Below are 56173 nucleotides of genomic sequence, written 5' to 3'. Positions count from 1 at the left end.
GCCATCAGCTTCCGCGTGGTGTTGTCGATCGCCGCGATGTGGTCAGCGTCGAACGCGTGCCGCATCCCCAGCGTGTACGCCGTGACGCCCAGCCCGACCCCGAACACCCCGGCCGACCCCAACAGGTAATGCCGCGGCGCCACCACCAGCGCCAGCACTCCCCACCCCACCAGATGCAGCAACAGCACAAACCCAGCCATCGCCCCCACCGAGCCCCACTCCCGCCCGGTAATCCCCATCCGCCTCACAACCCGCCAGTAAACGCCCACCCCACCCCACATGCAACCCAGTCGCAAAACCGCCACACTGTGGACGTGCCCACCTACCCCGACGTCACGCCCACCGAGCGCCGCGCCCTGGAACAGTTCCTCGACTTTCACCGCACCGGCGTTCTCCACACCCTCGACGACCTCTCCGACGACGAAGCCGCGAGTCGGTTCCTGCCTGCCACAGACCTGACCGTCGGCGGGATCGTGAAGCACCTCGCCGCGATGGAGGATCTGTGGTTCAGCCACAAGTTCCTCGACGTCCCGTCGGCCGAGCCGTGGCGCTCGGCGCCGTTCGACCAGGACATCGACTGGGACTTTCACTCGGCGGCCGGTAACACCGTCGGCGAGCTGCGTGAGCTGTACGCGAGCGCGTGTGATGCCAGCCGGCGAATCACCGCGCGGGTCGAGTCCCTCGACACTCTCGCCGTACGGGGGTCGTTCGGCGGGAAGTTGGTCAGCCTGCGGTGGATCTACCTGCACATGATCGAGGAGACCGCGCAGCATCGCGGGCATCTCGATCTGTTGCTGGACGGGGTGCTTCAGGCACAGAGAGATCAGGCGAGGCCGAGGCGGTAGGCGTAGGCGACGGCTTGGGCTCGGTCGCGGAGGTTGGCTTTGGCGAAGAGGTGGTTGATGTGGGTCTTGACGGTGGCTTCGCTGACGACCAGTTGGCGGGCGATCTCGGTGTTGGACAGGCCCTCGGCGATCAGGCGGAGTACTTCCAGTTCGCGCGGAGTGAGACCCGAGTCGGAGGCGTCGACCGGCCGTGAGGTGGAGGTGGTGCCTTCGATCAGGCGGCGTTGGACGTCGGCGTCGAGGATCGACTGACCCGCGGCGGCCGCCTCGAGCGCGCGGCCGATCGACTCGGCGTCGGCGTCCTTGGTGAGGAACCCGCGCGCCCCGGCTCGCAGCGCGGACAACACCGAGTCGTCGTCGCTGTACGTCGTGAGTACGACGACCTCCGTCCGCGGATGCTCGGTCCGTACCAGGCCCGTCGCCTCCACTCCGTCCATCGTCGGCATCCGCAGATCCACCAGCAGTACGTCGGGATCGTGCTCGGCCACCAGCTGAACGGCTTCCCGCCCGTCCGACGCCGCCGCGACCACGTCGATCCCGGGCAGCAACTTGAGCAGCGTCACCAGCCCGTCCCGCACCACGGTCTGATCGTCCGCGACCACCACTCGCACACTCATGCCGGCACCTTCAGCTCGACGCGCCAGCCCGTCGACGTCGGGCCGGCTTCCAATGATCCACCGGCCAGGTCGGCCCGTTCCCGCATCCCGAGCAGACCGTAACCACCTGGCGCCGCCCGTTCCGGCCGCTTCCCCTGCTGATCCTCCACGGTCAGCCGCAGCGGATCGCCGTACGCCAGCTCCACTCGCACCGCCGCGCCCGGCGCGTGCTTCCGGGTGTTCGCCAGCGCCTCCTGCAGGGTCCGGTACAGCGTGCCCATCACATCACCCGACAACTCCCGCTCGTCCCCCTCGACCACGAACTCCCCCGCCGCCTGGGTCTCCAGCCGGTACGCCGCCACAAGATCCGCCAGCGCCCGTACGTCGGGAACCGCGTCCTCCCGCAGCGCCGCCACCGCCCGCCGCGCCTCGGCCAACCCGTCGGCGGCGAGCCCCTGCGCCCGCGTCACCTGCTCGATCGCCTCGGGCGACGCCCCGTCCCGCACCAGCATCAACCGCGCCCCCTGCAGACTCAGCGAAAGCCCGGCCAGGGAGTGCGCGAGTACGTCGTGCACGTCGCGCGCGATGCGGGCCCGCTCGGCCAGGGCCGCGGCCCGCTCGTGCTCCTCGATCGCGGCCTGCTTGCGCGCCAGCGACACCTCGAGGTCTTCCAACTGCTGCTCGCGGGTCCGCCGGTTGATCGACGCGAACGTCAGTGCGATCACTCCGAACGCCGACCCGAACGCGGCGGTCCACGACCGGCTCGTGGCGTACAGCGGCAGGCTCGCCCCGAGGATGCCGACTCCGACGATCGCCCAGGCGAGCCGGTCGGGTTTGTAGTACCTGACCGCGGACCGGGTGGCCCAGAACGGGGCCACGATCATCACGCTCTCCGGCAGCGCGTACCAGAGCAGCGAACCGGAGATCACGAACACCAGTAGGCCGTAGCCGGCGCGCCCGAGCGGCTCGCCGTACCGGAGCCAGAGGGTCGAGATGTTGCTGACCACAACGATCAGGCCGAGGACGAGGATCACGGCGTACGGGAACCGGTGCTGGTCGTGGTTCCGGGCGGCGAGCGCGACCGAGATGATCGTCAGCACACTCGGGACCGCACGCAGCAGGAGACCAGCCACGGGCTCGTCCCGGAACTGGTCTCCCAGCGTCCACCTCATGAAGTCATCATGCCCGGTCGGCGGCGAACGGGATGTGCAGCGCCTGCGAGCGGCGGTAGATCATCGCGTTCTGGGCGGCGATCGTGACGCCGACGGTCAGCGCCAGCGACGCCTGGCCGAAGCTGTTGTGCGGCCACAGTGCGGCCGCCGCGAACGACGTACCGACACGCAGCGCGATGGTCACCAGCCAGAGCACCAGCGTCGTGGCGGTGCCCTTCTGGAACAGGCCCTCGTCGGTCTGGGTCAAGCGGATGCTCGCGCCGCGGGCGACCCCGAAACCGATCAGCAGGACACAGTCGAGAGCGAGGAAGGCGAGCTGACCGGTTGTCGCGGTGTGCAACGCGGACGACATCGACAGCAGCCCGTAGGTCAGCAGGATCCCAGGCATCAGGAACAGCGACCGCTGGGTGACGAGCGAGCCGGTCACCTGGCGGCCGACGACCCGGAACAGCACCAGCAGGCCCAGCAGGATTCCGATCACGGTCGACATTTCGGGGTCCTTTCGGAGGAGTTGTTGTTGGTGACAACACTCCTCGGAGCGGCCGTCCGGAACGTCAGCCCCGAGGTGAGACCCGGGTGGAACCGGGTCTCAACCCATGGGTTGACTCACGCGAGGGACACCAGGTCCAGGTAGTCGTCCGACCAGAGGTCCTCGGTGCCGTCGGGGAGGATCAGCACCCGGTCCGGGCGGAGCGCCTCGATGGCCCCCTCGTCGTGGGTGACCATCACGATCGCTCCCGGGTAGCTGCCGACCGCGCCCAGGACCTCGTCCCGCGAGGCCAGGTCGAGGTTGTTGGTCGGCTCGTCCAGCAGCAGCACGTTCGCGCTGGAGTGCACCAGACCCGCGAGCGCCAGCCGGGTCTTCTCGCCACCGGACAGGACGCCGGCCGGCTTGTCCACGTCGTCACCGCTGAACAGGAACGAGCCGAGCACGTTCCGGACCTCGCCGTCGGTCAGGCCGGGCGCGACCGCCGCCAGATTCTGCCGCACGGTCCCGGCCAGGTCCAGCGTGTCGTGCTCCTGGGCGAAGTACCCGAGCCGCAGACCGTGACCGGGTACGACGTGACCCTCGTCAGGCTGTTCGCGGGCCGCGAGCAGCCGGAGCAGCGTGGTCTTGCCCGCGCCGTTCAGCCCGAGGATGACGACTCGGCTGCCCCGGTCGACGGCCAGGTCGACACCGTTCAGTACCTGCAGACCGCCGTACGCTTTCTTCAGGCCGACCGCGGACAGCGGGGTCCGGCCGGACGGAGCGGGGGCCGGGAGCCGGATCTTGGCGACCCGGTTGGCCCGGCGGACCGGTTCGAGGCCGGCGAGCAGCTTGTCCGCCCGCCGGGCCATGTTCTTGGCCGCGACCGCCGTCCCCGCGCTCGCCTGCATCTTCGCCGCCTGCGTGTGCAGGACCGAGGCCTTGCGCTCGGCGACCGCGCGCTCGCGCTGCCGCCGCCGCTCGTCCAGGTCGAGCTGCTCGAGGTACTTCGTCCAGCCGGTGTTGTGCAGGTCGACCGTACGCCGCTGCGGATCCAGGTGGAACACCCGATTGACCGTTGCCTTGAGCAACTCGCGGTCGTGGCTGATCACGATCAGGCCACCGGCGTACGACTGCAGGAACTGCCGCAGCCAGAGCACCGAATCTGCGTCCAGGTGGTTGGTCGGCTCGTCGAGCAGCAGCGTCTCGTGCTGCGCGAACAGGATCCGGGCCAGCTCGACGCGGCGACGCTGACCGCCGGACAGCTGACCGATCGGCTGCATCAGGGCACGGTTGGGCAGGCCGACACCGGCTGCGAGCCGCGCCGCTTCCGCCTCGGCCGCGTAACCACCGCCGGCCTGGAATTCCGCTTCGGCCCGCGCGTACGCCGCCATCGCCTTCTCCTGCGCCTCGCCGGTGGCGGTGCTCATCGCCGCCTCGGTCTCGCGCAACCGGCGTACGGCGGTGTCGAGGTGCCGCGCCGACAGGATCCGGTCGGTGACGGTGAGCGCGGGATCGGCCGCGCGGGGGTCCTGCGGCAGGTAGCCGATCGACCCGGTGACGGCGATGTCCCCCGCCGCCGGACGCTCTTCGCCGGCCAGGGTCTTCAGCAGCGTGGTCTTGCCGGCGCCGTTGCGGCCGACGAGTCCGACGCGGTCCCCGACGCCGACGGTGAACGAGATGTCGGTCAGCAGCAACTGCGCGCCGACGCGAAGTTCTACACCGCGAACGGTGATCATGATGGTTACTCTCCGTGATAGCTAGTCGACACACCTCACCTGTAGAAGCGGGTGCGCCAGCTAGACACAGAGGCAAGTAGCCATACGTCCAAGGTAACCGGGCGGGCCAACAGCCGTCAGCTGATTTTCGCGGGCAGCTCGACGACGAAGCGTGCGCCGCCGCCCGGACGGTCGGTCACCTGGATGCTGCCGTGATGCCACTGCACGTGCCGGGCGACGATCGCCAGGCCGAGGCCGACGCCGCGGCCCCGACCGGAGGTCCCGCCGCGGCCGAAGCGTTCGAAGATGCTCGCCCGGTCCTCGACCGGGACGCCCGGCCCCGCGTCGTCGACCGTGATCACGACCCCCAGGCCACCGGCCCGGACACCGACGCCCTTGCAACCACCGGCATGGTCCTCGGCGTTCTCGACCAGGTTGGCGATCACCCGCTCGAGCCGGCGCTTGTCGGCCTGCAGCGTCAGCCCTTCGGCGTCCGGCTCGACCGTGGTCACGTCGCGTCCGGCGGTCGCGTCCGCCGCGGCCCGCACCAGGTCGGCGATCCGGACGATCTCCCGGCTCCCCCGGTCGCCACCGTCGTCGCGGGAGATCTCCAGCAGGTCGATCACCAGCCGGCGGAACCGGTCCAGGTCGTCACCGAGCAGTTCGACCGGCTCCCGCACCGCCTCGGGGAGTTCGGCGCGGTGGTTCTGGATCAGCTGCATCGAGTTCAGCATCGTCATCAACGGCGTCCGCAGCTCGTGGCTCACGTCGCCGGCGAACCGTGCGTCCGCCGCCACCCGCCGCTCCATGTCCGCCGCGGTCTGGTTGAACAACCGTGCCAGGCCGCCGAGGTCCTTGTCACTCTCCGCCTGCAGCCGCGCGTCCAGCTTCCCGCGGGCGACCGAGTCCGCGGCCTGGGTCAGCTCGGCCAACGGCCGCAACGCCACGGTGCTCGCCAGCCGCCCGACCGCGAGCCCGATCAACGCGGTCGCGATCGCCGCCGCGACCAGCGTGATCTTCAGCGTGCGCAGGGTGTTGTCCAGGCTCGTCAGCGGGTGCCACTCGAAGAACGCCTCACCCTGGCGCCCCATCGGCACCCCGACCGCGAGCACCGGCCGCCCGCCCACCTCGATCCGCCGCTGTACGACGGTGCCGGCGAGCGCGGTCTGGATCAGGTCCGACGGCAGGTCGGACGGTTTGCCGGTCAAGGCGTACCAATGGTCCTCGATGTACACCATCGACGCCGCCGCGTCTGTCGACGGCAAGCCGTTCATGACGTCGATCACCGACACCCCGGGCTGCAGCGTCGGGCCGCTGCACTCGGCCCGTTCGTGCCCCGGGCTGCACGGCACCGGCGCACCGAACAACCCGTACCGCAGCGCCGCGGCGTTGTCCGCCGTCACTGTCACCGCCGACGACTCGCGCTGGTCGGTGAGGTAGGTCGAGACCACTTTCCAGGTCACGATCGCCAGCACCGTCGAGAGGCCGAGCGCGAGCAGGCCGTACGCCAGCATCACGCGGCTCCGCAGGCTGAACCGGCCCAGCAAGGTCAGCTCACCAGTCGGTAGCCCAGACCGCGGGCAGTCACGAGATGCTTCGGGCTGGCCGGGTCGCGTTCGATCTTCAGCCGGAGCCGCCGGACGTGCACGTCGACGATCCGGCTGTCCCCGAAGTACCCGTACCCCCAGACCTTCGACAGCAACTGCTCCCGGCTCAGCACCTTGCCCTCGGCACCAGCCAGCTCGGCCAGCAGCTTGAACTCGGTCCGCGTCAGCGACAACGGTTCGCCGTCCCGCGTCACCTCGGCCCCTGGTACGTCGATCCGCAGGTCACCGATCTCGAGCAGGTTCGCCTGCCGCGCGTTGGCCGGCTCGACCCGCCGCAGCAGCGCCCGGATCCGGGCCGACAACTCCTTGGCAACAAGCGGTTTCGTCACGTAGTCGTCCGCGCCGGCCTCCAGCCCGGCGACCACGTCGTGACTGTCCGTCCGCGCCGTCACCATGATCACCGGTACGTCGCTCGCGCGCCGGATCTCCCGGCAGACGGCGAACCCGTCCCGATCCGGCAGCATCAGGTCCAGCAGCACCACGTCCGGAGTCTCCCGGCGCAGTGCCGCCAACGCGTCGTACCCGTTGGCCGCCTCGGTGACCTGATAGCCCTCGTCCTCCAGGGCAAGCCGCAGCACCCGCCGGATCCGCGGCTCGTCGTCGACCAGCAACAGGCTGTGTGCCACGGGAACAGTGTCGCTCATGCGGAGGGCCCCGGCGGGGTTACGGCTGTCATGAATCCGTCATGTTCTCGCCTGGCGTGGTTGACATCCTCTTGACGGTTGCGTGCTCGCTGGTTCCGGCTGCGCCCGGAAGTCCTAACTTCAGCGCTATCGAGTCCCGGAGGAGGACCAATGGCCAGAAGACGGCTGGCGGCATTATCTCTTGCCGCCGCGGCGAGCATTGCGCTCGCCGCCTGTAGCGGTGGTGGCACCACACCGTCCGGATCCGGCACCAGCACAGCCGGTACTCCGGTCACCGGTGGCACCCTGAACTTGCTCGGCTCGGGTGACGTCGACTATATGGACCCGAACATCAGCTATTACTCGGTCGGGTACATGAACCTGCGGATGTGGAGCCGCCAACTGTTCACCTACCCGGCCGATCCGGGCAAGGACAACACGACGCCGGTGGCCGACCTCGCCACTGAGATCCCGACCACCTCGAACGGCGGGATCAGCGCCGACGGCAAGACGTACACGATCAAGATCCGGCCCGGCGCCAAGTGGAACACCAGCCCTGCCCGGGCGGTGACCGCGGAGGACATGGTGCGCGGCGTGAAGCGGACCGCGAACCCGATCCAGCCCTTCGGCGGTATTCCGGACTACGCCAGCCTGCTGGTCGGGTACCAGTCGTTCCTCGACGGGTTCTCCAAGGCTCCGAAGACCATCGCGGGCCTCAAGGAGTACATCGACAAGACGCCGCTGCCGGGCGTGGTCGCCAAGGACGCGAGCACGGTCGAGTTCCATCTCGTCCACCCGGCGACGTACTTCGTCGGCATGCTGACACTGACGGCGTTCTCGCCGGCGCCCGTGGAATCGCTCAACTACCTGCCGATCAGCACCGAGCTCGGGAACCATTACCCGTCCGACGGCCCGTACAAGGTCGACAGCTGGGTGCCGACCAAGTCGATCTCGTACTCGCGCAACCCAGCCTGGGACCCGGCGTCCGACCCGGTTCGTAAGGCGTACGTCGACAAGATCCTGGTCAACGAGACGGTCGCCCAGGACTCGATCCAGCAGCAGCTGCAGACCGGGACCCCGTCCGCGGACCTCGAGTTCGACATCGCCCCACCACCGTCGCAGCTGCCGGCCCTGATCGCGAAGAAAGACCCGGGCCTGAACCTCGGGCTGACCGCGTCCAGCAATCCGTACGTCGTCTACAACACCGCGTCACCGAACAACAACAAGGCGCTGGCGAACGTGAAGGTGCGGCAGGCGATCAGCTACGCGATCAACCGCGCCAACATCCTCCAGGTCATCGGCGGTCCGACGATCAACCCGCCGCTGACGCACGTGCTGCCGGACAACATCCTCGGTTCCAAGCAGAACGACCCGTATCCGTACAACGTGGACAAGGCCAAGCAGTTGCTGCAGGAGGCGGGCTTCCCGCACCTGACGCTGAAGTTCCTGTACCGCAACGCGTCCGAGGGCAGCAGCAAGGCATTCCAGACCATCCAGCAGGACCTGTCCAAGGCGGGTATCACGGTGACCGGCGTACCGTCGCCGAACGCGGACTTCTACGTGAAGTACCTGCAGGTGCCAACCGTCGCGCAACGCGGCGTCTGGGACCTCTCGCTGGCCGGTTGGGGCGCTGACTGGTACGGCAACGCGGCCCTGTCGTTCTTCAACCCGCTGTTCTCCGGGCAGCCGTCGTTCCCGCCGATCGGCAGCAACTTCGGGCTGTACAACAACCCGCAGACCAACACGATGATCCAGCAGGCCGCGATGGCGACCAGCGACGACCAGACGGCGGCTCTGTGGGCGAAGGCCGACGCGCAGGTGATGGCCGACGCGCCGTTCTACCCGCTGACCAACCCGAAGAACGCGAACTACCACGCCCCGCAGGTGCAGAACGCCGTCTACGTACCGGCTCTGCAGGGCTTCGATCCGACGAACGTCTGGCTCACCAAGGACAAGCAGGGCGGCTGACAACCTCATGGCTGTATTGAATGCCGCGCCTCCGGCGCGGGGGCCACGGGGCTGTGACTCCCGTCCTTCCCTCGTCGCTCTGGTCGCTTCGCTCCCTCCGCTCCTCAGTCCAGGACGGGAGGCCCCATGGCCCTGCTTGAAGTAAGGGACCTCAGGGTCTCCTTCGACACCCCGGACGGCACCGTCCGTGCCGTCCGGGGGGTGTCGTTCGACGCGGAAGCCGGTCAGACGCTCGCGATCGTGGGAGAGTCCGGGTCCGGCAAGAGCGTCGCCACCCAGACGATCACCGGCCTGACCCGCGGCGCGGAGGTGTCCGGTACCGCGTTCTTCGACGGGACGGACCTGATCACCGCGGACGAGGCCACGTTCCGGCGGCTGCGGGGCGCCCAGATCGGAATGATCTTCCAGGATCCGCTGTCCAGCCTGCACCCGTTGTACCGGATCGGCTGGCAGATCGTCGAGATGATCCGCGCGCACGACCTGGAGATCAGCAAGCAGGCGGCCCGGAAGCGGGCCGCCGAGCTGCTGACGATGGTCGGCATCCCGCGCGCGGAGGAACGCATCGACGACTATCCGCACCAGTTCTCCGGCGGGATGCGCCAACGCGTGATGATCGCGATGGCGATGGCCCTTGACCCGGCGCTGCTGATCGCGGACGAGCCGACCACCGCGCTCGACGTGACCGTGCAGGCCCAGGTGCTGAACGTGATGCGCCGGCTCCAGGAGGAGTTCGGTACGGCGATCATCCTGATCACCCACGACCTCGGAGTGGTGGCCGAGATGGCCGACGAGGTGGTGGTGATGTACGCCGGCTCGGTGATGGAGCGGGCGCCGCGCCGGGAGATCTTCTACCACAACCATCACCCGTACACGCAGGGCCTGCTGGCCTCGTTGCCGGCCCGCAGCGGTGACCGGCTGACACCGATCCCGGGGACGCCACCGAGCCTGATCGGCGAGCGCAAGGGCTGCCCGTTCGCGCCCCGCTGCGACCACGCGTTCGACAAATGCCGCACCGAGGTGCCGCCGCTCACCGACGTCGCCCGCGATCCCCGGCACCAGTCGGCCTGCTGGCTCCCGCACGACAAGACCGAGGCGGCCGCATCGTGAACGACGACGTACTGCTCAAGGTGGACAACGTCCGCAAGGAGTTCCCGACCCATTCCCGCGAAGTGGTCCAGGCGGTCGCCGACGTGACCCTGGACGTGCACAAGGGCGATACCCTCGGCCTGGTCGGCGAGACCGGCTGCGGCAAGTCCACGCTGGCCCGCTGCATGGCCAGGTTGTACGACGTGACGTCGGGAACAGTGTGGTTCGAGGGACAGGACATCACCAAGCTGTCCCGGAAGGCGATGCGGCCGCTGCGCCGCGACATCCAGATGATCTTCCAGGACCCTTACGGCTCGCTCAACCCGCGGCGCCGGGTCGGCTCGATCATCGGCGACCCGTTCGCGATCCACAAGATTGCCTCGAGCAACGATCGGAAGAAGAAGGTCCAGGAACTGATGGAGCTGGTCGGGCTGAATCCCGAGCACTACAACCGGTTCCCGGCCGAGTTCTCCGGTGGCCAACGGCAACGGATCGGGGTCGCCCGGGCGCTCGCACTGCGTCCGAAACTGATGATCTGCGACGAGCCGGTATCCGCACTGGACGTGTCGATCCAGGCCCAGGTCATCAACCTGCTCAGGGACCTGCAGAAGGAGTTCGACCTGACGTACGTGTTCATCACGCACGACCTGTCCGTGGTTCGGCACGTGAGCGACCGGATCGCGGTGATGTACCTGGGCAAGATCGTCGAGCTCGCACCGACCGACGAACTGTTCGGGCAGACCCGGCACCCGTACACCCGGGCGTTGCTGTCGGCACTGCCGGTGGCGGACCCGGACACCGCCGACAGCCGCGAGCAGATCATCCTCGGGGGCGACATTCCCGCCGCGACGAACCCGCCGGAGGGGTGCAGGTTTCACACGCGGTGCCCGAAAGCCCGGGCCGACTGCGTCCAGAGCGAGCCGCCGCTGATCGCCGTACTCGACGACACCGACGAGCACCGCACCGCCTGCTTCCATCCACTCACGGTGGGCGAAGACTTGTCCACCGCCGTCCCGGACTTGAAGGCATCATGACTCTGCTTTTGGCCGGGTCTCCGGCACCGGCGTGGTCCTGGGGCCTCGGCTCCCGGTCTTCCCTCGTCGCTGCAGTCGCTTCGCTCCCTCCGCTCCTCAGTCCAGACCGGGAAACCCCATGACCTCAACCATTGAACTCGTCGATGTGCTCGACGAGCCGCGGGTGATCGAGGGCCGTAGTCCGTTCTCGCTGGCCATGCGGCGCTTGCGCAAGGACAAGGTCGCGATGATCTCGCTGGTCGTGATCGTGCTGATCGTGCTGATGGCGATCTTCGCGCCGGTCTTCGCGGCCGTCACGGGCCATCCGCCGAACGAGCAGTACCGCGACATCGGGCTGACTCCGGACGGGTTGCCGCGCGGGCCGAACGGCACGTTCTGGCTTGGCACCGACGACCTGGGCCGGGACATCCTGGTCCGGATCGCGTACGGCGCCCGGATCTCGCTGCTCGTCGGTGTGCTCGCCACCGCCATCACCGTCGCCGTCGGCGTCGTGCTGGGTCTCGCGGCGGGGTTCCTCGGGGGGATCACCGACACGCTTCTGGCGCGGCTGATCGACGTCATCCTGTGTGTGCCGTTCCTGCTGGTCGCGGTCGCGCTGGTGGCGATCACCGGCCCGAGCCTGACCGTCACGGTCCTGGTGATCGGCTTCTTCAGCTGGGCGGCGGTGGCCCGGATCGTCCGCGGCCAGGTCCTGACGTTGCGGGAGCGTGAGTTCGTCGAGGCGGCCCGCTCCCTCGGGGCGAGCGACCGGCGGATCATGTTCGTCGACATCCTGCCGAACGTGCTCGCGCCGGTGATCGTCTACACCACGCTGCTGATCCCGGTGGTGATCGTCGTCCAGGCCACCCTGTCGTTCCTCGGACTCGGACTGCCACCACCCACCGCCGACTGGGGCGGCATGATCAGTACGTCGCAGAACTACTACACGACCGCCTGGTGGTTCATCTTGTTCCCGGGGCTGGCCCTGCTGATCACCACGCTCGCCTTCAACCTCTTCGGTGACGGGGTCCGGGACGCCTTCGACCCCCGCGCGGATCGGACCTGACATGGGTTGGTTCCTGCTGCGCCGGATCGGTCACGGGATCCTGGTCCTGTGGCTGGTCACGGTGGCCGTCTTCGGACTGTTCTTCATCGCGCCGAACAACGTCGCCCAGACCCTCGCCGGCCGGCAGGCGACGCCGGACACGATCGCGCTGATCAGGCACCGTCTGGGTCTCGACCTGCCGCTGTGGAGGCAGTACCTGGACTTCCTCGGCAACTCGTTGAAGGGGAACCTCGGGTACGACTACTACCACCAGGTGTCGGTCACCCACATCATCGCGCAGGCGCTGCCGATCACGCTGTCACTGGCTCTCGGCGCCGCCGTGCTGTGGATGGTGCTGGGGATCTTCAACGGCGTGGTCTCGGCGACGCACCCGCGAACGTTCGCCGACCGCGGGCTGACGCTGTTCTCGCTGGTCTTCTACTCGTTCCCGTCGTTCCTGCTCGCCCTGTTGCTGCTGTACTTCCTGTACTTCCGGCTCACCGTCGCGGGGTTCGCCTGGTTCCCGGCCGGTGGCTATGTGCCGCTGACCAGCGGGATCGGTCCGTGGTTCCAGCACCTGATCCTGCCCTGGGTGGCGCTGGCCTTGTTGCTGGCCGCAACGTATACCCGGCTGACCCGCGGCTCGATGCTGGACGTGCTCGGCGAGGACTACATCCGGACCGCTCGCTCGAAGGGGATCCGCGAGCGCCGCGTGATCTACCGGCACGGTCTGCGCAGCGCGCTGACGCCGGTGCTCACGCAGTTCGGGATCGACCTGGGTCAGCTGGTCGGCGGTGTGGTCGTCATCGAGACCGTGTTCAGCATGCCCGGGCTGGGGCAGACGGCCATCGTGGCGATCAACCAGCAGGACCTGCCGGTGATCATCGGCATCGTGCTGTTCGCGTCGGCGGCGGTCGTGGTGGCGAACATCCTGGTCGACATCGGCTACGCCGTCCTGGACCCGAGGGTCCGGCTGCACTAGCTCCCTGGGGTTCCTTGGTCGGGTTTGCCCCGGGGCCGGTACCGAAGAACGGGTAGTGGGTGGTCTGTAGGGCCTGCCGGAACGGGTCACTACGTATTACTCCCGAACACCACCCGTTCTTCGGTACGTTGTCGTGGTGCGGATCGCGGTTTATGGTGCGGGCGGCATCGGTTGCTACGTGGGTGGCCGGCTCGCCGCGACGGGGACGCCGGTGACGTTCGTCGGCCGGCAACGGATGGCTGCCGCGGTGGCGTCGTCCGGGCTGCGGCTGACCGACTATCTCGGCGCCGACCTTCGGGTCGAGGACGTGCGGTTCGAGACGACACCAGCCGGAGCCGCCGAGGCCGATCTGGTGCTCGTGACGGTGAAGTCCGCGGCGACGGCAGGTGCCGCGGAGGAGCTGGCACGCGTTCTGAAGCCGGGCGCGGTCTTGGTGAGTTTCCAGAACGGGATCCGGAACGGCGAGGTACTGCGATCGCGGTTGGATGCGCAGGTCGTCGTACCGGGGATGGTTCCGTTCAACGTGCTGAACCGGGGCGCTGGGGTGTTCCATCAGGGCACGGAGGGCGCCCTCGACGTACAGCGGGATGCTGCGCTGGCGCCGTACGTCGAGGCGTTCGCGCGGGCGGGACTGCCGCTGACACAGCACGACGACATCGTTCCGGTGCAGTGGTCGAAGCTCTTGCTGAACCTGAACAACCCGATCAACGCGCTGTCGAACCTGCCGTTGCGCGACGAGCTCTCGCAGCGCGCCTACCGCCGCTGCCTCGCGGCCGCGCAGAGCGAGACCCTCGGGCTGCTCGAGGCGGCGAAGATCGAGCCGGCGCAGCTACTGCCGTTGCCGATGCGCTGGTTCCCGGCGATCCTCCGGCTGCCGGACTTCGTTTTCCGGCGGGTGGCCGGGAAGATGCTCGCGATCGACCCGCTGGCGCGGACGTCGATGTGGGAGGACCTCGAGGCCGGCCGGCCCACCGAGATCGATTACCTGAACGGCGAGGTCGTGCGGCTCGCGGAGTCACTCGACCGGCCGGCTCCGGTCAACCGGACCCTCGTCACGCTGATTCGCGAGGCCGAGCGCACCCGCCGGGTCTGGCCGGGACCCGAACTGCTCAGCGCTTTGATGACCACCAAATGAGATACCGGTCTCGAATTCTGAACCGCTTGCCCTAAGGTGACCGCATGGACGTAGCGGTGATCGGTGGGAGTGTGGCCGGGCTCCAGGCCGCCCTGACGCTCGGGCGGGCTCGCCGGCAGGTGGTGGTCTTCGACGACCAGCAGCCACGGAACCGGGCCGCGGAGCATGTGCACAACTATCTGGGCGTCGCGGACGCTTCCCCGGCCGAGCTTCTCGCCGCCGGACGGCGTCAGCTGGCGACGTACGGCGTTGAGGTCCGGAACACCCGCATCGAGGATGTGATCGCGGGCGATGACGGATTCGTCGTCGACGGGGTGCCGGTGCGGGCCGTCGTACTCGCGACTGGGCTGTGGGACGAGTTGCCGACCGTACCGGGCCTGGCCGCGGGCTGGGGGCGGTCCGTCGTGGCTTGCCCGCATTGCCACGGGTGGGAGGTACGCGGCGAGGCGCTGGTGCAGATCGGGATGCGTGGTGCTCCGGAGAAGTCGGTGTCGCGGGCGTTGCTGCTCAGCCGGTGGAGCGACAACGTGGTGCTCTGCACGGACGGCGACAAGCTCGCGGACGAGCATGTGGAGCGCTTGAGCCGAGCCGGGGTGGTGGTTCGCACCGAGGCAGTCGAGGAGGTACAGGCGACGGCCTCGACGTCACGAATCCTGCTCGCTGGTGGCACCGAGCTGACTGCGCGGCGAGTGTTCGCGGTGGTGCGGCAGCATCAGCAGAGCGACCTCGCGGAGCGCCTGGGGTGCCAGGTGACCGACGGCGCGGTGGTTGCCGATGACGGCGGACGGACGACTGTCCCTGGCGTCTACGCGGTCGGTACGGCGGCCAATCCCGCGCTCCTCGCGATCGGTGCCGCGGGTCACGCGAGTACGGCGGCGGTCGCCGTACACGGGGATCTTCTCGAGCTAGATCTGGGCAGCCGGTGGTAGTCGGCTGGGGTCCGCGATCGGCCAGTCGATAGGCGGCGTGGTGAGCTGGTCCAGTTGTAGCAGGCACCACGGTGAGAGGTCCGGAATGTCGCGCAGCTCGTCCCACTGCGCCCAGCGGTAGTCGGCGACCTCAGACGGATTCGGCGTGGGGTCACCGGTCCACCACACTCGGTACACCGGGCAGATCTCGTTCTCGACCGGGCCGTTCGGCATCTCCGCGCGGTACCGGAACTCGGGCAGCACCAGGTCGACGGCGGCCGACGGGTCGACCGCGATCCCGAGCTCGTCCGCGAGCCGGCGCCGTACGGCGTGCTCGAGCGGCTCGCCCGGAAGTGGGTGCCCGCAGCAACTATTGGTCCAGACGCCCGGCCAGGTCGGCTTGCCGAACGCACGCTGGGTGAGCAGCACCCGCCCGGCCGTGTCCACGACGTAGCTGGAGAACGCGAGGTGCAGCGGCGTCGCCGCGTGGTGGACCGCCGCCTTCGCCTCGGTCCCGAGCGCCCGCCCGCCGTCGTCCACCAGCACAACCCGTTCCTCGATCACACCCCCGAGCCTAGTGCTCCGACGCGGGCACTAGGGCACGCCTCTGCTAGCCTGAGGACGTGATCAAGCACCGCGTGACCTATCGACCGGCTCTGGGAGGAGCCGGCCTTCGGTAGTCCGCGCAGTCGCTCCACCCAGAGCCTCCGAGGCAGGAACCGTCCGGTTCCTGCCTCTTTCCGTTGCCGGAGGCACTGGCGATCGCGGTCGGGTGCCTCGCGCTGTCCTGCCGAGAGGAATCCCATGAATGCCGTGATCGAGCGATTACGCCGTACCACCGACACTGTCGTCGGCGCTGACGACCTGCGTGAGCGGCTGGAGTCCGGCCGCCCGCTGCGGATCAAGTACGGCGTCGACTGCACCGCGCCCGACCTGCATCTCGGGCATGCGGTCAACCTGTGGATGATGCGCCAACTGCAGGACGCCGGGCACCGCGTGGTGTTCCTGCTCGGCGATCTCACCACCCGCGTCGGCGACCCGACCGGCCGTTCCGAGACCCGGCCGGTGCTCACCCCCGAGCAGATCGAGGCGAACGCGGCGTCGTTCCTCGAACAGGTCTCGCTGGTCCTGCGTACCGACCCCGAGGTCTTCGAGGTACGACGCAACTCCGAGTGGTACGACGCGATGCCGGTCGAGGAGCTGTTGAGTCTGTTCGCCCAGGTCACGCAGGCACAGTTGATGAGCCGGGACATGTTCCGCGAACGGGTCGCGGCCGGGCGTGAGATCGCCGTCCACGAACTCGTGTACCCGGTGCTGCAGGGCTACGACAGCTTCGCGATGCGCAGCGACCTGACGATCGTGGGGTCGGACCAACTGTTCAACGAGCAGCTCGGGCGACACTTCCAGCAGCGACTCGGTGCGCCGCCGCAGGTGGTGATGACGACCACGATCACGCCCGGGATCGATGGCCGGGCGAAGCAGTCGAAGTCGCTGAACAACTACATCGGGCTGACGGACAGTCCGCGGGACAAGTTCGGGAAGCTGATGAGCATTCCGGACTCACTGGTCGAGCCGTACGCGCGGGTCTACACCGAACTCCCGCTGGACGACGTGGCCGCGCTCGGCGACTCCGCGTCGACCGGTGGTCCGGCGGCGCGCGACGCGAAGCTCCGGCTGGCCGCCGCGGTCGTGACCCGGTACCACGGCGCGGGCGTCGCGAAGACCGAGCTCGACGCGTTCCGGCACACGTTCTCGCAGCGTGCCGAACCGGCCGACATGCCCGCGATCGTCCTCACCACCGAGGTCGCGACCGCCTTCGACCTGCTCCGCGCGGCCCGCCCGAACGACAGCAACTCGGACCTCCGCCGACTACTCCGCCAGGGCGCCGTCACCATCAACGGCGTACGCACCAACGACCCGACCACACCCATCGACCTAACAACCCCCGCCGTCCTCAAATCAGGCCCCCGAACCTGGCACCGCGTCACGCGACACTAAGCAGGTGAACACCAAGACGGTCGAGGCCCTGATCAGCGTCGGCGCCCGGTACGTCGGCCGGGCGCCGACGTTCGAGGTCGAGCCCGGCTGGTGGTCGGAGGTAGAGGCAGTCACCCACCACCTCGACGACCTGCTCGGAGTTCCGACCGTGGTACTTCGGCTTGTGCACGCCGACGATGCCGTCCGGGGGCGCGGTGGACACGTCGTCTATCACGTGCAGGCGCTGGCCGAACCGCGGTCCGGCGTACTGGACGCGACGGCGTCACCCGAATGGGACTCGGTCGTCGCGCCCGATCCGCTGCGGGCAGCCTGGGCCGAGGTCGACGGACCGAGCCGGCTGATCGATTGGGCCCGGAGCGTGATCGGCCCACTCGACGCCACCCAGGTGAAGACGTGGAACCTGTCCTGCCTGATCCGCTTCCCAGGCGCGTGGGCGAAGGCGACCAGCACGTTCTGCAGCCTCGACGCCGACATCATCGAGAACGTCCAGCGGTACGACGAGACGCTGGCGCCAACCGTCCTCGCGACCTCCCGGGAGAACGGCTGGTCGCTGCTCGCCCACGCGACCGGGACCGACTGCTGGGATCCAGATCTACCGACCATCGAGCGCGTGGTGAGCCGCTGGGTCGCGGTTCAGGCGGCACTCGCTGCGGAGCCTGACCGCCCCACCGCACCCCGAGACCTGGTCGAAGAGCTCACCGCGCTGATCCCGCAGGCCGCCTTGTCTGACGACGAGGTCAACGGCCTCCGGCGACTGACCGCCCGGCTTCCGGCGATCGTCGGCGAGCTCGACTCCGCGGGGCTACCGACCACGCTGGTGCACGGCGACTTCCATCCCGGGAACTGGCGGTCGGACGGGACCCAGGAAGTGATCGTCGACTGGGCGGACACAGTCATCGGTCATCCGGGGCTCGACATCAAGCGACTGAGAGACTTCCTGCCACCGGAGAAGCGCGACCATGCTGCCCAGGTCTGGTCAGCGGCTTGGCGGGGTGAGGTCCCGGGGTGTGATCCGCTGCGGGTGCTGCCGGCGATGAGCCTGCTCGGGCCCCTGACGTACGCGCTGACCTACCAGCGGTTCCTCGACAACATCGAGCCCAGCGAACGGATCTACCACCAGGACGATCCGGGCCTCTGCCTTCGCGAGGCCCTCCGCGCGGACTCCCGATATGACAAGGTGACCGGGTGACGATCCTGATTACGGGCGCCAGCGGCAACGCCGGCGGCGCGGTGGCCCAATCCCTCGCAGCACAAGGCATTTCGGCCCGCGCACTGATCCGTTCGACGATCGACCTGCCCGCCGGGGTTGAGGCGGTGTACGGCGATCTGAATCGGCCGGACAGCTTTGTCGATGGGTTGGCCGGTGTCAGCGGGATCTTTCTGCTGAGTGGTTACGACCGGCTTGATGAGCTGCTTGCGAACGCGGTTCGTGCGGGTGTCCGGAAGGTTGTGGTGTTGTCGAGCAGTTCGCTCGACAGCGACGTGACGAACGCGATCGCGGCGTACCACCACGCGACCGAGGAGGCCGTCCGGGCGGCCGGTCTTGAGTGGACCTTCCTGCGGCCGAACTCGTTCATGTCGAACACGCTGCGGTGGCTCGACCAGCTCGAGGCCGGCGACGAGGTGCGGGTGCAGTTCCCCGACGTACCGATCTCGACGATCCATCCGCTCGACATCGGCGACGTCGCGGCCCGCGCACTGCAGGGCGAGCACGACGGTGAGGTACTGCGGCTCACCGGCCCGGTCGCGCTGACGCCGGTCGAGCAGGTGGCAATCGTCGGCGCGGGGATCGGGCGCGCGCTGACGGCGTACCCGATGAGCCGGCAGGAGACGCACGACGAGCTGTTCGCAGCGATGCCTGAGCCGTACGCCCAGGCGATCGATGGCTTCTTCGGCGACGGAACCGTCGACGAGACGACCGTCAACAACACCGTCGAGCAGGTCACCGGCCACCCGGCCCGGACCCTCGAGCAGTGGGTCCGGGAGAACGCGGCCCGCTTCGCCTAACCGAGCGCGGCTTGATACTCGGCGCCGGTGCAGACCGCGCCGAGGCGGGGGAAGACGTAGGAGACGGCGAAGTCGTGGGCGTGTTCGTCCAGGCCGGTCATCGCGTCGGTGACGAAGAACGTCTCGTAGCCGAGGTCGGAGGCTTCGCGGCCGGTCGACTCGACGCCGAAGTTGGTGGCGATGCCGGTCAGGACGACGTTCGCGATGCCGCGGGCCTGGAGCTCGGCGTCGAGCGGTGAGCGCCCGAAGGCACCCACCGCCCGCTTCACGATCTCCAGGTCCCTCGGCTGCGGAGCGGCCTCGGGTGCGAAGCTGCTCCCCTCCGGCTGTACTTCGACGCCGGGCCGCTCGACCCGGACGGTCACGACGAGTCCGCCGGCCGACCTTGTCGCCGCGGCCAGCGCGACGGACTGTTCGAGCACCTCCGGCCCCTTCAACGGAGCGGTGTCCAACGCGACGATCCGCGGCATCAGGTCGATCAGCACGAGAGCGGTACGACGGGGATCCAAAGGGTTCACGTCGCGAGCTTAAGATCCAGCACGTCGACGCCGACCAGGTAGCCGGTTGCGGCCGGGTTCTTGCCGGTAACGGTCACGCTGTACTGGTGCGTACCCGCGGCCAGCTGGGCGGACCCGAGGTCGACCGCCTGCGTGCCGACCCCCGAGGCCTGGTACCCGTCGAAGCTCACCGGCGGGTTCCCGTCGATCTGCACCTGGACCGTCCCGTAGTCGGCCGCCTTCGTCAGGATCGTTGACAGGTCGTAAGCCCCGGCCGTCGGGACCGTGAAGCTGAGCACCGTCTTGTCGCCCGCCTTCGTGCCGTGGATCCACGCCTGTGCACCACCCGACCAACTGACACCGCAGCAGTTACCCTGCGGATCGACCGCGACGGTCGACGACACCGGGGGCAGCATCGCCTCGCCTTCGACTCGCAGCGTGCTGCCGCTGGTGCCCTGCGCCGCCGCCGACTTCGGTCCCACATGACCGGCGAGGTCCACGGCCGCGACCCGATACGTCCAGGTCTCGTGCAGTCCCAGACCGCGATGCAGGAAGCCGGGCAGCGGCGTGGTGCCGAGCAGCTTCTCCGCTCCCCCTGCCTTGGTCCCGTACACCTGGTACGCCGCGATTCCGCTGTCGTCGCTGGTGTCGTTCCAGGTCACGTTGATCGCGTTGTCGATCCGCGCCGTAGCGGTCAGGCCATCGACCGCGCCCGGCGCCCGCTTGTCGTCGTACGGGGTCACGAGCGTCTGGACGACGTACGCCGACGCGGTCCAGGCGGGTCCGGTCGGGCGGAGCTCGATGTCGACGCGGTTCCGACCGAAGGTGGTTGCGGCGGGCAACTGATAGTTGTCGTCGAGCCAGCGTTGGTGGGTGTTGCCGAGCGGCTGCAGCCAGGTGCCGGCGTCCTTGCCGTTGACTATCACCTGAGCGGACTGACCCGCCGTGTTCTGATCACTGGTCCGGCGCAACGTCACGCCGCGGTTCGCCGGGTCGATCTTCACGCTGAACCGGATCGGCTGCGTGCTGGAACGGACCTGGTCGGTGAGCGTGATGTCGTCGTGATCGCCCTCGTACACCGCGCTCAGATCGGCCTGGCTCCCGTTGTCGGCGTACCCGTGCTGCTCGCGGCTGGTGGCCGAGCCGGTGTCGATGCGGTCGGTCTCGCGGGCGCCGAACTTCGCCGCGGTGTAGAGGAAGGCTGTCGAGCCGTAGATCGCCGGGTGGTCGTCCTGCTGGCCGTGCTCGATCCCGAAGTCGAGCTGGTTCTCGAACGCGACCGAGTCGGTGATGTGCAGTCTCCAGGCCCCGTCGCACTCGTTGGTGCAGAACCCGGCGCGTACCTCGTGCGCGGAGTTCCCGTGGAACGGGGTGGAGTAGGTGCCGGCGTTGAAGTACCAGCCGGACTCGTAGTAGTCCTCGGTGCCGGTGCCGTGGATCGCCGGGGTCCGTTCGCCGTCGACCGAGACCCGCTCGTCACCCTCGAGGTACCCGCGAGTGTTGCCGTCGGCAAGCAGTCCCTCCATGGTCTGCGAGACGCCGACGAACTTGCCGCGGCCGGCGACGTCCGCGAACGTCCAGTCGCTGCCCTGCGTGGTCTCCCCGCGCTTCGAGATCGCGGTGAAGTAGCCGATCTTGCCGGTCGCCAGCTCGGCCGCCTTGCTCGCGTCCCGCGCCGACGTCACCTCCGCCTGACCCTTCAGCGGGTACGTCGTGGTGTTGACCAGCGTGACCGTGGCGCGGGCGACGTACGGCATCGGCCACCAGGACGAGTACCAGCCGTCGGGGTCCATCGCGAAGAAGAGCGAGTGGACCGGGTTCTCGCCGAGGCCGGAGCCGAAGAACTCGCCGAGTGGGGCGTCGACGCGCTTCTGACCGTCGATCGTCACCTGGACGCGGACTCCGGCCAGCAACGAGTCGGAGGGCTTGACGCGCGCGGCGTCCGCGGCGGTGGCGGCGTACGCCATCGCGTGTTCGCCGCTCCAGTTCTGCTTGGTGATCGCATAGCCGTGAGCCTGCTCGTCGGCGACGTGGTTCGGGCCGACGTCGAGGGTGTCGGTGCGCTTCACCTGGCCGCCGACCGTCGAGTCGGCCGTGTACAGGAACTCGTTGAAGTCCAGGTCGGACGAGACGAACTGGTTGGTGATCGTGATCTGCGACTTGCCCGCGGTCAGCGCGGCCGGGAGGTCGACCGACTGGTCGGACCACTGCGCGCCCTCCGCCTTCAATGGCGCCCACTCACCAGCCGGAGCGCCGTCGACGAGGATCTTCGCGCGTTGGTTGCCGATCCGCAGATCCATCCGTCGGGTCAGCCTCACGCCGGTGTTCGCCGGATCGATCTTCAGGGTGAAGGTACTGCCGCCGAGGAACGCGCGGCCGTCGTCGGCGAAGTTCTTCAGGTCCAGACCGACGATGTCCGGGAGCTTCAGCCGGAGCGCACTCAGCTCACCGGGGCCGTTGGCGTTCGCGAGCGTGACCTGCTTGCCGGGGGCAAGGTTCAGCGGGGTCTTCGTCGTGGTGCTGTTCGGCTGCGCGGGCTTCGGGTCCTTGGTGCCCGCGGCGTTCAGCATCGCCAGGACGTCCTCGGCCTTGTCGGTCGGGTCGAACGTCCGGACACCGTTCGCATCCGGGAACTGGCGGTAGTCGACGTGGTAGAAGAGCGGGTTCGCCTGCGTGGTGATCCGCATCGAGGAGTGGTACGGCATCGGGACGCGGATGTAGACGCCACCGCTGGTCTGTACGCCGTTCGCGACCAGCGGGTAACTGAACGGCGCACCGAGTTTGCCGTTGACGATGTCCTGCAACGATCCCTTCAGCACCTGTTTGCCGTCGAGTTCGACGGTGATCGTGCCGGTCTTCGTCACGTTGCCCTCGTCCCGGGTGAACCAGATCGAGGCGACCTCCCCCGGTCCCGAGTCCTCGGCGATCACGCAGCCCGCGTCCGTCGTACGGAGGCAGGAGTAGGTGCCGTCGAAGCCGTCGTTGTTGGTCCCGTCGCGGCCGAAGCTGGAGAACTGCTTCGTCCGTACGCCGGTCTGCAGTTCGGGGAGGCGATCGAGGTGGCGGTAGACGTCCCAGCCGACCGGGCCGTTGTCGCTACCGGGTGGGGCCGCTGCGGCGTTGTTGACGGGGAGAGCGAGGAGCGCGCAGGCAGCAAGAGCGATGACACGACGGAGCATTGGGCGGCCTTTCCTCCGTGGCGGGAAATCGATTTCTGAGATGTCTACCATCGATGCACCGGGCTTGAGAAGAGGTCGCGGCCGGTCAGTTACTGTCCAGGACTTGGCACCCGCTGGACCACGCCCGTGCTTTTGGCAGCAGACTGGACCCTGCACACAACTTGAGACCGCGGGAGAGATTCGATGAGTTCTGCCAAAGCCCAGATCGGCGTCACCGGACTGGCGGTGATGGGCCGCAACCTCGCCCGGAACCTCGCGCGCAACGGGTTCAGCGTCGCCCTGCACAACCGCTCCCAGGCGCGCACCGACGCGCTGGTCGCGGAGTTCGGCTCCGAGGGTGAGTTCGTCCCGTCGACGGACCTGGCCGGCTTCGTCGAGTCGCTGGAGCTGCCGCGCCGGGTCATCATCATGGTCAAGGCCGGCGCCCCGACCGACGCCGTCATCGACGAACTGGTACCGCTGCTCGACAAGGGCGACATCGTCGTCGACGCCGGCAACGCGCACTTCCTGGACACCCGTCGCCGCGAGGCCGCGCTGAAGGAGCAGGGCCTGCACTTCGTCGGCTCGGGCGTGTCCGGTGGCGAGGAGGGCGCGCTGAACGGCCCGAGCATCATGCCGGGCGGCTCGCCGGAGTCGTACGCCGCGCTGGAGCCGATGCTGACCAAGATCTCCGCGCACGTGAACGGCGAGCCCTGCTGCGTGCACGTCGGTCCGGACGGCGCGGGGCACTTCGTGAAGATGCTCCACAACGGCATCGAGTACGCCGACATGCAGCTGATCGCCGAGGCCTACGACCTGCTCCGGCACGTGCTCGGCCTGTCCCCGGCCGAACTCGCCGACGTGTTCCGCGACTGGAACACCGGCGACCTCGAGTCGTTCCTGATCGAGATCACCGCCGAGGTGCTCAGCCAGACCGACCCGACCACGGGCGGCCCGTTCGTGGACATCGTCCTGGACCAGGCAGAGCAGAAGGGCACCGGCCGCTGGACCGTGCAGTCCGCGCTCGACCTTGGCATTCCGGTCAGCGGCATGGCGGAAGCCGTGTTCGCACGGTCCCTGTCGGGTGACGTCGTACGGCGGGAGGCGGCGGCCGGCGTACTGCCCGGACCGGGTGACGTGAAGGCCGATGTCGACCGAGCGGCGTTCATCGACGACGTACGGCACGCGCTGTACTCGTCGAAGCTGGTCGCGTACGCGCAGGGCTTCGACGCGATCCGGGCCGCGAGCGAGGAGTACGACTGGGACATCGACCTCGGCGCGATGGCGACGATCTGGCGTGGCGGCTGCATCATCCGGGCCCGCTTCCTGGACCGCATCAAGGAGGCGTACGACCGGAACCCGGACCTGCCGTCACTGCTCGTGGACGACTACTTCCGGGACGCTGTCGCCAGCGGCCAGGAGGCGTGGCGCCGCGTCGTGGCGACCGCGGCGACCGTCGGCGTACCCGCTCCTGGGTTCTCAGCCGCGCTGTCGTACTACGACGGGCTGCGGGCGGAGCGGCTGCCGGCCGCGCTGATCCAGGGGCTGCGCGACCTGTTCGGTGCGCACACCTACAAGCGGGTCGACCGTGAGGGCAGCTTCCACCTCGAGTGGTCCGGCGACCGCTCGGAGAGCACCCAGTAGACCGCGACCGCCGCGACACAGAGGAAACCTGCCGCTCCGAGGCTGGCCACGTTGAACCCGTGGACGGCATCGGAGTGGGCGGCTACCGTCCCGGCGACCGTGCTGAGGAGCGCGGTACCGAGCGATGCTCCGATCTGCTGCGATGTCATCACCATGGCGCCGGCCACCGCACTGTCGGGGCCGGCGCCGAGGGTGGCAGTGCTGTTGGCGGTCACCAGAACCCATCCGGTGCCCAGGCCAACCAGCAGGAACACGGGCATGACGTGCAGCCAGTAACTGCTGTCTTCCTTGAGCAACCCGAGCAGTGCGAGCCCTGCGGCGATGGTGAGCAGTCCGGGACAGATGAGCGAGCGCACTGCCGCTTTGGCGAGTAGCCGGCTCACCGCTCGCACTCCGACCATCAGACCCACCGTCAGTGGCAAGAAGGCCAGACCGGCCTTCACTGGTGAGTAGTGCTGGATGGTCTGCAGGTAGAACGTCAGGAAGAACAGCGCGGCGAACATTCCGACCGCCAGGCTGAAGACAGCCAGATAGGAACCACCTCGCCGGCGATCGGCGACAACCCGCAGTGGCAAGAGTGGGGACTTCACCCGCGCCTGCACGGCCAGGAAGGCCGCAATCAACACCACTCCGGCCGCGAGAGTCGCGTACGTCGCCGGTGCGCTCCAACCGTCGGACTCCGCGCGAGCGAACCCGAACACCACGGCCATGAGGCCTACGGTCGCCAGCAGTGCACCTACTAGGTCGACCTTGACTCCGCTGACCGGTGGGACTGGCCGTACGGCGTACAGGACTCCTCCCGCCGCGAGTGCGGCAATCGGCAGGTTGACGTACATGCACCACCGCCAGTCCAGGTACTCCGTGAGCACGCCGCCCGCCAGCACGCCCAGGCCGGATGCACTGCCCATCACAGCGCCATAGATCCCGAACGCCTTGCCACGCTCCGCCGATAGCGGGAACGAGGAGGCGAGGGTCGCCAGTACCGCTGGAGTCAGCAGCGCGCCGAAGACGCCCTGCAGTCCGCGTCCGGTGAGGAACATCGCCGGACCGTTCGCAGCCCCGCCGAGCGCTGAGGCCAGTGCGAAACCTGTCAGGCCGATCAGGAGCGCACGACGGCGCCCGATCAGGTCGCTGATCCGTCCACCGAGCAGCAGAAGTCCGCCGTACCCGAGCGCGAACAGCGTGATCACCCACTGCCGGGTCGGGTCCGACATGCCGAGATCCTGCTGCACCGAGGGCAGCGCGATATTCACGATGGTCAGGTCGATCCCCACCATCAACTGCGCCGTGGCCACCGCCCCCAACGCCCACCACCGCCGCGAGTCCACCGCGGTCGGCGCTTCAACGGCCATCAGAACATCCCGTTCGAGTTGGCGGCTGCTGCCGGCACCGGCTGCATGACATCCCAGTGCTCGACGATCCTGCCGTCCATATCGAGGCGGAAGATGTCGACGATCGCCGTCCCCGGCTGGCCGGGCACGCGGACGCCGTACACATGGGCGATCACGTGGTCGCCGTCGGCGAACAGCCGCTTGACCTCGGCTTTCAGGTCCGGGAAGTCGCGGCGGAGGGTCGCGAGGAAGTCTTCGATCCCGTCCGCGATCCGCGGGTTGTGCTGGACATAGGAGTCGCCGATCAGCTTGACCGCGGCCTGGAAGTCCTTCTGGTTGAGGGCGCTCTCGTAGAAGTCCAGGACGGTTCGTTTGTTGCGTTCGCTCATGATCATCCTTAAGTGAACAGCTGTAGTGCTACGACTGTAGGGCAACGGCCGTTGCAATACAATCGGCCCCATGGATGCTGGAACGACGCGGAGCCGGAACCGTCGCGGCCAAGGTGAGCTGCTGCGACGCGAGATCATCGACGCAGCGTTGCGGATGCTGAACGAACTCGGTGACGACGAGGCCCTCTCCCTGCGCGCCGTCGCCCGCGAGGTCGGCATCGCCGCGACCTCGGTCTACATCCACTTCACCGACCGCGACGAACTCGTCTTCACCGCACTCGAACAGAGCACGACCGACCTGCTACACGACCTCGAGCAGGCCGAGGCGAACGCCGGCGACAACCCGGTACGGCGACTACGCGCGCGGCTACTGTTCCTCGGCAGGTGGGTTCGCGACTACGCCGGCCTCTACAAGGTGCTGCACGAGAGCACGCTGAACCGGCGCATGCACCTGGTCTTCAAGGAGGAACTGTCGGTCCGCGCGACGGCCGCCGTACAGGCGTGCATGGACGCCGGCCTCGCACCGGCCGACGACGCGGCCGCGGTGGCACTCGATCTCCGCTCCGCGGTCCACGGCGCTGTCTCGATCCGGATCAACGAGCCGGAGGCTGACCTACCGCCGCTGGAGGACCAGATCGATCGCTTCCTGGGCAAGCTGGTTGGCGTGCGAATCGAACATGTGTTCTAATGGTCGCACTGCGCCAGTTCCGAAGGAGATCGCCGCAACGATGACTGTAGACACTCTGGCAGTAGAGACGCCGTCCGACCTCACCGACACTCCCGACGCGGTGAACCTGTCGACGGCCGCCCCCGACGCCACCACCGACACCCCGGCTGCCGACGAGGCAGCCACGCCGGCTCCGGCCGAGCCCGCCAAGCCGAAGAAGGCGCCGGCGAAGAAGGCCGCCGGCAAGAAGACGAAGACGATCGAGCTCACGCTGACGGTGACCGGTACGGCCGACGGCGAGTGGAAGGCCGAGCTCAAGCAGGGCACCACCTACCTCGCCCGCGACCTGGCCGTCGCCGCGGCCGCCGTGTCCCGCGCCGCCAAGGAGCTGCACGAGGACCTGTCGACCCCGATCGACGAGGTCATCGAAGAGGCCCGCTCCCAGCAGGCCGCCAAGGTCGCCGCCCTCGAGGCCGAACTCGAAGCCGCCCGCAAGGCCCTCGCCGACCTCGACTGAGCCTCCCCCGGCCCGCCCCTGCCCACTTCTCCCGACACCCTCAGGCTCCCGTGGTCGGTCACCTTCCCTGATCAACCACGGGGACAACACAGAACCCGTCCGCACCCGTGAGGTGGCTGCGGACGGGTTCTGCATCTCCCGCCCCACCAAGCCGCGAGCGCCAGCGCCACCTCGGCCGCCGCCGGCACCGCGAGCGCGGTGCTGAGCCACACCTCTCGCGCCGCCCCGACACCAGTGCGCGCCACGTCTACCCGCACCTCCCGCACCATCCCAGCGCCACCGCGGAACATCAGCGCCCAGCCCCACCTCCCACGCCTCCCGCACCTCACGCGCCTACCGCGCCGTCCCAGCCGACCGGGAGCGTCAGCGCCCAGCGCCACCTCCCGCGCCACGGCGTCTAGCCACCTCCCGCGCCACGGCGTCTAGCCACCTCCCGCGCCACCGCGTCTCGCCACACCTCCCGCGCGACGCTCGGCAGGTCGGTGAGCTAGTGGGCGGTGGCATGGTCTTGGGGTTGAGACAGGCACTGGGGACTGGGGACCTGTTATTACCTGTCCGCAGTCCCCGCTTCCCCTCCCCACACTCCACGCCTGCACCACCCGCGCCGTCCCAGCCCACCGCGGAGCGTCAGCGCCCAGCGCCACCTCCCGCGCCACCGCGTCTAGCCACCTCCCGCGCGACGCTCGGCAGGTCGGTGAGCTACTGGACGGTGGCATGACTCGTGGGTTGAGACAGGTACTGGGGACTGGGGACCTGTTATTACCTGTCCGCAGTCCCCGCTTCCCCTCCCCACACTCCGCGTCTGCACCACCCCGGCACCACGCCTGCACCACCCCGGCACCACCGCCAGCGCCACAACCCGCCAAACCTCCGGCGCGAAGTTCGGCGGGTCGTGAGCCCGTCGGGCGCGAGCGTCGGGACGACTCGTGGGTTCAGACAGGCACTGGGGACCGGAGACCTGGTATTACCTGTCCGCACTCCCCGTTTCCTGTCCGCGGTCCCCGTTTCCTGTCCGCAGTCTCCGTTTCCTGTCCGCGGTCTCCGTTTCCTGTCCGCGGTCCCCGTTTGCTGTCCCCAGACCCGCTGCTGGACGAGGCCCGCCGTACCCTGCTGGTGAACCCATTGCCGCTAGCAACGAACTAGTGGCCGGCCACCTGGCTGGTTGGTGCGGGTGGGTGGTCCTCGGCCGAGGAGCTCAGGGCGCTCGTGACCGTGATGACGAGGACCGTTGTGGTGGCGAGGACGCCGATCAGGGTCCAGCGGGCTGCGGTGTTGCTCATGTCCTCATCGTGGCGTGAGCGCCGGCGGCGTGGAACAGCTACGCGCCGGTTTCAGGGCCCGCTCCGGGGCCGGCTCAGGTGGAGTCCTGACCACTGTCCTGAGTACTGGCCGAGCGCTGTCACCCGGCCGAACGGGGAATGAACCGGATGTGACTGAAACGGCACGCCGAAAGTCTGGGCGGGTGTGCGGGGTTGGCCTTACCGTGGGTGACCTGGGCCGGTCCGAGGGCCCTGGCCGCTCCGGGGTGAGAAGGGGTCAGATGAGCACTTTCCAGGACTTGGGTTCGCTGCTGCTGGTGCGCGGCGCCGACGAGATCGACCACGCGGGCGGGAGTCTGTACGTCCATCTGCACCGGGTCGCGAAGCGGCTCGGTTCGCTCGGCGCCGGCGACACGCTGGTGTTGGCCGGGCTCGCGCACGCGGCGTACGGGACCGACGGGTTCCCGACCCACCTGTTCGACTGGCAGACCGAACGCCCGGTTCTGGAGTCGGTGATCGGCACCGACGCCGAGGCGATCGTGTACCGGTACGGCGCCTGCGACCGGGAGACCACCTGGCGCGACCTCGCCGAGCACCACACGGTCACCGACCGCTTCACCGGCACGTCGGAAGAACTCGGGACCGAGACGCTGCGGGACTTCGTCGACCTGACGATCGTCAACGAGCTCGACGTCCTCGATCATGACCCGAAGCGCGCGCTCAAGCTCCGCCCGTATCTGCAGGAACAGATCCCGCGCTGGCAGTCCCTCACCTCCCCGGGTGTGCTGTCCGAGGCCCAACGCATCCTCGGGTTGTAGCAGCCGGGCACACTAGGTGCCGTGAAACGGTTCCTGTGGCGGGGGTTCCTGGGACTCCTCGGGCTCTGGCTCGTCGTCACCGCTGCGTCGTTCGGCTACAACCTCGCCACCAACGGGACCGCCGCGCCGCCACCCGGACTGAAGTTCGTCGGGGCCGGCGACATCAACACCCGCTACGACTCCTGGGGTACGTCGGGAACGCCCGTCGTACTTGTCCACGGCGCAGCGGAGTCCGTCGACACGTGGTCGCGTTTGGTCCCGCTGCTCGCGAAGAACCATCGCGTCTATGCCTACGACATCACCGGATACGGATACTCCGAGCGCAAGGCGCCGTACACGATCGAGCATCTCGCGGGGCAGTTGCTCGGGTTCCTGGACGCGATGCATCTGGGTGGCCCGGGGCAGCCGAAACCGATCCTGGTGGGGCACTCACTGGGCGCGGGCGTGGCGGCCGAGGCGACGTTGGAGGCTCCGGACCGCGTCGGCGGGATCATGTTCCTCGACGGTGACGGGCTGCCGCTGCCGGGCGGTCGGCCGGGGCCGCCGCGCTGGCTGATCGTCCCGCCGTACCGGACGTCGCTGTTCCGGCTGGTGCTGGATCAGGGCTGGCTGCTGAAGAAGATCTACAACAGCGTGTGCGCCCCGAACTGCCCGGCGATGGACGTCGACGAGTGGACGCGCCCGTTCCGGCAGCCCGGTGCCGAGAAGGCGATCTGGCAGATGACCGCCAACGGCATCCCGGCGGTCGCTCCCGATCGGCTCGCCAAGCTGCGCGAGCTGCCGGTCCCGAAGTCGGTGGTGTTCGGCGCGCTCGACACCGACGGTGGCAACGCGACCGAGACCGCGCACCGCATCGGTGCGCCCGCGCCGACGCTGATCCCGAACGCGAACCACCTGACGCCGATCTCCAGCCCGGCCGAGGTTGCGGCCGCCATCGACGCACTTCGCTGAGCGCAGATTCCTGGAAATCGTCGCACCCGCGAGTGATGATCGATGCATGGTCCGTTACGAAGTGGTTGCGCGCGCGAAGACCGAACGACGGCTGTCCAACTCCGACTACATCGACCTCGCCCTGCAGTCCTGGTCGCTCGACAAGGGCATGCGGCTGCAGCGGATCGAGGATCTGCCGGACGGGTCGATCGCGGTCGTCCTGCAGCAGAAGCTGTCGCCGCGTAAGCACGACGCGGCCTGCGCGATGGCGAACCGCAGCCTCGCCCAGCTCGGGATCCCGGCCGCCCAGGTGCAGCAGATCGACCTGCTCCGGATGACCCGCAAGGGCGGCCGCGCACTGGTCCGCTCCTGGGTCGGCCCCGGCGACGGCCCGGGTGGCATGGCCGGGGATCGCGAGCCGCGCCGGCCGAAGCCGACGCCGCCGCACTTGCAGGCCTACCTCAAGGAGTGAAGACCTCGAAGCGCGCGGCGTACTTCGTGCCCAGCAGGGTGCCCGCCGGACGCGACGTGCCCTCGAGGAACTCCTCCGCGTCGAAATCCGGCCAGCCGAGCCCGTCGATGTAGGCCTTGTGTGCCTTCAGCGACTGGACGCCGAGCTCGAATGTGTCGGTGGTGTCGACGCCGTGCCGCGAGTTCGGCGAGCCGGCCGCCCACACCTGCCGGACGCCGCTCCACTTCTCCCCCGCGTCCGGGAAGATCCACCGGTTCGCGGCGTCCCGGACCGCGTCGAGCGTGGCTCGGCCGGTGTTGATGTGGTCGGCCTGGTTCAGCAGTACGTCGCCGTCCCAGCTGTCCCGGAAGTTGTTCGTGATCACGATCTCGGGCTGGTGCCGCCGGATCGCCGCGGTGATGACGCGACGCAGCGGTACGCCGTACTCGATGGTGCCGTCGGGCTGGCCGAGGAACTCGACCGCCGAGACGCCGACGATCCGGGAGGACTCGATCTGCTCGGCCTCACGCAATGGTCCGCACTCAGCCGGGTCGACCCCGTCGATCCCTGCCTCGCCGGACGTCAGCAGGCAGTAGACGACCTGTTTGCCCTGGCCCGTCCAGCGCGCGATCGCCGCCGCCCCGCCGAACTCCAGGTCGTCCGGGTGCGCGACCACCGCCAGCGCCGTCTGCCAGTCCTCGACCACCGGTTCCAGCCGGTCCACAGTGCTCATGCTCGCAGGCTAACGCCCGAACACCTGCGCGGTGTAGGCGTTCTCGAAGGTCCGCTGCGGATCCAGCCGGTCGCGAACGGCAACGAAGTCGTCGAAATGCGGGTACCGGGTGCGCAGGTCGCTCGCGGTCAGCGTGTGCAGCTTGCCCCAGTGCGGACGCCCGTCGTAGTCGGCGACGATGCTCTCGAAGGCCCGGAAGTACGCGTCGTGCGGCAGCCGGTGGTACTGATGGATCGCGATGTACGCCGTCTCGCGCCCGGACGCCGTGGACAGCCAGATGTCGTCCGCCGCGGCCACTCGAACCTCGATCGGGAACGGGATTCGAGACCCGGAAGTGTCGATCCAGTCCCGCAACCGGCCGAGCACCTCGACCACGTGCTCCCGCGGTACGGCGTACTCCGACTCGCGGAAGACCACGTTCCGCTCGGAACAGAACACCTTGTACGACGCGTCGACGTACTCGCGCGCGGAGAGCGCCCGCGAGGCGAGCCGGTTGATCCGCGGCACCATCGCCGGCCGGCGGACCGAGAGCCGGTTCGTCAGCTCGAAGACCTTGTTGGACAGCAGTTCGTCGTCGACCCACCCACGGACCCGTCCGACCGGCGCCGCATCGACGTCGGCGCCGACCCGGTTGTTCCGCTTGGTCAGCGCGATGTCGGTGTGCGGGAACCAGTAGAACTCGAAGTGATCGTTGCCATCGGCAAACTCATCGAACCCGTCCAGTACGTCGGCCAACGGCAACGGCATCTCCTGGGCTTGCAGGAGGAACCCCGGCACACACTGCAGGGTAAGCGAACTGATCACGCCGAGCGCCCCGACCGACACCCGGGCCGCGGCGAAGACGTCCGGGTTCTCGTCCGCGGAGCAGTGCAGCACCGAGCCGTCCGCGGTCACGAGATCGAGCGCGACGACCTGCGTGGCGAGACCGCCGAGCTTCGCGCCGGTCCCGTGCGTTCCGGTAGAGATCGCGCCGGAGATGGTCTGTTTGTCGATGTCGCCGAGATTTGCCATCGCGAGATCGAACGCTGCGAGGCCCGCGTTCAGCTTGCGCAGCCCGGTGCCCGCGCCGAGCGTGACGAGGCCGGATTCCTTGTCTGCGTTGACGATCGAGGACAGTCCGTCCAGCCGGATCATCACCTGCTGCGGCACCGAGCAGCCCGTGAACGAGTGCCCGGACCCGACCGCTTTGAGCTTCTTGCCCTGGTCGGCGGCGGACTTGACCGCGGCCGCCAGCTCGTCGGTCGAGCCCGGTCGCAGGGTCTCGATGCCGGTCGCCGACTCGGTGCCGGCCCAGTTCCGCCAGCTGCTCATCCGAAGTTCTTCCCTTCACCCCGGTAGGTCATGAGCTCGGCCACCTCGTCACCGTCGATCGCGTGGACAACATCGAACCGCTCCAGCATCTCCCCTGCTTTCGCGTAACGCATCCACACTCTGTCTCCAAGACGTAGCCGTTCGGCCGATTGTCCTTGGACCGGAGTCTGCACCTCACCGGCGCCTTCGGTCCCGAGCAGCTTCAGACCGGATGGCCAGGCAGGCAACGGCAACCGCGACTTCTTCGCCGGTCCGGACGCCACGTAGCCACCACCGAACAGTGTGGCGATCCGCGGCGCGGGACGCCGTACGACGTCGAGGGTGTAGGCCATCGCGGGCTCGGGCTGGAAGACGTCGTACTTGTCGAAGAGGGTCGGGCCGTAGAGACCGGAGCCGGCGGTGACCTCGGTGACGACCGGATCGGCACTGCTGATCTCGAGGCTGCCCGTCCCGCCACTGTTCACGATCCGGAGCGGCGCGACCTGCTTGACGGCATCGACGACCGCGCCGCGGCGGTCGGCGAGTTCGGCGGCCGAGCGGCGCTTCACCCAGCGGACCGCCGGTGAGGTGTCGGGCAGACCGGCGATCTGCGCCTCGTAGAACATCACCCCGGTCAGCTCGAATGCGTCGTCTGCGGCGACCGTCCGGGCCAGCACGGCCACGTCGGACGGGGTCCGCAGCGGCGAGCGACGGACGCCGAGGTGCTGGCCGAAGACGCGCAGCGACGCGTCGACGTCGAGGCAGACCTGGATCCGGGCCTCGCCGGTGGTGGCGGCCCGGATGTAGGCCAGGTGCTCGGGCGAGTCGATCATCAGCGTGATCCGGGTCGCCGCATCGGGATCCTCGGAGAGTTCGCGCAGCGCCGACCGGTGCGTGGTCGGGTAACCGAGCAGGATGTCGTCGACGCCGTTGCGCGCCAGCCACAGCGCCTCGGGCAGCGCGTAGCTCATGACGCCGTGGAACCCGGGCCGCTCGAGCGCGGCGGCGATCAGTCCACGGCAGCGGACCGACTTGGAGGCGATCCGGATCGGCGTCCCCGCGGCGCGGCGGACCAGGTCGTCCGCGTTCCGCCGGAACGCGTCGAGGTCGATCACCGCGAACGGCGCGTCCAGGTGCGTGGTGCTGCGGGCATACCGGTCGAAGTCACCCATAACCGGAGTCTAGGTCACGAAATACTGAAAGGTAATACAACTTCTGTCCCGACTTTCCACTCCGGGCCGGGCACCCGGGTGCGGGACCAGGGGGTCTCACGGACGCGAGCCCGGTGCCGCCCGGGCGAGGGTTGAGTCCTCAGCCCACCCCGAAAGGCCAGTCATGAACCTCAGCCGCCGCACCCTCCTCCGGACCACCGGCGCCGCAGCCCTGACCGCCGCGGTCGTCCCGGCCGTCACCGGCGGCGCCGCTGCCACTCCCAACCTCTCCTTCAGCCCGGTCCGGCAGATCGATGCAGGCGTCCTCAACATCGGGTACGTCGAACTCGGGCCGACGCACGGCACCCCGGTCCTCCTCCTGCACGGCTTCCCCTACGACATCCACAGCTTCGAGCGGGTCGCCCCGCTGCTCGCCCAGCGTGAGTACCGCGTCATCACGCCGTACTTCCGCGGGCACGGCAGCACCACGTTCCGCTCGGCGTCCACCCCGCGCAATGTCGACCAGGCTGCCTTCGCGCTCGACACGCTCGCGCTGATGGATGCTCTCGGCATCGACCGGGCGGTGCTGGCCGGCTACGACTGGGGCTCGCGGACCGCCGACATCATCGCGGCGCTGTGGCCGGAGCGGGTCAAGGCACTGGTTTCGGTGACCGGCTACCTGATCACCAACCTGGAGGCGAACAACATGCCGCTGCCGCCCGCGGCCGAGAACGCCTGGTGGTACCAGTACTACTTCGCCACCGAGCGCGGCGTGCAGGGCCTGCACCAGTACAAGAAGGAGATCGGCGAGTTCATCTGGAAGTTCAACTCGCCGACGTGGAAGTACAGCGCGGCGACGTACGACCGGACCGCCGCGGCGTTCGACAACCCGGACTACGAGGCGATCGTGATCGGCAACTACCGCTGGCGCCAGAGCCTGATCCCGGCCGAGCCGGAGTACGCCGAACTGGAGGCGAAACTGCAGAACGCCCCGAAGATCGGCGTACCGACGATCACCATCGACGGCAAGTACGACCCGTTCACGCCGGACGGCAACGGGAGCTCGTACCGCGTGCACTTCACCGGCCGCTACCAGCACCGGACCTTCGCCGTGGGGCACAACGTGCCGCAGGAGGCGCCCCGGGAGTTCGCGCAGGCGGTCATCGACGCCGACCGGCTCTAGTCGATCACGGCCTCCAGCTCTGGTACGACGCTCCGCGCCCAGTCGGCCTGCTGCTCGGGGCTGGCGGACGTGGCGGCGAGCAGAGCGACCGTCGATCCGTGCAGGACAGACAGGTCGACGTACGACTCCGCACCGGCGTACGAACGAACAGCTGCCGCTGCTGACTCGTTCGACCAGAGCTGCTTGACAGACAGGTCGCCACCCGAGCCGCACGACTTCATACGCGCCCCATAGCCCTCGTAGTAGCGCTTCGCCTGGTCAGCGTTGCTGAAGCGGAGGAGCAGCGCGGTGGCGGGCAGCGCGTCGGCGTTGCGGTAGCTGCCGGTCAGCGCGTACGCCGGAACTGGCAGCGAGCCCGCAACGGGTTCAGCGGCGCAGCCGGACGGTAGCGCTTCATAGGACGCCTGATGCGCATCGCGGCGACGGGTCCAAGTGTTGTTGCCGATGAAGCCGGCCTCAGCGCCACCTGGGTCGGTGTAGGTCTTCCAGCCGTTCCCCAGCTTCTCCGGTGCGGGCAGGTTGCTTGCTGACAGCGGTCCGGCGTTGGCAGGCGGCGGTGCGGTCGCTTGCTCGGGCACCTCCGGTGGGACGGCGGCATCTGTCGGTTCAGTGGTGTTGAGCGTGTTCGTCGGCACTGGGACCGTTCCACCAACCACACTGGGGATCGGCGTGGGAGTCGGTGTGGTCTGCTGGGCCTCCGAGTTGGAGCTGCAACCGACCAGCGCCGCAGCCAACAAGACCGCACCTACTAGGGCTTTCACTTCGGCTCGAAGTGCTGGTAGTCGGGCTTGGCCCAGCCGGCACCCCAGAAGTAGCCCTGGCCGATCAGTGACTTCGTGGTGGTGCTGCTCGCGAACAGCATGCCGGGGCGGGACACCGACCGGTTGCGGTACGCCAGCCCGTTCGACGGGTACCAGACACCGTTCGCGGCCAGGTACGGGTTCTCCACGGTGTTGATGTCGATCGCCCACCCGTAGGAGTGCGGCGACAACGAGTACGGGTCGCCGGTGACGCGGCGGCAGTTGAACATGGAGGTGTTGTCGGCCGCCATCGACCTGACGTCGTTGCCGCCGTACACGTCCACCCGGCGCATCTGCCGGATCGGGAACTTGGCCGCGAACGACGATGTCCAGACCGTGATCATCTTCGCGACCGCCGCGTCCCGGAGGATCAGCTCACCGCGGTGCACGCGGCCATCGAAGCCCCAATAGTTCAGCTGCAGCAGCCGCAGTGAAGAGGGCTTCACCGGACAGCCGGCCCGGTACGTGTTCGGCACCATCGCGGCCGAGACGGCGTACACCTTCGGGTTCATGGCCGCCTTGACGACGATCGTCGCCAGGCCGGAGTACTCCATCGCGGTCTGGCTGACGTTCCGGGTGACCACCCGGACGGTGCGGGTGGACGGCAGGTCGTCCGGGACCCGCAGCCGGAAATTGCCCTTGGCATCCATGGTGGCGACGTTCAGCAGCCGCCACTTGCCGCTCCCGAGATAGTCCTGCAGCGCGAGCTCCTTGCCCGGCTCGGCCGGCACCATCTTCCCGGTGACCGACACCCCGGTCAGCGTCGCGTACCAGGCCGCCGGGGTGTTGATTACGATCTTCCGGTCCTGGATCGGCACGGTCCGGTAGTCCGAGATCGCGAGTGCCGTCTCGGCCTTGACGCCGATCATCGTCCGGAACGCCCACGACCCGGTGTACGCCGAGGTCCAGCTGAACCGGTAGACGCCGCCGGCCGTGGTCCGCGTGGAGGCCCGCAGTACCCAGGCGCCGGGGACGCGTTGCCACAAGGTGATGTAGGACCCGGTGATCGCCTGGCTGATCTTTCCGGTGAAGACCGTTGGCCTGTCCTCCCAGGAGGCGGCCGGCTGGTCCAGCGTGATCGACCAAGTCGCCGCCACGGCCGGAGTGGGCGTGGTCTTCGGCTCCGGCGAGGGCGTCGGGGTAGGCGTTGACGCCGGTGGCGGCGTTGGTGTTGGAGTTGGTGTCGGTGTCTCGGCAGGAGCCGATGACACGCTCGGCGTCGGAGTCTCGTCCGCGTACGCGGCACCGACCGATCCGAGACTCAACAGAACCGCAACCGCAACCGCCACGCCAGCAAAGCGCCGCATCCGCCCACCCTCCCTGAACATCACTTACCCCTTTAAGAGGCAGTGACAACAGGAAGACGTCACACCACAGCGGAAAGTTCTTTCACTCCTGCAGTCGCTTCACCGCGGCGTCGATGCGTTCGTCGGTCCCAGTCAAGGCCACCCGGACGTTCCGTTCCCCGGCTGCCCCGTAGAACGCGCCAGGCGCGACCAGGATGCCCCGGTCCGCCAGAGCGCCGACAGAGCCGTACGCGTCGTACGCCGGGTTCGAGGCCCACAGATACAGCCCGCCGTTGGACAGGGTGATCTCCCAGCCCGCATCGGTCAGCGCATCCCGCAGTACCGCACGGCGACGCAGGTAGCGGGCACGCTGCTCCTCGACGTGCGCGTCGTCGGCGAACGCGGCCGCCATCGCGGCCTGGATCGGCGACGGCACCATCAGACCAGCGTGCTTCCGTACGGCGAGCAGCTCGGCCACGACCGTCGCGTCGCCGGCGACGAAGCCACCGCGGTACCCAGCCAGATTGGAGCGCTTGGACAGCGAATGCACCGCGAGCAGGTTGTCGAAGCTGCCGCCGCACACATCGGGGTGCAGCACCGACACCGGCTTCTCGTCCCAGCCGAACTCGGTGTAGCACTCGTCGCTGACCAGCAGTACGTCGTTCGCGCGCGCCCACTCGACCGCACGCCGCAGATCGGCCGCCGGGGTGATCTCACCAGACGGGTTGCGCGGCGAGTTCAGGTACGCGACCCGGACCGGACCGTCGTACGCCGTGGGGTCCGCGACCGGCACGCTGGTGGCCCGCGCGAGCGCCGCGCCGGCCTCGTACGTCGGGTAGGCCAGGTCCGGGATCAGGACCGTGTCATCGGCGCCGATGCCGAGCAGCGTCGGGAGCATCATGATCAGCTCCTTGGTGCCGATCACGGGCAGCACGTTGCGCTTCGGGTCCACCCCGGTCACGTCGAGACGGCGGGCCATCCAGTCCACGGCCGCCTGCCGCGCCGCCGACGTACCGAGCGTCGTCGGGTACGCCGGGGCGTCCGCCGCGTCGGCCAGCGCCTGCTTGACCAGCTCGGGCACCGGGTCCACCGGGCTGCCGACCGAGAGGTCGACGATGCCGTCGGGATGGGCGGCCGCCTTCTGCGTGTAGGGGGCGAGCTTGTCCCACGGGAAATCGGGCAACCGGCTGGAGGTCTCGAAGATCACCCGCCTATTCTCCCCCGTCCCCCGCCGCGCCCGCCGCCGACCGCCCGCTCCGCGAGAAACCGACTAGTCTTTCGAGCCTCGATCAGAGGGGGTCGGATGACGTACGACGTGGCGGTGGTGGGGGCCGGAGCGATGGGGTCGGCGGCTGCGCGGGCGCTGGCGGCCGCGGGGCGGGAGGTCGTCGTACTGGAGCAGTTCACGCTCGGGCACGAGCGTGGCGGGTCGCACGGGGCGACCCGGCTGTTCCGGCCGGCGGCGGACGACGCCGAGATCGCGGCGCTGACCGAGCGGGCCCGCCCGTTGTGGCGGGAGCTGGAGGCCGAGTCGGGCGAGACTCTGCTCGAGGAGACCGGTGGGATCGACCACGGCATGGACGACACCGCGGTGGAGGCGTTCCGGTCGTTGCACGCGGCAAACGGCTCGGTGTTGACCGCGGCGGAGGCTGCCGAGCGCTGGCCCGGCTTCCGCTTCGAGACACCTGTGCTCTACCAGCCGCGGTCAGGTCGTCTGTACGCCGACAGGACAGTCCACGCGCTGCAGGTCCTGGCTGCTCGCCGGGGTGTCGATTTCCGCGTGCAGTCGCCAGTGCGAGCGCTGCGGACCCACAACGGTTTCGTGGAGCTCGACGTACCAGGTGGTGCGGTGCGGGCGCAGCACGTGGTGGTGACGGCTGGACCGTGGTCTCCGAAGCTGCTGGGCGGTCTGGTGCCGCTGCCGCCGTTCACCGTGACACAGGAGCAGCCCCGGTTCTTCGCGCCGGTGTCCGCCGAGCTGGAGTGGCCCAGCTTCGTCCACTCGGGTCCAAACGCCTACGGCCTGTTCGAGCCCGGCTCCGGCGTCAAAGTCGGCCTGCACGCCTCTGGACCGGAAGTCGACCCCGACACCCGCGACTTCCGCACCGAGCCACAGCGGGACGCGGAGCTACTGCGATACGTCGAGCAGTGGTACCCCGGACTCGACACCGACCGCTCCACGGCGATCAGCTGCCTCTACGACAACACGCCGACGTCCAACTTCGTCATCGACCGCGCCGGACCGATCACGGTCGCGGCCGGGTTCTCCGGCCAGGGCTTCAAGTTCGTACCGCTGGTGGGTGCGTTGGTCCGCGACCTGGTCACCGGCGGCGCCGACGCACCGGCCCGGTTCCGGTTCCAGAGATAACGGATCTCAGAGGTAGAGACCGGTCTGGCCGTCCTCCAGACGGCCGGCCGCGACCGCGTGCAGGTCCCGCTCGCGCAGCAGGATGTAGTCGTCGCCGCGCACCTCCACCTCGGCGCGGTCCTCCGGGTCGAACAGCACCCGGTCGCCGACCTCCACGGTCCGCACGTTCGCACCGACCGCGACCACCTTGGCCCAGGCGAGCCGGCGGCCCATCTGCGCGGTGGCCGGGATCAGGATGCCCGCCGACGACTTGCGCTCGCCCTCCTGCTCGAGGGAGACCAGGACGCGGTCGTGCAGCATCCGGATCGGCAGTTTGTCGTCGTCGAGCCGCTTGCGAGACGTCACCGGCGACCCACCAGCCGGCGGATCACCAGCAGGACGCCGACCACGCCGACGACGGCGCCGGCAACCGCGACGATCTTCTGGGTGCGCAGCTGACCCTGCTCGTCGAAGACCTGGGACTTGGCCTGCTCGACCTGCCGCAGGGCCACGTTCTTCGGGTTCGCCCGGTCGACCAGCTCGTCCACGGTCGAGGCCAACCGCACCCGGGTGGCGGCGATGTCCGCCTCGATCTGCTCGGCGGTCCTAGCTTTCGTGTCCGACACCTGTCGGCGCTCCCTTCCTTCGGTGGGCCGACCCGGGGAAGCCCCGGTCTGCCCCTCGTCACCACCATCCTCGCAGGTCATCCCCGCAAGTCCACGACCACCTTGATGTCGTCCCGCTCGCGCACCAGCGCGTCCGGCCACCGCGACAACGGCACTGACCGGGTGATCAGCCCCTCCAACCAGGCCCGATCCGCCGCGAGCAGCACCTCCACAGCCTGCGCGTAGTGCCGCTTCGCCGCGTTCACCGTCCCGACCAGGGCGGCGTTGCGCACCACCAGCTGCCGGACCAGGGCGTCGAGCTGTACGTCGACGGTCGCCGGACCGGGGTGGATCCCGGCCAGGCACATCACACCGGCCGGCGGGAGCAGCGAGGCGCAGTCGAACACCAGCTGCCCCACCCCGGTCGCCTCGATCACCACATCCGGTGTGGCATCCAGTTGCCCCAGGTCGGTGAGGTACGTCGCGCCCAGCGCCCGTACCAACTCCGGCTTCGGCCCGTCCGTCACCCGGTCCAGCACGTGTACGTCGTACCCGCGCTGCCGGGCGATCAGTGCGGCCAGCAGACCGATCGGACCGGCACCCGTCACGAGCACCTGGCGCGGACCGAACCACGACCGGGAGCCGACGTGGTCCACCTGCTCCCACGCCTTGGTCAGGATGCTGGCGGGCTCCACGAGGACGCCGAGCTCTCCGAGCGCCGCGGGCACCGGCGCGGCGAAGTACGGGTCGACTCGCCAGCGTTCGGCGCCGTACCCGTCCATCTCCTTGATGCCGCGCTCGGTGTACTGCCCGTTGCGGCAGAAGTCCCACTCGCCGCGCGCGCACGCCGGACACGGCACCGGGTCCGGTCGGCGCACGATGCCGGCCACCAGGTCGCCCGCGTGGAAGCCGGAGCCGACCGGTGCCTCCAGCACCCGTCCGAGCGACTCGTGCCCGATGACGAGGTGATCCGCTCCGGGCCGGCCGCTGCCGAACAGTCCGGAGACCATCTCGATGTCGGTGCCGCAGATACCCGCGAGCAGGCCCTCCACCAGGATCGAACCGTCGACGAGCGGAGGCTCCGCGACCTCACCCACTGTCGCCGAGTCGGACTTGCCCGGCGTGATTGTCATGGCCCGCATGGGCTCAGGCTAACCGGGTCATGTCGACGGTCACCTCGATGGCCGTCGCCGCCCCACCGGAGTAGATGCCCTTCAGCGGCGACACGTCCGCGTAGTCCCGCCCGGTGGCCACCCAGACGTGCCGATGTCCGATGGAGATGTCGTTGGTCGGGTCGAAGCCCCACCACTCACCGGTCCATGCTTCCACCCACGCATGGCTCTCGCCAACGACCTTCTCGCCCACTGCGGCGTCTGGCTTCGTGTGGAGGTACCCGGAGACGTAGCGGGCCGGGATACCGACCGAGCGGAGCATGACCAGCGTCAGGTGCGCGTAGTCCTGACAGACGCCCTCACCGGCTTGCCAAGCGTCGACAGCGGACGAATGCACACCAGTGGTGCCACGCTGGTACTTCAGCGTGTCGTGGACCCACTTGGAGATCGCGAGGACCGCCTCGTCAGGCGTACGACCCTTGCGGAGCGAACGGGCGACAGTTGCCAACTCCCGGTGCTTCGGGACGTAGCGGGTCCACTCCAGGTACTCGGCGTAGGTGTCGAGGACATCGGGAGTCTTGAGCTGCGCCCAGGTGACCTCGGAGGCCGGAGCGTCCTGGTCGGTCGTCTCGACGACCGATGCCGCGATCACCTTCAGTTCCGTGTGCGGAGTCTGCAGGTCGAACGCGTTGACCTCCGTACCCCAGTAGTCCATGTACTTGTACGCACGGGCCGCGGGGAACGTCTCGAGCCGGGCGACCATCAGGTTCTGCCGACTGTCGTGCCGCGGGGTCAGTCTGGCCTCGTTGTAGGACTGCGTGACCGCCGTGGCATAGCGGTAGCCCGTCGTGTGGACGACGCGGAGACGCCACTTCACAGGTTCACCTCCGCGTTGTTCCACTCGATCCACGGCACCACGTGGAAGTACTGCCGCGACACTGCCTCACCAACCTCACGGCCCCAGCCGGCGCGCTGCACGCTGCCGCTCGGGTACGGCGTTCCACATGGCGTTGATGCACTGCCACAGCTCGCTGGACACCACCTCACGGGCCACGCGGGTGTTCTCGCGCGCACTGGAGATCGAAGACACGATCGACCCGGTCTCCGGGGACATGGCGACCAGCTCGGTCAGGCCCCACACGTCCAGTTCACTGCCGTCGGGTGGGGTGATGCCGAGGACCGAGAGCAGCCGGCGACTGGCGGTGTCGGCGTCGACGGTGGCGTCCTCGAGCAGTTGGTGGACCGAGACATCGAGGATCCGTGCGGTGTCGTCCGCGCGTTCGACGTACCGTCCGATCCAGTAGAGCGACTCGGCGTTGCGTGCGAGCATCGTCAGCACCTCCCCATCACTGTTGCTGCTGCTGTTGGGCGACGTTCAGTTCGGGCCCCTGCTCCGGCGTACTGTCCGACTTCACCGCGGGCGTGCCCAGACCGGGTCCGCGAAGCTCGGCGTCCTCCTCGGAGGCTCGTGGCGCCAGTACCCAGGTGTCCTTGGAACCACCGCCCTGTGACGAGTTGACGATCAGACTGCCTTCCGGAATCGCCACTCTGGTCAGTCCACCGGGCAGAACGAACACGTCCTCCCCGTCGTTCACTGCGAACGGCCGCAGGTCCACATGCCGCGGTTGCAGCCGCTCACCCACCTTGGTGGGCACAGTGGACAGCTGTACGACGGGTTGCGCGATCCAGCCCCGTGGATTGGCCTTGATCCGGCGACGCTGCGCCTGGAGCTCCTTCGGCGACGCATCCGGTCCGAACACGATGCCGTACCCACCTGAGCCCTCCACCGGCTTCGTGACGAGCTCGTCCAGCCGGTCCAGTACCTCGGCCTGCTCTACCGGCAGCCAGCACCGGTACGTGTCCACGTTCGGCAGGAGGGGCGTTTCACCCAGGTAGTACTTCAGGATCTCGGGCAGGTACGTATAGATGAGTTTGTCGTCGCCGACTCCGTTCCCGATCGCATTCGCGATCACGACGTTCCCTGCGCGAGCTGCGTTCACCAGTCCGGCCACACCGAGCACGGAGTCCGGTTCGAACTGCACAGGGTCCAGGAAGTCGTCGTCGATGCGCCGGTAGATCACGTCGACCCGCTGCTCGCCCTCGGTGGTCCGCAGGTAGATGACGTTGTTCCGGGCGAACAGGTCCCGCCCCTCGACCAGCTCGACCCCCATCTGCCGCGCCAGCAACGAGTGCTCGAAGTACGCCGAGTTGTAGACACCCGGCGTCAGTACGACGACATTCGGGTCCATCGCGCTCGCCGGAGCCGCGGCCCGCAACGCCCGGAGGAGATGCACCGCGTAGTCGCCGACCGACCGGACCCGGTGCTTCGCGAACAGGTCCGGGAACACCCGCGCCATCGTCCGGCGGTTCTCCATCACGTACGACACACCGGACGGGCTGCGCAGGTTGTCCTCGAGCACCCGGAAGTCACCTTGTTCGTCCCGCACCACGTCGATCCCCGCGACATGGATCCGCACGCCGATCGGCGGTGCGATGCCTGCTGCCTGCCGATGGAAGTGTTCGCAGGAGGTGATGAGCCGGCGCGGCAGCACTCCGTCCGCGACGATCTACTGCTCGCCGTAGATGTCGGCGAGGAACGCCTCCAACGCCCGCACCCGCTGGACCACGCCACGCTCCAGCCGGGACCACTCCGCCGCGGTGATCACCCGCGGCACCAGATCCAGCGGGAACGGCCGCTCCTCACCCGACAGGCTGAAAGTGACGCCCTGGTCGACCAGCGCCCGGTCCAGAGCCTCGGAGCGGGTGGTGAGATCGGCCGGCTGCAGCGGCCGCAGCGAGTCGTGCAGCCGTCTGTACGCCGTACGCACGCCGTCGACCGGATCGAACATCTCGTCGTACGCACTGGCGTGGGGGCGACGAGGATCCAGATAGCCGTCGAACAACTGGCGGGCGGAGTGGCGGCTCATCTGCGCATCTTCACCCACGCGCCGCGCGCTCGCACCCCGACAAGGCGGACTTCTTCCGCACGTAACATTGCCCGCACCAGAACTACACGTGGAGGACCTGATGTCCGATCGTCTGTCCGTCGGCGACATTGCACCCGACTTCACCCTGCCCGATGCCGACGGCAACGACGTGGCGCTGGCGGACCTGCGCGGGAAGAACGTGATCGTCTACTTCTACCCGGCCGCGATGACGCCGGGATGTACCAAGCAGGCGTGCGATTTCCGAGACTCGCTGGACTCGTTGCAGGCCGCGGGGTACGCCGTCCTGGGGATCTCGCCGGACAAGCCGGCCAAGCTGGCGAAGTTCCGCGAGCGCGACGGCGTGACGTTCCCGCTGCTCAGCGACCCGGACAAGGACGTGCTGACGGCGTACGGCGCGTTCGGCGAGAAGACGATGTACGGGAAGAAGGTGACCGGGGTGATCCGGTCCACGTTCGTCGTCGACCCGGACGGGAAGATCGCGGTCGCGCAGTACAACGTGAAGGCCACCGGCCACGTCGCCAAGCTGCGCCGCGATCTGGGGCTGTGAGTACCCGCCGGACACCGGTTCGCGGAGGGAAACCCTCGACCGTTTCATGACGGTGGTCCAGAGAACGGTCGTTTGACCAAACTTTTATTGTGACTCGGGTCACACCAGTTGCTGAGCGGACCGGAGCGGAGTCGGCACACTCGGTGAGTTTTCCAGCGTTCCTGTGAAAGAGCCGTACTCCGCGACGGGTTCCGGTTCAGCGACGGGTGTGTCACGACCGTTCCCGACGTCCACCGTGACGTCGCGAAACCGGGTAATCTGCGCGCGCAGTCAGCCTCTGGGAGGGAGGAATCTGCCGCGATGGGAAAACATTCCTCTGCGGTGACGCGACCCAACAACAACCGTCGCTCGGTGTACATCACCGCGATCGGACTTTTGGTGGTGTCGCTGGGCGCGGTCTTCGTGGTGCGCTCGTTCGGATCCTCGAGCGGTGCCGACGGTCTGCTCGCGGGCGGTAAGGGATGCGCCGACCCGATACAGATCCAGCTCGCGACCACGCCCGAGATGCAGTCCTCGCTCGAAGCCGCAGCCAAGTCGCTGGCGGCCAAGGGTGGCAAGGACGGCAACCCGTGCCTGCAGTTCACTATCAGCCCCGCTCCCTCGGCGCAGATCGCACGCGACGTCGCCCACGGCAGTGACAACCGGCCCGACCTGTGGGTGCCGGACTCGTCGCTGTGGGTGGCGCAGGCCGACGACGGTGAGAACGTCCCGACCATCGCGGTGGCCTCCATCGCCACCTCGCCGATGGTGCTGGTCGGCCGGAGGTCCAACTTCGGCGACACCTCGTCCTGGCTGCGACTGCTGGCCGGTTCCCAGCCGGCTCTGCTGGACCCGCTGAACACCTCACCCGGCGCCCTCACGCTGCTGGCAGTGCAGATGGAGCGGCAGAAGACCTCTGCGGCCGACGGTCAGGTGGCGCAGGTCGTCGTACCGCTGGCCCAGCGCCTCGGCTCGATGGCCAAGCCGTACACGGACGTCAACGCACTGTTCGGTCGCGCGGACCAGGACGGCAGCACGACCGTCGTACCGGCGTCCGAGCAGAGCTTCGTGAAGTACCAGGAAGGACACCCGGACGCACAGCTCCGGGCGATCCTGCCGGCCACCGGAACCCTGTCGTTGGACTACCCGATCGTCGTGACCGCGAAGTCCGAGACCGAGCAGGCCGACGAAGCAGCCAAGGCGCTCGCGGGCGAGCTGCTGGGCGACGGCGCCGCGCAGGCGCGCGACCAGGCCGGCTTCCGGGACACCACGATGAGCGCACTGAGCGGCGGCCGCGGCGTCGGTGACGTCACGCAGCTCAGTAAGCCGACCAGCGAGGCGATCGACACGACGCTGCAGAACTGGACCCGGCTGTCGCTGTCGACGCATTCACTGGCCGTCATCGACGTCTCCGGCTCGATGGCCGAGAAGGTCGGCAGCAAGACCCGCTGGCAGCTCACGGTCGAGGCGGCGGCCGGCGGCCTGAACCTGTTCCCGGACAGCGCGCAGCTCGGCCTGTGGACGTTCTCGACGCAGATCGGGACGGACAAGGCCGACTACAAGCCGCTGGTACCGATCGCGCCGCTGTCGAAGAACCAGCGCGCCAAGATCGTCGCGCAACTGACCAGCCAGCACCCGATCGCGGGCGGTGGCACCGGGCTGTACGACACCGCGATCGCCGCGGTCCGGGCGGTCCGCCAGGACTACAAGTCGAACGCCGTGAACACGATCCTGCTGTTCACCGACGGCAAGAACGACGACCCCGGCAGCCCGACCCGGGAGCAGGCCGTGCAGACCCTCCAGGGCCTGCAGGACCCGTCCCGCCCGGTCCGCATCATTGCCCTCGGCATGGGCCCCGAGGCGAACGCGGACGAGCTCAGCGCCTTGGCCCAGGCCACCGGCGGCCAGGCGTACGTCGCCCGCAACCCCAGCGACCTGAAGAACGTCTTCATCGACGCCCTGCAGAGCCGCTGACCCCACCCGAGGCCACCGCCTCCCCTAGGATGTCTGTCCAAGGGGAGGCATCGGCCTCCTCAGCCAGAGTGGTGGAACGGCAGACACACCGGCTTTAGGTGCCGGCGCCCCCGGGCGTGCGGGTTCAACTCCCGCCTCTGGCACAACCGTCTATGCGCCGCGCAGCTCGGCGACGAGCTTTTCCACGTGGTCGCGGATCTCGTCGCGAACCCGGCGTACGACGTCGATCGGTTGGCCGGCCGGGTCGGTCAGTTGACCGAGCCCGACCTGGACGCGCTTCCGACCGGCGGGGACCTGATCGACGCCTACCTGAGGCCGCTCACCAAGACGCCAGAACTGGCCGACCGCATCCGGTACACCGCGCAGGTGGTCGCCGTGCCCCGAGCCGGGTTCGACCCGATCCGCACCGCCGGTCGCGAGAGCGCGCCGTTCCTGATCCGCCTCGCCGACGGCACCGAGCTCCGGGCGTCTGCCGTGATCGACGCCGCCGGCACGTGGCGCAAGCCCAACGTTCTGGGCGGTTCGGGCATCCCTGCCCGCGGAGAGTCTGATGCTGATGGGGTCGCGCACGCATTGCCCGACGTACTCGGCGCGGACCGGGAAAGCATCTCGGCACCCGCAGGCCGCGGTCTGGCGACCGGCTGACCGGCCGGGGAGGATTTGCTGCCCGTTTCGGGTACACGATCCTCCCCAGCTCGGACGGTGGGCGATGTGGCGGACTCGAGTTCTCCGTGGATCGGCGTACGGTCAGCTGATTTTGGTCCAGGGGCCGCAGTAGCGGGTTTCGAAGGCTTTGTCGGTCTTCTTGATGGTGATGACCTGGTTGCCGCCGTTGCCGTTGGCAATGATTGCGTCGAGGTCGCCGTTGGTGCTCTTCAGGCGGGCCCAGTAGCAGTCGCCCTCGTTGCCGTTGCGGTACGTGCCGGGCTTGATGTCGGTGCCGACCAGGTACGTGCCGTCCTCGGAGATCGCGGCCTTCGGGCCCGGCGGCGGCGCGGTGACCGTCTTCGCGGGGCCGGGCACCGTCTGGGTGACCGTCGGGCCGGGGACGGTGGCGCCGGCCGGGCCGGGCACGGTCTTCGTCACGGTCGGTTGCGGTACGCCGGCATTCGCGCTCGGGGCGTCGCTCGTCGAGTTCCCGGCGGCGCCGATGCCCAGACCCGCCAGGAAGGTGCCTGCCGCGATCGCCCAGGGGAGCCATCGCTTCGGCTTCTTCGGCTGCGGGTTCTGGAAGTTCTGCGGGTTCTGGAAGTTCTGCGGGCCGTGCGGGTTGTACGGCCCGTTGGCGCCATTCATCGGCAGGAGTTGGTGGTTCTGATTGTTCGTGTGGTGCGGGTATTGCTGAGACATGACTGGTCCTCCCCCTGTCCCCGAGCCCCCCTCGGGATCCAAGGGAGCACAGTAACTGGGAGTAATCGCGCCTGACGAGTCCGGATGTCCTTCAGAGGTGGATGGTGCCGGTGGTGCCTTCGATGGTGAGGAGGGTGTTGCTGGGGAGGCGGGTGGTGGCGTGGGGGACGCCGAGGACGGCGGGGATGCCGCGTTCGCGGGCGACGATGGCGGCGTGGGAAAGGATGCCGCCGGTCTCGGTGACGACGCCGGCGGCGATCGTGAGCAGCGGGGTCCAGGCCGGGTCGGTGAACCGGCAGACGAGGATGTCGCCCGGGCGGACCTGCGAGAAGTCCCCCGGCCCCAGAACGACCCGCGCAGGACCGGTCGCCGTCCCCCGACTACCGGGAGTACCAGTCAGCACCCGCTCGCCGGTGTGGAGCGTCGGAGCGGGGGTTGGTGGGTTGGTGGTGATGGGGCGGGATTGGAGGAGCCAGACGGTGTCGGCGGCGATTGCCCACTCGATGTCCTGGGGAGAGCCCAGGAGCGTGCTGACCTCTGAGGCGAGCGTCGCCAGGTGAGTGGCGGCCGCAGTAGACAAGGTCGGCGCCCGCCGCCGGGTGCTGGGTACGTCGACAGTCACCAAGCGTGATCCTTCGCGGCGCAAGGACGTCAGCTTGTCGGCGACGACGCTGGCAACGACCCCATCGGGAGCCACGCGATAGCTGTCGGGGTTAACCCGCCCCTCCACAACGCTCGGCCCCAGACCCCACGACGACTCGATCAGCGTCGAGCCACTCGGGTCCGAGAACATCACCCCCGAGACATCCGCGTCGACGTGCAGCTGAATGATCACCGCCATCGAGGGACCGCCGCCTACTTCCTGCCCAGCGCGATACGCGGTTGCGCGCTCCGACCACAGCGACGCCCGGCACGCACGTACGGCGTCCGCAACAGCCTCGACGCCTCGCACCCCGAGGAAGCTCTCGTACTGACCCGCACCCGACGTACCCGCGATGTCCTCGTTCGAGGCCGACGAGCGCACGGCAACCGGCGGATCGCCCACACTCTCGAGCCACCGGCCCAACTCGTCCCCGCCCGTGCCGTCGAACGGGATCACCACGCCATCCGGCACCGGGAGGCCCGCGCGGAGAAGCGTCCCCAAAGTGGCCGCCTTGGCGCCGCAGCGGTCCGGCGTGGCCGCAGTCAGCGGGACCAGCATGCGCAGACTCCTATCAACGAAACGTTGACAACACCATGTTGACAACGTTCTGTTGATGATCCACTGTGTGGGCATGCGACGCAACCAGGAACAGGCGGACCAGGCGCAGGCCCAGCGCCAGCGCGAGGCCCGTGACCGCCTGCTCGAGCGAGGCGCGCGCGAGCTCCCCGCGCGGCCCTGGCGCCCGGCGCCGATGCCGATGGCCGCGGTGGATTTCGTGCAGTTCGCGCTCTGGCGTGCGGCCGACTTGACCGACGACGACTTGCTGGATGCGCTGGCCTTGTTGCCGGCGGCAAAGGCTGAGGTCGACGAACTCGAGGCCGGCCTACTGTTCCTGGCGCGGAGTTCCGGGCTGACCTGGGCGGACATGGCGGACGCGATGGGGTTCAGTTCGCCGCAGGCCTGTCAGCAGCGGTTCAACCGGCTGGCCGCGCGGCAGGACGCGACGTCGTGATGCTCCTCGTCCTGCATGCCGTGCGGTTGCTGGGCTTCGCGGACACGCCCCGGATCGCCCAACGCTTCGACCTGCCGCACCCCGCCGTCGAGGACACACTCAAGCTCGCGGATACCCAAGGATGGCTGACGCACAGCGAGTTCGCCGGTACGTCGGGATGGTCGCTCACCGAGACCGGACGCACCGAGAACGAACGCCTCCTGACCACCGAGCTAGGCGAAGGCAGAGCCACCGTGCACCAGGTGTACGACGAGTTCCTGCCACTCAACGCCCTCCTGCAACAGGCCTGCACCGACTGGCAATTACGACCGTCGAGCATCGATCCGCTGGCCGCGAACGACCACTCGGATCCCTCCTGGGACGACGGCGTGCTGCACGAACTGGCCGTGCTCGACCGCGCCCTCGGCCCGATCACCGCCCGGCTGGTCGCCGCACTCCCCCGCTTCCGCGACTACGACACCCGCTTCGCCGCCGCACTGAAACGCGCTACCGCGGGAGAGACGGCGTACGTCGATCGCAGTGACGTGGACTCCTGTCACCGGGTCTGGTTCGAGCTGCACGAGGATCTGCTCGCGACCCTCGGACTGCGCAGGGGCTAGTTGCCCTCGGCATCCAGGTACGCCGCGCCGCGCGGGGACAGGCGGTACCCGACCTCGAGACTGTAGGTCAGCCCAAGGTTCTTCAGCTTCCGCACGTCCAGCTTGAACGGCGCCGTCTCGCGCCCGACCGACGCGGCCAGGTCCCCGGCCCGGGTCGCCGGCGTGGTCTGGATCAGTCGCAGTGTCTGGATCGTCCACGGCCCGTGATGGCTGAGCTCGTCGAACCGCGCCAGCCGCTCGCGCAGATCGGCGAGGTCTTCCGCGGAGAGCTCCGCCTGCGCCGCCAACTCCTCGCGCGGATCCGGCCCCTCGACCAGGTGGAACCGGATCAGGAAGGTCGGCAGCGTCTCGTCGCCCCGCAACCGCCGGCGCACGTCCTTCGCGTTCCGGCGATCGGCGAGCGCGACGTCGTCGTCGGTGTCCGCGATCAGCTCGGGGTTCACCTCACGGATGCTCTCGATCTCGATCCGCCCGGCGTTGGTGCGGTAGACCCGCCCCTCGACCACCCGTGGCTCGGCCCAGCGCCGGTACGCCACGGTGATCTTGCCGTCGGCAACACCATCTCGGTCAGAGCCCTGGAACAACATGACTAACTCCCCAACGCCTTGGCCACGATCGGCGCCAGTGTCCGCAGCGCCTTGCCCCGGTGGCTGATCGCGTCCTTCTCCTCGATCGACAGTTCCGCGGTGGTCCGGTCGTAACCCTCGGCCTGGAACAGTACGTCGTACCCGAACCCGCCGGTGCCCTTCAACGAACGGATCACCGAGCCGCGCATCTCGCCGAGGACGATCTCGTCCGGACCGTCCAGCCGCGCGAACGCGACGGCCGCGACGAACGACGCCCCGCGGCGCTCATCCGGTACGTCCTCCAGCTGGCCGAGCAGCAGCACGTTGTTCGCGTGGTTGTCCTTCGCCGGCCCTGACCAGCGCGCCGAGAGCACCCCGGGCATGCCGTTCAGTGCGTCCACGCAGATCCCGCTGTCATCCGCGATCGACGGCAGACCGGTCGCCTTCAGCGCGGCGTGCGCCTTCAGCAACGCGTTCCCCTCGAACGTCGGCTCGGTCTCGGCCGGTTCCGGGTACGGCGGGACGTCGCCGAGCCCGAGCACCTCGATGCCCGGTACGATCGGGGTCAGGATCCGCCGCAGTTCCTCGAGCTTCTTCTTGTTGTTCGACGCCAGCAGTACTTTCGTCACGCCAGCGCCTCCTGCTGGATCTTGGCGAGCTCGGCGCATCCCGTGGTGCCCAGCGCCAGCAGCTTGTCCAGTTCGTCGCGGTCGAACGGCGCGCCCTCGGCGGTCCCCTGGACCTCGATGAACTTGCCGTCGCCGGTGATCACCAGGTTCATGTCGGTCTCGGCGCGGACATCCTCCTCGTAGCAGAGGTCCAGCATCGGCGCCCCGTCGATGATCCCGACCGACACCGCGGACACCGTGCCGGTCAGCGGCTCGCTCTTCAGCAGCTTCCGCTCCCGCAGCCACGAGACCGCGTCCGCGAGCGCGACGTACGCGCCGGTGATGGCCGCCGTCCGCGTCCCGCCGTCGGCCTGCAGTACGTCGCAGTCCAACAGGATGGTGTTCTCGCCGAGTGCCTTGTAGTCGATCACGGCTCGCAGCGAGCGCCCGATCAGCCGGGAGATCTCGTGGGTGCGGCCACCGATTTTGCCCTTCACCGACTCGCGGTCCGAGCGGGTGTTGGTGGCCCGCGGCAGCATCGCGTACTCCGCGCTGACCCAGCCCAGACCGGAGCCCTTGCGCCAGCGCGGCACACCCTCGGTCACGCTCGCGGCGCAGAGCACCCGGGTCCGACCGAACTCGACCAGCACGGAGCCCTCGGCGTGGTCGAGCCAGTTCCGGGTCACCGTCACCGGTCGGAGCTGATCAGCAGTACGTCCATCGATACGGGCCATGCCCCCGACCCTATGCCTCCAGGCGCTGGACCTCCGCATTGGACGTGAGCGGCGAACCGCCCGGCCGGAGCTGCGTGACCGCCATCCGGGCGGCCCAGGGCAGCAGGTCGTTGGCGCGGCGTCCGACCCAGGGCGCTCCTTCCTTCACCAGCCAGACCGCGTCCGCCCAGCGACTCGGCGACCGGTGCGCACAGTCCAGATCCGGCGGTACGCCGATCCGCACCCCGCGGACCGCCAACTCGTCGGCGAACGCCCGGGCGAGCTTGCGGTGCCCGAGCTCACCGGGATGCAGCCGGTCGACGCTCCAGAAGTCCCGCCGGTACACCTCGGGATAGTCGGCCATGTCCAGCCGGATCCCGCCGTACCGGGCGTGCAGGTCGTCGAAGGCGACGTTGACCTGCTCGATCCGGTGCCACAGCGGCCGCCGCAGCCAGCGCGGCAGACCGAACACCTTGCCGTGGTCGTGGAACCGCACCGTGAGCAGCAGTGCGCCCCGGTTGGTGAGCTGTTCCGCGCACTCGGTCAGGTGCTCGCGGATCCGTCCCGCGTCGAACGTCGATCGCAGGGTGTCGTTGACCCCGACGATCAGTGAGGCGATGTCGATCGGGCCATCGCCGGTGGAGGGCAGTTGCTCGGTCGCGACGACCGGCACGGTGGCGCCGCTGGTCGCGAAGTTGGAGAACGTCACACGGTGGGTGCTGGCCAGGGAGTCGGCGAGCAGCGAGGCCCAGCCCCGCCACCCCTCGCCCGGGCGCGCACCGGCACCGGACAGATCCGTCGTACTGCTGCCGTTCATCGGGTCCCCGACGCCTACGGTGGTCGAGTCCCCCAGTGCCACGTAGTGGAGGTTCACATTCCGCCATGGTCCGCGCACGGAGCGAGACGCCGATGTGCGGTGGATGTCTTCTCAGCCAATTCCAGCTGGAGGACGGGTGATTGATTGGCAGAATTGCTCGGAGTTAGGCTGCTACAAACAACTATGTGCAGGAGTTGCCTGGTATGACTGATCTTCGGTTTGGCGTGGTGGGGCTCGGGGCCCGCAGCCGCATCGCGCAGTACGCGCACCGTCCCGGCGAGGGGTCCGAGGTCGTCGCCCTCGCCGACCCGTCGGCACCGCAGCGGGACGCGGCGCTCGAGCTGTATCCGGAGGCGACCGCGTACGCCGACCACACCGAGCTGCTGGACCGGAAGCTCGACGGCGTGTTCCTGACCACCCCGGACGACCTGCACGAGGGACCGGCGGTCGACTTCCTCGAGGCCGGCGTCTCGGTGTTCGTGGAGAAGCCGCTGGCGATCACCACCGAGGGCTGCGACCGGGTCCTGCGCGCGGCGTACGAGTCCGGCGCCCGGCTGTACGTCGGCCACAACATGCGCCACATGCCCGTCGTCCTCACCATGCGCCAGCTGATCCAGGACGGCGCGATCGGTGACGTGAAGGCGATCTGGTGCCGGCACTTCGTCGGGCACGGCGGCGACTTCTACTTCAAGGACTGGCACGCCGACCGGAGCCGGACCACCGGGCTGCTGCTGCAGAAGGGCGCCCACGACATCGACGTGATGCACTGGCTGGCCGGCGGCTACACGACCCGGGTGAACGCGATGGGCGCACTGACCCTGTACGGCGACATCACCGACCGGATGGATCGCTCGGGCCAGCGCTTCCGGGAGTTCGTGTCCAACGACAACTGGCCGCCACTGGAGCAGAAGGGCCTCGCGCCGGTGATGGACGTCGAGGACATCTCGATGGCGAACCTGCTGCTGGACAACGGCGTCTTCCTCACCTACGAGCAGTGCCACTACACGCCGGACTACTGGCGCAACTACACGGTGATCGGCACCCACGGCCGGCTGGAGAACTTCGGTGACAGTCCGGGCGGCGTGGTGAAGGTCTGGAACAGCCGCCGCTCCGGGTACCGCGAGGACGCGGACCAGGTCGTCGAGATCGGCGGCGACAACGAGAACCACGGTGGCGCCGACCCGCACCTGGTCGCCGAGTTCGTGAACTTCGTCCGCGACGGCGGCGCGACGCTCACCTCCCCGGTCGCCGCCCGCGCCGCGGTCGCCGCCGGCTACGCCGCGACCGAGTCCCTGCGCGCGAACGGCGTACCGCAGGACATCCCCACGCTCGACCCGGCCCTGGTGACCTATTTCGACAACGGTCAGGCGAAGTGAGGGTGTTACCATCCCTGACGTGACCAGGCACGCCGCGATGCGAATGCTGAGCCCTCGATGCGGAGGACTCTAGCGGCGTAGGCACGTGTGCTTGCAGCGAGAGGCCCCCGATGTCGGGGGCCTCTTTCGTTTCCAGCCACTGCAAGCGCTGTGCACATTCTTGGAGCCACGTCATGTACCCGATCACCTACATCACCGACTGTTACGACGCCAACGCCCGCGCCAGACTCAGCACCCGGATCGGCGCGCTGTTCGGCCAGTCCCCGACGATCGTCGCGGCCGACGGACCCGATCCGGAGTCGTTCGCCGCGCTCACGCTGCTCGACTGCCTGCAATCTCTGGAGCTGCTGGGCGAAGACGGCCACCCGACCATCACGCTGCTGAACATCGCGCCCCGCGACGGCGTCTGGCCGAACGGCGTACCGTTCTGCTTCTTCTGGTACGGCAAGCACCTGGTCGCGAGTACCTTCAACGCCCGCGCCCTCTCCCTGGTACGCCGGGAGCTCGGGATCGACCGGGTCTACGTCACGGACATCCGCGATGTCGTCGCGGCGGCCGGCTTCGGCGCGGCCGAGACCGAGAAGATCGCGGGCACCCAGTTCCGCAGCCTGTGGTACCTGCCGTTGCTGGCCAAGTGGGTCGCCGACGGGCGTGCGCTGCCCGCGACCGAGACCGCCGTACCGGAGGTCCTCGACGGGGAGCCAGTGGTGAGCGTCGTCGACAACTTCGGCAACTGCAAGCTCGACCGCTCGCTCGACCTGGTCCCGGGCGACACCTTGGCCGTTGCCCAGCGCAACGATGACGGGTCGACCAGGATCGTCGACGTGACCTGCTACCCGCACCTGACCGCCGTACCGCGGAACTCACCGGGCATCGTGCCCGGCAGCTCCGGCACCGGGTTCACCGAGTTGGTCATCCGTGGCGGCTCGGCAGCCGAGGCGTTCGGTCTGCAACCGGGCGACATAGTGCTGGAGCCGGTCAGCGAGAACGTGGCCTAGGCAACCTGCGCGGCCGGTGCGGCGAACGTGTTGCACGCACCCGGCCGCTTGAGCGCGCGGGCACGGTTGATCCAGTACTGCTGGTTCGCCTTGCTGCCGTGATTGTCGAGGCTGATGATCTGCCAGCCCCAGTCGTTCCGCATCTGCGAGGTGATCGGGTAGCTGTGCCGGTTGGCCGTCAGGAACACGTGCCCGAGACACGACGCCTGCAGTTCAAGGCGCCGTTCGAGCTGGGCCTTGGCCGCCTGGTCCGGCGCGATGGCGTACAACTCCTGGAACGCCGTCATGATGCCGGTCAGCTCCTGGATGTAGTGGCCGTACTCGTGCGTCCCCAGATGCGACGCCCACCACGACGCCCCGATGTCCCCGAAGTCGCGATTGCTGATCAGGATCTCGTCGCCACGCAGGTAGATCGTCTTGTCCGTCGTGCAGTAGAACGACACGTAGGGAGCGCTCGGGCCGCACGGCGTATTGGTCGTGGCGTACATGACGAGGATCCGTGGCGGCCGGAACGTGTACCCGGCCGCTTTGACCGTGGCCGGCCAGCCGCGGTTCAGGCACTGTTCGAGGCCGCGGTAGAACGCGTTGACTCCGGACGGGTTGGTCGGCTTGGCCTTGGGTTTGTGGCAACCGGTGGACCTGATCGAGACCGAGTAGAGCTTGTTCTTGGTCAGCACCTGGTTGTTCGACGGAGTGGTCACTGTCG

Annotated in this window: 57 protein-coding genes, 1 tRNA gene and 1 pseudogene (2 of these 59 running past the window's edge); 27 read left to right on the top strand and 32 right to left on the bottom strand. The window is 68.7% G+C overall.

Annotated features, from left to right (window positions below):
* Nucleotides 1-239: the start of a Nickel transporter NicT gene (nicT, locus tag AC0662_RS17395; RefSeq protein ID WP_478301669.1), read on the bottom strand. It extends 829 nt beyond the left edge of the window; the window shows 239 of its 1068 coding nt (coding positions 1-239); it begins with the start codon at nt 237-239; the stop codon falls past the left edge of the window.
* Nucleotides 240-314: 75 nt separating this feature from the next.
* On the opposite strand from nicT, the gene AC0662_RS17390 reads away from it, so the two are divergent.
* Nucleotides 315-845, top strand: coding sequence for a DinB family protein (locus tag AC0662_RS17390; protein WP_478301667.1), 531 nt, complete (start codon nt 315-317; stop codon nt 843-845).
* On the opposite strand, the gene AC0662_RS17385 is transcribed toward AC0662_RS17390, so the two are convergent.
* From AC0662_RS17385 to AC0662_RS17360, 6 genes are all read right to left on the bottom strand, one after another.
* Nucleotides 824-1462, bottom strand: a complete 639-nt coding sequence (locus AC0662_RS17385) for a response regulator (RefSeq protein WP_452195184.1) — start codon at nt 1460-1462, stop codon at nt 824-826. The two genes, AC0662_RS17390 and AC0662_RS17385, sit on opposite strands and share 22 nt — an antisense overlap.
* Entirely contained in the window at nt 1459-2613 is a 1155-nt protein-coding gene (locus AC0662_RS17380) for a sensor histidine kinase (protein WP_478301665.1), read from the bottom strand. The genes AC0662_RS17385 and AC0662_RS17380 overlap by 4 nt, the downstream gene beginning before the upstream one ends.
* Before the next feature lie 7 nt (nt 2614-2620).
* On the bottom strand, nt 2621-3103 hold the full coding sequence (locus AC0662_RS17375) for a hypothetical protein (RefSeq protein WP_478301663.1): 483 nt from the start codon (nt 3101-3103) through the stop codon (nt 2621-2623).
* 116 nt (nt 3104-3219) lie between these two features.
* A complete protein-coding gene (locus AC0662_RS17370) occupies nt 3220-4818 on the bottom strand; it encodes an ABC-F family ATP-binding cassette domain-containing protein (RefSeq protein WP_478301661.1) in 1599 nt (532 codons plus the stop codon).
* 116 nt (nt 4819-4934) lie between these two features.
* Nucleotides 4935-6344 carry a HAMP domain-containing sensor histidine kinase gene (locus AC0662_RS17365; RefSeq protein ID WP_452195178.1) on the bottom strand — a complete coding sequence of 470 codons (1410 nt, stop codon included), beginning with the start codon at nt 6342-6344 and terminating at the stop codon, nt 4935-4937.
* 2 nt (nt 6345-6346) lie between these two features.
* Nucleotides 6347-7030 carry a response regulator gene (locus AC0662_RS17360; protein WP_452195176.1) on the bottom strand — a complete coding sequence of 228 codons (684 nt, stop codon included), beginning with the start codon at nt 7028-7030 and terminating at the stop codon, nt 6347-6349.
* A 168-nt stretch (nt 7031-7198) separates the two neighbouring features.
* On the opposite strand from AC0662_RS17360, the gene AC0662_RS17355 reads away from it, so the two are divergent.
* The 7 genes from AC0662_RS17355 to AC0662_RS17325 all read left to right on the top strand — a co-directional run bounded on the left by AC0662_RS17355 (nt 7199) and on the right by AC0662_RS17325 (nt 15185).
* Nucleotides 7199-8995, top strand: coding sequence for an ABC transporter substrate-binding protein (locus tag AC0662_RS17355; protein ID WP_452195174.1), 1797 nt, complete (start codon nt 7199-7201; stop codon nt 8993-8995).
* A gap of 126 nt (nt 8996-9121) precedes the next feature.
* Complete coding sequence (locus AC0662_RS17350) at nt 9122-10102, top strand: ABC transporter ATP-binding protein (protein ID WP_452195172.1); 981 nt, start codon at nt 9122-9124, stop codon at nt 10100-10102.
* Entirely contained in the window at nt 10099-11115 is a 1017-nt protein-coding gene (locus AC0662_RS17345; protein ID WP_478301657.1) for an ABC transporter ATP-binding protein, read from the top strand. The genes AC0662_RS17350 and AC0662_RS17345 overlap by 4 nt, the downstream gene beginning before the upstream one ends.
* 118 nt (nt 11116-11233) lie before the next feature.
* Nucleotides 11234-12160, top strand: coding sequence for an ABC transporter permease (locus tag AC0662_RS17340; RefSeq protein ID WP_452195169.1), 927 nt, complete (start codon nt 11234-11236; stop codon nt 12158-12160).
* A gap of 1 nt (nt 12161) precedes the next feature.
* Nucleotides 12162-13121 carry an ABC transporter permease gene (locus AC0662_RS17335; RefSeq protein ID WP_452195168.1) on the top strand — a complete coding sequence of 320 codons (960 nt, stop codon included), beginning with the start codon at nt 12162-12164 and terminating at the stop codon, nt 13119-13121.
* Nucleotides 13122-13257: 136 nt separating this feature from the next.
* Nucleotides 13258-14256, top strand: coding sequence for a 2-dehydropantoate 2-reductase (locus AC0662_RS17330; RefSeq protein ID WP_478301654.1), 999 nt, complete (start codon nt 13258-13260; stop codon nt 14254-14256).
* Between the two features lie 44 nt (nt 14257-14300).
* Entirely contained in the window at nt 14301-15185 is an 885-nt protein-coding gene (locus AC0662_RS17325; protein WP_452195164.1) for an NAD(P)/FAD-dependent oxidoreductase, read from the top strand.
* Here AC0662_RS17325 and idi read toward each other — a convergent pair.
* Complete coding sequence (idi, locus tag AC0662_RS17320; RefSeq protein WP_478301652.1) at nt 15162-15728, bottom strand: isopentenyl-diphosphate Delta-isomerase; 567 nt, start codon at nt 15726-15728, stop codon at nt 15162-15164. The genes AC0662_RS17325 and idi overlap by 24 nt on opposite strands.
* 240 nt (nt 15729-15968) lie before the next feature.
* On the opposite strand from idi, the gene tyrS reads away from it, so the two are divergent.
* From tyrS to AC0662_RS17305, 3 genes are read left to right on the top strand one after another with little or no spacing between them, the layout of a single operon-like run.
* Nucleotides 15969-17162 carry a tyrosine--tRNA ligase gene (gene tyrS / locus AC0662_RS17315; protein WP_478301650.1) on the top strand — a complete coding sequence of 398 codons (1194 nt, stop codon included), beginning with the start codon at nt 15969-15971 and terminating at the stop codon, nt 17160-17162.
* A gap of 4 nt (nt 17163-17166) precedes the next feature.
* The gene (locus AC0662_RS17310) at nt 17167-18351 is read left to right on the top strand and encodes an aminoglycoside phosphotransferase family protein (RefSeq protein WP_478301648.1); all 1185 of its coding nucleotides are present in this window, start codon (nt 17167-17169) and stop codon (nt 18349-18351) included.
* A complete protein-coding gene (locus AC0662_RS17305) occupies nt 18348-19169 on the top strand; it encodes an NmrA family NAD(P)-binding protein (protein ID WP_478301647.1) in 822 nt (273 codons plus the stop codon). Before AC0662_RS17310 ends, AC0662_RS17305 begins: the two co-directional genes overlap by 4 nt.
* On the opposite strand, the gene AC0662_RS17300 is transcribed toward AC0662_RS17305, so the two are convergent.
* Nucleotides 19166-19687, bottom strand: coding sequence for an isochorismatase family protein (locus tag AC0662_RS17300; protein ID WP_478301645.1), 522 nt, complete (start codon nt 19685-19687; stop codon nt 19166-19168). The two genes, AC0662_RS17305 and AC0662_RS17300, sit on opposite strands and share 4 nt — an antisense overlap.
* A complete protein-coding gene (locus tag AC0662_RS17295) occupies nt 19684-22845 on the bottom strand; it encodes a DUF2961 domain-containing protein (protein ID WP_478301643.1) in 3162 nt (1053 codons plus the stop codon). Before AC0662_RS17295 ends, AC0662_RS17300 begins: the two co-directional genes overlap by 4 nt.
* A gap of 183 nt (nt 22846-23028) precedes the next feature.
* Here AC0662_RS17295 and gndA point away from each other — a divergent pair, with 183 nt between their 5' ends.
* Nucleotides 23029-24468: an NADP-dependent phosphogluconate dehydrogenase gene (gene gndA / locus AC0662_RS17290; protein WP_452195152.1), complete on the top strand. Its 1440-nt coding sequence runs from the start codon at nt 23029-23031 to the stop codon at nt 24466-24468.
* Here the strand turns inward: gndA and AC0662_RS17285 are convergent.
* Both AC0662_RS17285 and AC0662_RS17280 read right to left on the bottom strand, forming a co-directional pair.
* Nucleotides 24396-25820, bottom strand: a complete 1425-nt coding sequence (locus AC0662_RS17285) for an MFS transporter (RefSeq protein ID WP_478301641.1) — start codon at nt 25818-25820, stop codon at nt 24396-24398. The two genes, gndA and AC0662_RS17285, sit on opposite strands and share 73 nt — an antisense overlap.
* A complete protein-coding gene (locus AC0662_RS17280) occupies nt 25820-26188 on the bottom strand; it encodes a nuclear transport factor 2 family protein (RefSeq protein ID WP_478301639.1) in 369 nt (122 codons plus the stop codon). Before AC0662_RS17280 ends, AC0662_RS17285 begins: the two co-directional genes overlap by 1 nt.
* A 70-nt stretch (nt 26189-26258) precedes the next feature.
* Between AC0662_RS17280 and AC0662_RS17275 the strand changes: the two genes are divergently transcribed.
* Together AC0662_RS17275 and AC0662_RS17270 are read left to right on the top strand one after the other, a co-directional pair.
* Nucleotides 26259-26876 (top strand): TetR/AcrR family transcriptional regulator, encoded by a 618-nt coding sequence (locus AC0662_RS17275; RefSeq protein WP_478301637.1) that lies wholly within the window; start codon nt 26259-26261, stop codon nt 26874-26876.
* Nucleotides 26877-26916: 40 nt separating this feature from the next.
* A complete protein-coding gene (locus tag AC0662_RS17270; protein WP_452195145.1) occupies nt 26917-27372 on the top strand; it encodes a DUF6319 family protein in 456 nt (151 codons plus the stop codon).
* 1139 nt (nt 27373-28511) lie between these two features.
* Here the strand turns inward: AC0662_RS17270 and AC0662_RS17265 are convergent.
* Entirely contained in the window at nt 28512-28652 is a 141-nt protein-coding gene (locus AC0662_RS17265) for a hypothetical protein (protein ID WP_452195143.1), read from the bottom strand.
* Between the two features lie 260 nt (nt 28653-28912).
* On the opposite strand from AC0662_RS17265, the gene AC0662_RS17260 reads away from it, so the two are divergent.
* From AC0662_RS17260 to AC0662_RS17250, 3 genes are read left to right on the top strand one after another with little or no spacing between them, the layout of a single operon-like run.
* Nucleotides 28913-29449 (top strand): DUF6817 domain-containing protein, encoded by a 537-nt coding sequence (locus AC0662_RS17260; protein ID WP_452195141.1) that lies wholly within the window; start codon nt 28913-28915, stop codon nt 29447-29449.
* 21 nt (nt 29450-29470) lie between these two features.
* On the top strand, nt 29471-30400 hold the full coding sequence (locus AC0662_RS17255; RefSeq protein WP_478301634.1) for an alpha/beta fold hydrolase: 930 nt from the start codon (nt 29471-29473) through the stop codon (nt 30398-30400).
* Nucleotides 30401-30446: 46 nt separating this feature from the next.
* Complete coding sequence (locus AC0662_RS17250) at nt 30447-30851, top strand: hypothetical protein (protein ID WP_478301632.1); 405 nt, start codon at nt 30447-30449, stop codon at nt 30849-30851.
* Here AC0662_RS17250 and AC0662_RS17245 read toward each other — a convergent pair.
* Genes AC0662_RS17245 through AC0662_RS17235 form a run of 3 tightly spaced genes read right to left on the bottom strand, consistent with a single transcriptional unit; the run spans nt 30841 to nt 34025 of the window.
* A complete protein-coding gene (locus AC0662_RS17245; RefSeq protein WP_452195135.1) occupies nt 30841-31563 on the bottom strand; it encodes a PIG-L deacetylase family protein in 723 nt (240 codons plus the stop codon). The two genes, AC0662_RS17250 and AC0662_RS17245, sit on opposite strands and share 11 nt — an antisense overlap.
* A gap of 9 nt (nt 31564-31572) precedes the next feature.
* Nucleotides 31573-32874, bottom strand: a complete 1302-nt coding sequence (locus AC0662_RS17240; RefSeq protein WP_478301630.1) for a D-arabinono-1,4-lactone oxidase — start codon at nt 32872-32874, stop codon at nt 31573-31575.
* Complete coding sequence (locus AC0662_RS17235; protein WP_478301628.1) at nt 32871-34025, bottom strand: amino acid deaminase/aldolase; 1155 nt, start codon at nt 34023-34025, stop codon at nt 32871-32873. Before AC0662_RS17235 ends, AC0662_RS17240 begins: the two co-directional genes overlap by 4 nt.
* Before the next feature lie 163 nt (nt 34026-34188).
* Between AC0662_RS17235 and AC0662_RS17230 the strand changes: the two genes are divergently transcribed.
* Nucleotides 34189-35187, top strand: coding sequence for an alpha/beta fold hydrolase (locus tag AC0662_RS17230; RefSeq protein WP_478301626.1), 999 nt, complete (start codon nt 34189-34191; stop codon nt 35185-35187).
* Here AC0662_RS17230 and AC0662_RS17225 read toward each other — a convergent pair.
* From AC0662_RS17225 to dapC, 3 genes are all read right to left on the bottom strand, one after another.
* On the bottom strand, nt 35184-35822 hold the full coding sequence (locus AC0662_RS17225; RefSeq protein WP_478301624.1) for a hypothetical protein: 639 nt from the start codon (nt 35820-35822) through the stop codon (nt 35184-35186). The genes AC0662_RS17230 and AC0662_RS17225 overlap by 4 nt on opposite strands.
* A gap of 122 nt (nt 35823-35944) precedes the next feature.
* The gene (locus tag AC0662_RS17220) at nt 35945-37084 is read right to left on the bottom strand and encodes a M15 family metallopeptidase (RefSeq protein WP_452195125.1); all 1140 of its coding nucleotides are present in this window, start codon (nt 37082-37084) and stop codon (nt 35945-35947) included.
* Nucleotides 37085-37376: 292 nt separating this feature from the next.
* Nucleotides 37377-38477 (bottom strand): succinyldiaminopimelate transaminase, encoded by a 1101-nt coding sequence (dapC, locus tag AC0662_RS17215; RefSeq protein ID WP_452195604.1) that lies wholly within the window; start codon nt 38475-38477, stop codon nt 37377-37379.
* Between the two features lie 99 nt (nt 38478-38576).
* Between dapC and AC0662_RS17210 the strand changes: the two genes are divergently transcribed.
* A complete protein-coding gene (locus AC0662_RS17210; protein ID WP_452195123.1) occupies nt 38577-39641 on the top strand; it encodes an FAD-dependent oxidoreductase in 1065 nt (354 codons plus the stop codon).
* A 6-nt stretch (nt 39642-39647) separates the two neighbouring features.
* On the opposite strand, the gene AC0662_RS17205 is transcribed toward AC0662_RS17210, so the two are convergent.
* The 6 genes and pseudogenes from AC0662_RS17205 to AC0662_RS17180 form a co-directional block, all read right to left on the bottom strand.
* Nucleotides 39648-39986, bottom strand: coding sequence for a GroES family chaperonin (locus AC0662_RS17205; protein ID WP_452195121.1), 339 nt, complete (start codon nt 39984-39986; stop codon nt 39648-39650).
* Nucleotides 39983-40246 (bottom strand): DUF3618 domain-containing protein, encoded by a 264-nt coding sequence (locus AC0662_RS17200; RefSeq protein WP_452195119.1) that lies wholly within the window; start codon nt 40244-40246, stop codon nt 39983-39985. Before AC0662_RS17200 ends, AC0662_RS17205 begins: the two co-directional genes overlap by 4 nt.
* 77 nt (nt 40247-40323) lie before the next feature.
* A complete protein-coding gene (locus AC0662_RS17195) occupies nt 40324-41367 on the bottom strand; it encodes a glucose 1-dehydrogenase (RefSeq protein WP_478301622.1) in 1044 nt (347 codons plus the stop codon).
* Between the two features lie 4 nt (nt 41368-41371).
* Nucleotides 41372-42214 (bottom strand): transglutaminase family protein, encoded by an 843-nt coding sequence (locus AC0662_RS17190; protein ID WP_452195115.1) that lies wholly within the window; start codon nt 42212-42214, stop codon nt 41372-41374.
* Between the two features lie 75 nt (nt 42215-42289).
* Nucleotides 42290-42667 (bottom strand): alpha-E domain-containing protein, encoded by a 378-nt coding sequence (locus AC0662_RS17185; protein ID WP_478301620.1) that lies wholly within the window; start codon nt 42665-42667, stop codon nt 42290-42292.
* A 16-nt stretch (nt 42668-42683) separates the two neighbouring features.
* Nucleotides 42684-44186: pseudogene (locus tag AC0662_RS17180) on the bottom strand (circularly permuted type 2 ATP-grasp protein).
* Between the two features lie 178 nt (nt 44187-44364).
* On the opposite strand from AC0662_RS17180, the gene bcp reads away from it, so the two are divergent.
* The 4 genes from bcp to AC0662_RS17160 all read left to right on the top strand — a co-directional run bounded on the left by bcp (nt 44365) and on the right by AC0662_RS17160 (nt 47430).
* Nucleotides 44365-44832: a thioredoxin-dependent thiol peroxidase gene (gene bcp / locus AC0662_RS17175; protein ID WP_452195110.1), complete on the top strand. Its 468-nt coding sequence runs from the start codon at nt 44365-44367 to the stop codon at nt 44830-44832.
* Nucleotides 44833-45153: 321 nt separating this feature from the next.
* Complete coding sequence (locus AC0662_RS17170; protein ID WP_452195108.1) at nt 45154-46785, top strand: substrate-binding domain-containing protein; 1632 nt, start codon at nt 45154-45156, stop codon at nt 46783-46785.
* A gap of 62 nt (nt 46786-46847) precedes the next feature.
* Nucleotides 46848-46928: transfer RNA gene (locus tag AC0662_RS17165), tRNA-Leu, on the top strand.
* Between the two features lie 43 nt (nt 46929-46971).
* Nucleotides 46972-47430, top strand: a complete 459-nt coding sequence (locus AC0662_RS17160) for a hypothetical protein (RefSeq protein WP_452195107.1) — start codon at nt 46972-46974, stop codon at nt 47428-47430.
* Nucleotides 47431-47532: 102 nt separating this feature from the next.
* On the opposite strand, the gene AC0662_RS17155 is transcribed toward AC0662_RS17160, so the two are convergent.
* Nucleotides 47533-48135 carry a hypothetical protein gene (locus tag AC0662_RS17155; protein ID WP_452195105.1) on the bottom strand — a complete coding sequence of 201 codons (603 nt, stop codon included), beginning with the start codon at nt 48133-48135 and terminating at the stop codon, nt 47533-47535.
* A gap of 91 nt (nt 48136-48226) precedes the next feature.
* Nucleotides 48227-49336, bottom strand: coding sequence for a PEP/pyruvate-binding domain-containing protein (locus tag AC0662_RS17150; protein WP_478301617.1), 1110 nt, complete (start codon nt 49334-49336; stop codon nt 48227-48229).
* A gap of 73 nt (nt 49337-49409) precedes the next feature.
* On the opposite strand from AC0662_RS17150, the gene AC0662_RS17145 reads away from it, so the two are divergent.
* Nucleotides 49410-49790 (top strand): hypothetical protein, encoded by a 381-nt coding sequence (locus AC0662_RS17145; protein ID WP_478301615.1) that lies wholly within the window; start codon nt 49410-49412, stop codon nt 49788-49790.
* Entirely contained in the window at nt 49790-50389 is a 600-nt protein-coding gene (locus AC0662_RS17140) for a transcriptional regulator (RefSeq protein WP_478301929.1), read from the top strand. Before AC0662_RS17145 ends, AC0662_RS17140 begins: the two co-directional genes overlap by 1 nt.
* On the opposite strand, the gene AC0662_RS17135 is transcribed toward AC0662_RS17140, so the two are convergent.
* From AC0662_RS17135 to AC0662_RS17120, 4 genes are read right to left on the bottom strand one after another with little or no spacing between them, the layout of a single operon-like run.
* A complete protein-coding gene (locus tag AC0662_RS17135; protein ID WP_452195098.1) occupies nt 50386-50976 on the bottom strand; it encodes a hypothetical protein in 591 nt (196 codons plus the stop codon). The two genes, AC0662_RS17140 and AC0662_RS17135, sit on opposite strands and share 4 nt — an antisense overlap.
* A 2-nt stretch (nt 50977-50978) precedes the next feature.
* Entirely contained in the window at nt 50979-51584 is a 606-nt protein-coding gene (gene rdgB, locus AC0662_RS17130; RefSeq protein WP_478301613.1) for an RdgB/HAM1 family non-canonical purine NTP pyrophosphatase, read from the bottom strand.
* Nucleotides 51581-52297 carry a ribonuclease PH gene (gene rph / locus AC0662_RS17125; protein ID WP_478301611.1) on the bottom strand — a complete coding sequence of 239 codons (717 nt, stop codon included), beginning with the start codon at nt 52295-52297 and terminating at the stop codon, nt 51581-51583. Before rph ends, rdgB begins: the two co-directional genes overlap by 4 nt.
* A 10-nt stretch (nt 52298-52307) precedes the next feature.
* Nucleotides 52308-53150: an SGNH/GDSL hydrolase family protein gene (locus tag AC0662_RS17120; protein ID WP_478301609.1), complete on the bottom strand. Its 843-nt coding sequence runs from the start codon at nt 53148-53150 to the stop codon at nt 52308-52310.
* Between the two features lie 146 nt (nt 53151-53296).
* Between AC0662_RS17120 and AC0662_RS17115 the strand changes: the two genes are divergently transcribed.
* On the top strand, nt 53297-54469 hold the full coding sequence (locus AC0662_RS17115) for a Gfo/Idh/MocA family protein (protein ID WP_478301607.1): 1173 nt from the start codon (nt 53297-53299) through the stop codon (nt 54467-54469).
* A 173-nt stretch (nt 54470-54642) separates the two neighbouring features.
* On the top strand, nt 54643-55467 hold the full coding sequence (locus AC0662_RS17110) for an SAM hydroxide adenosyltransferase (protein ID WP_478301605.1): 825 nt from the start codon (nt 54643-54645) through the stop codon (nt 55465-55467).
* On the opposite strand, the gene AC0662_RS17105 is transcribed toward AC0662_RS17110, so the two are convergent.
* A protein-coding gene (locus AC0662_RS17105; protein ID WP_478301603.1) for a neutral zinc metallopeptidase crosses the window boundary here: on the bottom strand, nt 55464-56173 show its 3' portion. Its footprint extends 184 nt past the window's final position; only the last 710 of its 894 coding nucleotides appear in the window; the start codon falls outside the window, past its right edge — the gene reads right to left on this strand; the stop codon is at nt 55464-55466. The two genes, AC0662_RS17110 and AC0662_RS17105, sit on opposite strands and share 4 nt — an antisense overlap.

It is taken from the genome of Kribbella sp. NPDC043289 (genome assembly GCF_056436705.1).
This window is presented reverse-complemented; position numbering and strand designations above follow the sequence as displayed.

Excerpts from the sequence above, each read along its gene's own strand:
- AC0662_RS17335 (WP_452195168.1), top strand. The coding sequence starts at position 12,162 with ATGGGTTGGTTCCTGCTGCGCCGGATCGGTCACGGGATCCTGGTCCTG.
- AC0662_RS17155 (WP_452195105.1), bottom strand. The coding sequence starts at position 48,135 with ATGTCTCAGCAATACCCGCACCACACGAACAATCAGAACCACCAACTC.
- AC0662_RS17140 (WP_478301929.1), top strand. The coding sequence starts at position 49,790 with ATGCTCCTCGTCCTGCATGCCGTGCGGTTGCTGGGCTTCGCGGACACG.
- AC0662_RS17110 (WP_478301605.1), top strand. The coding sequence starts at position 54,643 with ATGTACCCGATCACCTACATCACCGACTGTTACGACGCCAACGCCCGC.
- AC0662_RS17265 (WP_452195143.1), bottom strand. The coding sequence starts at position 28,652 with ATGAGCAACACCGCAGCCCGCTGGACCCTGATCGGCGTCCTCGCCACC.
- AC0662_RS17285 (WP_478301641.1), bottom strand. The coding sequence starts at position 25,820 with ATGGCCGTTGAAGCGCCGACCGCGGTGGACTCGCGGCGGTGGTGGGCG.
- gndA (WP_452195152.1), top strand. The coding sequence starts at position 23,029 with ATGAGTTCTGCCAAAGCCCAGATCGGCGTCACCGGACTGGCGGTGATG.
- AC0662_RS17260 (WP_452195141.1), top strand. The coding sequence starts at position 28,913 with ATGAGCACTTTCCAGGACTTGGGTTCGCTGCTGCTGGTGCGCGGCGCC.
- AC0662_RS17355 (WP_452195174.1), top strand. The coding sequence starts at position 7,199 with ATGGCCAGAAGACGGCTGGCGGCATTATCTCTTGCCGCCGCGGCGAGC.
- AC0662_RS17340 (WP_452195169.1), top strand. The coding sequence starts at position 11,234 with ATGACCTCAACCATTGAACTCGTCGATGTGCTCGACGAGCCGCGGGTG.
- AC0662_RS17115 (WP_478301607.1), top strand. The coding sequence starts at position 53,297 with ATGACTGATCTTCGGTTTGGCGTGGTGGGGCTCGGGGCCCGCAGCCGC.
- AC0662_RS17385 (WP_452195184.1), bottom strand. The coding sequence starts at position 1,462 with ATGAGTGTGCGAGTGGTGGTCGCGGACGATCAGACCGTGGTGCGGGAC.
- AC0662_RS17250 (WP_478301632.1), top strand. The coding sequence starts at position 30,447 with ATGGTCCGTTACGAAGTGGTTGCGCGCGCGAAGACCGAACGACGGCTG.
- AC0662_RS17380 (WP_478301665.1), bottom strand. The coding sequence starts at position 2,613 with ATGAGGTGGACGCTGGGAGACCAGTTCCGGGACGAGCCCGTGGCTGGT.
- rph (WP_478301611.1), bottom strand. The coding sequence starts at position 52,297 with ATGGCCCGTATCGATGGACGTACTGCTGATCAGCTCCGACCGGTGACG.
- AC0662_RS17280 (WP_478301639.1), bottom strand. The coding sequence starts at position 26,188 with ATGAGCGAACGCAACAAACGAACCGTCCTGGACTTCTACGAGAGCGCC.
- AC0662_RS17185 (WP_478301620.1), bottom strand. The coding sequence starts at position 42,667 with ATGCTCGCACGCAACGCCGAGTCGCTCTACTGGATCGGACGGTACGTC.
- AC0662_RS17375 (WP_478301663.1), bottom strand. The coding sequence starts at position 3,103 with ATGTCGACCGTGATCGGAATCCTGCTGGGCCTGCTGGTGCTGTTCCGG.
- AC0662_RS17245 (WP_452195135.1), bottom strand. The coding sequence starts at position 31,563 with ATGAGCACTGTGGACCGGCTGGAACCGGTGGTCGAGGACTGGCAGACG.
- AC0662_RS17210 (WP_452195123.1), top strand. The coding sequence starts at position 38,577 with ATGACGTACGACGTGGCGGTGGTGGGGGCCGGAGCGATGGGGTCGGCG.
- AC0662_RS17240 (WP_478301630.1), bottom strand. The coding sequence starts at position 32,874 with ATGAGCAGCTGGCGGAACTGGGCCGGCACCGAGTCGGCGACCGGCATC.
- AC0662_RS17325 (WP_452195164.1), top strand. The coding sequence starts at position 14,301 with ATGGACGTAGCGGTGATCGGTGGGAGTGTGGCCGGGCTCCAGGCCGCC.
- AC0662_RS17275 (WP_478301637.1), top strand. The coding sequence starts at position 26,259 with ATGGATGCTGGAACGACGCGGAGCCGGAACCGTCGCGGCCAAGGTGAG.
- AC0662_RS17150 (WP_478301617.1), bottom strand. The coding sequence starts at position 49,336 with ATGCTGGTCCCGCTGACTGCGGCCACGCCGGACCGCTGCGGCGCCAAG.
- tyrS (WP_478301650.1), top strand. The coding sequence starts at position 15,969 with ATGAATGCCGTGATCGAGCGATTACGCCGTACCACCGACACTGTCGTC.
- AC0662_RS17370 (WP_478301661.1), bottom strand. The coding sequence starts at position 4,818 with ATGATCACCGTTCGCGGTGTAGAACTTCGCGTCGGCGCGCAGTTGCTG.
- AC0662_RS17235 (WP_478301628.1), bottom strand. The coding sequence starts at position 34,025 with ATGGGTGACTTCGACCGGTATGCCCGCAGCACCACGCACCTGGACGCG.
- AC0662_RS17230 (WP_478301626.1), top strand. The coding sequence starts at position 34,189 with ATGAACCTCAGCCGCCGCACCCTCCTCCGGACCACCGGCGCCGCAGCC.
- bcp (WP_452195110.1), top strand. The coding sequence starts at position 44,365 with ATGTCCGATCGTCTGTCCGTCGGCGACATTGCACCCGACTTCACCCTG.
- AC0662_RS17270 (WP_452195145.1), top strand. The coding sequence starts at position 26,917 with ATGACTGTAGACACTCTGGCAGTAGAGACGCCGTCCGACCTCACCGAC.
- AC0662_RS17145 (WP_478301615.1), top strand. The coding sequence starts at position 49,410 with ATGCGACGCAACCAGGAACAGGCGGACCAGGCGCAGGCCCAGCGCCAG.
- AC0662_RS17350 (WP_452195172.1), top strand. The coding sequence starts at position 9,122 with ATGGCCCTGCTTGAAGTAAGGGACCTCAGGGTCTCCTTCGACACCCCG.
- AC0662_RS17135 (WP_452195098.1), bottom strand. The coding sequence starts at position 50,976 with ATGTTGTTCCAGGGCTCTGACCGAGATGGTGTTGCCGACGGCAAGATC.
- AC0662_RS17195 (WP_478301622.1), bottom strand. The coding sequence starts at position 41,367 with ATGCGGGCCATGACAATCACGCCGGGCAAGTCCGACTCGGCGACAGTG.
- AC0662_RS17295 (WP_478301643.1), bottom strand. The coding sequence starts at position 22,845 with ATGCTCCGTCGTGTCATCGCTCTTGCTGCCTGCGCGCTCCTCGCTCTC.